The following is a 57671-nucleotide window of genomic DNA, read 5'->3' on the forward strand; positions in this document are numbered from 1 at the left end:
GAGTAAGATCCCTCAGAGACGATGAGGTTGATAGGTTCGAGGTGGAAGCGTGGTGACACGTGGAGCTGACGAATACTAATCGATCGAGGACTTAACTAACTTCTTCAAGATGTCTTAGATTTACTCTTATTTAGTTTTTAGGGTACAAACCTTTAAAACATTCAAGGAAGTTCGGTTAGAACTGTTCACGTCCTATGAACAATACTGAATGACCTACATCGTGAAGGCCTGGTAGCGATGGCGGAGAGGTCACACCTGTTCCCATGCCGAACACAGAAGTTAAGCTCTCCAGCGCCGATGGTAGTTGGGGGTTTCCCCTGCGAGAGTAGGACGCCGCCAGGCAAATTAAGGACAGGATATGAATTCTTCATATCCTGCTTTTTTAATGGACTTAAAAAATCTATACTTAAATGTAGATAAAAATTTAATGCCTTTTACATGAATGTACATTAAATTATGTTAACTTATATTAGGCAATAGAAATTATACATAGATTTTTAAAGTGTGTATTCAGGGATTATAATTATACCAAATGAATGATTTTAGAAGTTTGTTACTAAAATAAGAAGAGCCTTAAAAAGGAGGACAAAATACCATGGCAGCAGAAGAAAAAACAGAAACCAAAGATATTAAAAAGGCAAATACGGGTGATAAGATTAAAGTAGTAAAAGGTGAACAAAAAGGAAAGAAAGGAAAAGTTCTAGTAGTTAGAGAAAACTCTGTTATTATAGAGGTTGGCAAGCATCCAGAAACTGGTGAACCAATTAAGACAGTGGTTAATCACAAAAATTATAAAAGCGACAAATAAATCACATTTATTATCTAATCCTTAGAAATTAATGGATAGATATTGATTCCCAAAAAACATAGTCACATTGAAAAGAGCAACATGCACTTCAAATTTGTAGTGCATGTTTGTAACTAAAATAGTGTTTGTATTGATAAACCCATAAAACAAGACTGTCGCATTTACGACAGTCTTGTTTTATGACCTTTAATACGTTATCCCCAAATTTTCACATAATTTTTTCCAGGTTGAAGATTGGAGATTGGTCCCAATTTACTTTTCTTTTCCTTTTGTATTCCTAATAGATCTGTATCCACCGTAACTTCGCTTCCATCCGGATTTACAAAGTCTGCATCAACAATGCGTACTCTGTTTAATGTCTTTGTAGAATGGATATCCCCCAATACATTCTCAAAATTATTTGGTAGCTCAACGGAAAGATACACTTCATTACCATCTTCTATAATTTTTACTTCCGGGTTAAAATTAGCTGCAACTAATTTTTCATCCTCTCTTTCAAATGCCTCAGCCCCATTAAAATAAGCATTATGGTTAATATAGACAGGCTGTTCTACATTATTGAATCTTTCATGATCTCCAGGTTCCTGATGGACGGTTTCAATGTATTCATCTAATGAGGTTGTATATCCATTATAATGAGTTGTTCCAACCTTTTCTAAGTCAGTATCACCAACAAAGATATTATTATAAAAGCGATCGTCCCCACTATACCCTGCGGCAAAGCCTGCTATCTCTGTGCTATGGGGTATATGATATGGTGTTGCACGATCAAGCATTTTCAGGTGAACCATTTTTCCACGAATTAAATTATTAATATATGCTCCACCTTGAGCGTGGTTATCTAAAGCATAATCAGCCGTTAAAATATTATGATCGACGATATACGGACCATGACTAACTTCTACAAATAAATCGCGATTATTACGGTAAAACACATTTTTACTAACTCTCGTTCCTTGGGTTTGCCAGTCCAGCCATGTTCCTAATGAACAATCATGGATTCGGTTGTTGTGTATTTGCACATCGATGGCTGCATGGAGCTTTATACCTGCAATCTCATGACCGTAAAATTCACGTTTCATTGCTATGTTATAAATATGATTATTATAAATTTCACTAAATACACAGCCTAGATGACCTACAATGCCATTTTGACCACAATCATAAATGGTATTATTTCGTATAATATGAGAACCAATATTTTCTTTCGTCCACCCTATCTGACGAGCAGAAAAGACAGATTCTAATTGGTATTGATAGCCTGGCTTATCTTTCCGAATCGAACGATAATTGTGACCTGTTGATGCTTCTTTTCCAATACTAATAGCACTACATTTGGAATCATGAATGGTATTATCTTCAATTATCCATCCTTTACTCCAATGAGGTCCAATTAAACCTGGTTGATCAGCTGTAGGAGGTGTCCATGGAGTCGCAGCTTGGGACATTTCAAATCCTCTTACAGTTATATAATTAATTCCAGTTTCTTCTGGATAGAAACAGGCTTTTCTTACATTGATTTCTACTAATTCTTCATTAGGATTGAACTTGTGAAAATTACCATAGATGGTTGTATTTTGTTGGTCTACTTCCGCAAACCAAACATATTGTGTTTGTTCTGGATTATGAGCAGGGACTGTCTTTTTTGTCCAATTATCAAATACTTCGGTTTGGATGCTTGGTGATTTTAGTTGTTCCAAATTACCTGCTTCATAAAAAGACTTGCCATTTAAATAAACATCCCCAAGATGCCTTTTTTCTTCTAGTGGTTCGACAAGCCAATCCCCGAAAATTTCTTCTTTATACGGATTAAACTCGCCGAAAAATTCATTAGGTATTACTTTTTTCCATACTGTACCTTCCACCTGTTCCCAATCTTGAACTTGTTCAGAACCTTTAATGACTACTTTTTCCCCTTTAGCAGCTTGGTATGTAATTCTTCTCGTATTGCTTAATCCTGTATTTTTCGGTTTCACCCATTCTCGATATTCTCCTTCATGGACAATAATCGTATCACCCGCAACAGCAAGTGATGCTGCTTTATTTATTGTTAAGAAAGGATCTTGTTTTGTACCTGTTCCATAATCAGAACCATTTTTTGCTACATGATATTCAAAAGCCATTTTTTTCTTTCCTCCTTCAAACCTTACTAATTCAATTATAGATATTTAGTTTGTATGTTTGTACACATATTGTAGTATAATTTAAGACAATATTAGTGATTTATCTAGGAGGAGAAAACGTGGCTTTTTTTGAACATCATGGAGTAGAAGAAAAAGAATCCTTTCAATATTTAACTTTAGTTAATCGAAGTTTTCCACTCCATTTTCATCGGGCATATGAACTTATTATAGTTAATGAAGGGGAGTTACTGGTTACCATTGATCAAAAGGAGTATGTACTGCATAAGAATGATCTGGCATTTGTCTTTACCAATCAAATGCATGAATTTAAAACCATAAATCACTCCAATATTACAGTCATTATTTTCTCTCCCGAATTAATTGGTCACTTTTTTATGAATTATAAGGGAGTTATTCCAAAAGATAATGTTTTGCATCTTAGTCAGGCACCTAACTTAGAAAAATTAAATTCTATTTATATGCAGAAAGGATTTTTATACTCAATTTGTGGTGTGTTGCAAGATCATACGTCGTTTATCCCTGTTAAACATTCAACAAAAACGAAAGTATTGCATCAAATTTTACTTTTTGTGGATAATCATTACACTAGTGACTGCACATTAAAGTTGGTTGCTAAACATCTGCAATACGACTATGCTTATTTATCGAAGCTTTTTGTTCAAATGACGAACATGACTTTCACGGAGTATCTTAATCACTATCGCATATCTCAGGCATGTTATCTGCTTAAAAATAGTCAGCAATCCATTTATGAAATAGCCATGAACTGTGGTTATAATAATTTGCGGTCGTTTAATCGTAATTTTAAGAGAATGATTAATTATTCACCGAAACAGTATAGGGAATTATAAGTTGCGGTGAATCATACATGGATGGATACTAATAATTAGTTAAAAATAACGAACAAGTGACAGATGAGGATGTATCGACTACAATATATAAATATACATATTAGAAGAGTTGGTTTGGAAGCTCGATCTTTTCGTTTCATTCTTCGTCCACATTCTGTTTTTTTCATCGGATGTTTATTTTGTTTCAATGAAAACTACATCAATATCGCAAGCCACATCAATAAATTTCTACGTGAAAGAGCAGCATACTCAATTTGGGCATGCTGCTCTCTTTCATTAATAAATACTCGCTGCTTTTTGATTTTTCACCATGTGAACAAATAGTTCCAGAAAACGGTTATCTTCAGTTAATTCTGGGTGAAAGGCAGAAACTAAGAGATGATTTTGTCTAGCCGCAACAATATGATCATCAAAAGTAGCTAAGATTTCGACGTTCTTATTTGCAGAATCAATGTAAGGTGCACGGATAAACACTGCATGAAATGGATCTTTAAGTCCTTTAATATCGAGATATGCTTCAAAACTATCACGTTGACGACCAAATGCATTACGTTTAACTCGTACATCCATTAAATGAAGGTGACTTTCTGTTGAATCAGTTATTTCTTTTGCAACTAAGACCATCCCTGCACAAGTACCGAATATAGGTTTTCCCAATTTAGAAAAATTTTTTAGTGGCTCCAGAAAACCATATCGGTCAATGAGTTTTCTCATTGTAGTACTTTCACCACCAGGTAAAATTAAACCATCAATGTCTTCCAGTTGTACTGGTTTTTTAATAATAACACCTTTTGCTCCAAGACTTTTTATGTGATTTAGATGTTCTGAAATCGCACCTTGCAGACCGAGAATCCCTATCGTTAATTCATCATTCCTCATACAATAAAATCCTTTCATTCGACAAAATCCGGGGAGTGCCAGGCACCTCCCGGTTAAGTGCTTATCCCAAAACTAGGATGCCTGCTGAGTAAAAGCATTCGACAAATTTCGGGGAGTACCAGGCACCTTCCGGTTAAGTGCTTCCCCCAAAACGAAGATGCCTGTTGAGTTAAAGTGTTCGACAAATTTCGGGAAGTACCAGGCACTTTCTAGGCACCCCTCGCACCAGGCACTTTACCAGCCGCGATCTTGCATTCGGTCATCTGCTGTTAGTTTGGAGATTTCGATTCCTTTCATTGCGGTTCCCAGTTCTTTGGAAAGTTTGCCGATTAGTTCATAGTCATTATGGTAGGTGGTTGCTTGAACAATGGCGTTTGCAAATTTTTCTGGGTTGTCGGATTTGAAGATACCTGATCCAACAAAGACGCCGTCTGCTCCTAGTTCCATCATTAGTGCTGCATCAGCTGGGGTTGCTACACCACCTGCTGCAAAGTTTACAACTGGAAGTTTTCCTTCCTCTTTAATTTGTTTTAATACTTCATATGGTGCACCAAGATTTTTTGCTTCAGTCATTAGTTCGTCATCATTCATTCGTATAACTTTACGGACTTGTGCATTAACTTTACGGATGTGGCGAACAGCTTCTACGATGTTACCAGTGCCAGGTTCTCCCTTGGTACGCAGCATAGAAGCGCCTTCCCCGATACGACGAGCAGCTTCACCTAAATCACGGCATCCACAAACAAATGGTACGGTGTAATCACTTTTTAGCAAATGAAATTCTTCATCAGCAGGTGTTAGTACTTCGCTTTCATCGATATAATCTACTCCCATTGCTTCTAGCACTCTCGCTTCAACAATATGTCCAATTCGTGCTTTAGCCATCACAGGAATGGATACAGCATTCATCACTTCGTCTACGATACGAGGATCAGCCATTCTTGCTACTCCACCAGCTGCACGAATATCAGATGGTACTCGCTCCAAAGCCATTACCGCTACTGCTCCGGATGCTTCTGCAATTTTAGCTTGTTCAGCATTGATAACGTCCATGATGACGCCACCTTTTTGCATTTGTGCCATTCCTCTTTTGACTGCTTCACTTCCTAATACTTTTTCCAATATGTCCACTCCATTCTTTAGGTTAGCACAGTGCAGAACGTAAAATTCTGACTACACTTTCATCTTGAATTTTTTGAAATTTACTTTATTATAAAAAGAGTGTGGTACTATTAAAAGAGTCAGTTTTTAATAAATGTATGGGGTCAGATGGTTAGGAACGGAAAGGAGGCTATCTAATGGAGATGTTATTATGTAATTTAGATCGTGCCAGTGAGGTTCCCTTATATGAACAGCTCTATAATTTTATAAAGAAAGAAATTATAGAAGGACGAATAGAGCACGGTGAAAAATTGCCTTCTAAACGAAAACTATCGGATTTTCTAAAGATTAGCCAAAATACAGTGGAAACGGCATATGATCAGCTGCTTGCAGAAGGGTATATTGAAGGAGTAGCACGAAAAGGTTACTATGTTTTAGCGTATGAAGATTTAGAATATGTGCCAACGGAGCAAATGAGCAATCTAATAAAAGAGGAATACGAAGAAAAGGTAGCGTATCATTTTCATCCGAGCTGGATTGATACAAAGAATTTTCCTTTTACAAAATGGAGAAAATATGCGAAGAACATGATAGATAAAGAGCATCATTCCCTGCTTTTGCTAGGAGATAAACAAGGTGAAATGGAATTGCGCCAAGAGATAGCCCACTATTTGTATCATGCAAGAGGGGTGCAATGCTCACCAGATGAGATTATTATAGGTGCAGGAAGTGAAATTTTACTACAGCAGTTCATCCTTTTATTGAAGAAAGATATGGTGTATGGAGTAGAAGATCCAGGATACCACATGATCTCGAGGATTCTGAAAAATTACGCGAATAATGTTTATCCTATTGGTGTAGATGAAGAGGGGTTACAAGTGAAGCAGATAGAAGGGGAGGATATTAACGTTGTTTACGTTACTCCATCGCATCATTTTCCATACGGATCGGTATTATCAGTTAATCGTCGCATTCAACTGTTAAAATGGGCAAGAGACGCAGAGAATCGCTATATTATTGAAGATGATTATGACAGTGAATTTCGTTACAGTGGTAAAACCATTCCTTCTTTACAAAGTATGGATCAATCAGGTAAAGTCATCTATTTGGGATCCTTTTCAAAATCATTAATTCCATCCCTAAGAATCAGTTATATGGTGCTGCCAAAAGGTTTGCTTCGACGCTACAAACAGGAACTATCCTTTTATCAATGTACCGTATCACGCCTTGATCAGCATATCCTCACAGAATTTATGCGGCAAGGGGATTTTGAAAAACACTTAAATCGGATGCGAAAAATTTACCGGCGCAAGTTAGATAAGATCCTGGAGATAATGAAAGCCCATCAAAGGAAAGTTGAGATTATTGGAGAACATTCAGGTCTTCATATTGTCTTAGTCGTAAAAAATGGAATGACTGAAGAGGAATTGGTAGAGAAAGCAAAACAAAAAAATATACAAATCTATCCACTATCCTTCTACTCACTAGAGAAACGTGTGATAAATCCGCCGATGATTATTCTAGGGTTTGCAGGCATTCCTGAGGAGAATTTAGAAGAAGCAATAAAGATTTTGTTAAAGAGTTGGAAAATATCTTAAAAGATTCTGCCTAGTAGGGTGAGGAGGAGTACTATTGACTAAAACAATAAAATCAATAGTTGCAGTAACTCTAATTATATTATCGGGTTATAGTTTATGGACTAAAAACAATGATTTATCTCCATATATTGTTTTATTATTAGGTATACTCATGACAATATTAGGAGTCGATGAATTTCAAAAAGGAAGAAAAATAGCCAGTTATATCACGTTTGCGGTTGCGTTATTTGCATTTATTGTATTTGTACAAGGTCTATTCTTTATATAATAAAGTAATATGGAAGCTCTCTTTGAGTATTAATTCTTGAGGAGTGCTTTTTGTGTACAAACTTTTAAATAAAACCACCCTATACTGATTAACAGACCCATAAAAACTTTAAAAGAATCTTTCGACAAGATATGTTGCACTATTTAGCCATATATAGCCCCTAAAAACTACGCAGTAAACAGATTTGTTGACGATGAATAATCTAGTAACCCCTCTAAAATAAAACCCTTTCGACAAATTCCGGGAAGTGACAGGCACCATAGGATGTTTAGGCGTTTTTTTTTCTGGGTATGATGAAGTATTGAATGTATTAATTTATTTATTATATGTAATAAGGGGGAGGACCATGGAGAGACAACAGTTATATGCACAAATTCCAAATGAATTACTGGGCGCCTTCTATAATTATATAAAGAAAAATATGGATAAAGGCATACATATAGAATTAATGGAAAAAGAAATAGAGTTTATTAAGTTGGAAGCAGAAAATCGTGGGATACCTCTCATGCAGTTAAAGAAACTAGGGGCAGGATTTGTAGATAAGGAGTTAGATTTAATGAATAAAAGTATGTAATAAGATCTGGGAGACTAGAGCTTTTTATAAATATATAGGTTTGTATTATCGATGAATTCTAGTTTATGATTATTGAAGAAGGCGTTAAACCAGTATCAAATTCTGATGTGGCTTTTGAGAAAATATGCTGATATAAATACTTCTTTGGTATCTATACTGGATTGTCCAGAGTATATAATAGAATAATTAATAGTTTGATAAGAAAGGTATTCTAGTAATCTAGGATATCTTTTGTTTTTATTTTCTTTACATTTTAACCATAAAAGTTTACAATATAGTCAAATAATGTTAATAAATTAGACAAACTTTCGTCAAATATTTGTAACAGATAATCGTTTCATAAAACATAAAGGGGGATTTGGAATGAATGTGTTAACATTAACTTCATTATTTTTCATGTTCTTGTTTTATGTCGTCAGCTTAAATAACTTGTATGGGGCAGCGTTTATACTCTTTGGATTAACACTTGTATTTATGGGGATGGCTATCTACATGGAAGCCAAAAAAGTACACGTTGATGAGGACAAACACGTTCCTTATTTACGCCTAGTAAAGTAAAGAAAATCCTAGATAAAAAGTTCTTACCTTAATTAAGAGGTAAGGGCTTTTTTGTTATTTAATGGACCTTTTTTAATAGATTAGGCCTGTTATAGACTGTGGATTACTTTAAGTCGGTATTGTGCGATACACGTCATTCCGGAAGGAGGGTGAGACCGTGCTCGAAAGCGATGTGTATTTCCGAAGCGGATGTAAAGCACCATTATTAATTAAATAAATCAGGAATAATTCGTAATAAATTGAAACTTTTCTCTCATGTATCCGTACTACAATTATCAACGAAAAAACAGGAGGATTTATTTATGAAGAAATGGTTAGTAACTCTCGCTTTATTGCTTACAACAATGGTTCTTGCAGCCTGTGGAGAGAGTGACGGAACGGCAGAAGAAGTATATACTAAAGCGTTAGAAGCATCGGAAGAAATGGAAAGTGCTGAAGTAGATATGGAAATGACTCAAGAAATGATGATTCCAGGGGAAACTGAGTCTATGACTATGGAAAGCGAAATGGCTGGATCTATGGTAATGGAACCTTTAGCGATGCATCAAAAAGGTGTGATATCAATTGATATGGGAGAAATGTCTGATGTTCCAATGGAAATGGAACAAGAAATTTATTTAGTAGATAATGAAATGTATATGTTTGATTCAATGAGTAACCAGTGGATGAAAATGGATGACTCCATGATTCCAATGGAAGCTCTGAATAGTCAACAAATGGATGCATCCGAACAACTTTCTATGCTGGAAGAATACATGAAAGAGTTAAATTTTGAAGAAGCAGAAGATGAATATGTTTTGAATTTATCCGCAGATGGTGAAGGTATCAAGGAAATGTCTAAGGAATTAATCAATGATGTTATTCCAGAAGATATTACAGCGCAATTGGGTGAAGATGTATCGAAAGTATTAGAAAACATGGAAATCACAACGTTGACGTTTGATATCTCAATTGATAAAGATACGTACCAAATGACGAATTATAATATGAATATGGATATGACTATTGCTCAGGACGGAGAAGAAATGAATATAAAGCAGGAAGTAAAAACAACCTATAAAAATATTAATACAATAGATCATATTGAAGTTCCACAAGAAGTAAAAGATTCCGCAGTAGATGGGTTAGGTTTAGAATAAATATTCAGAGGGGCATCACCGGTAGGGAGTGCTCCTTACTTACTGTGGTAGTTGTTAAGCTTGCCACTATAAGAATAGTAGTATAATATAGTTTATTGACTAAATAATTATAAAGTAGATGGCAGAGGAGTAGGACTTAGAATTTATGATAGAAAAAACATTTAAAGTAACGGTAGAGACTGGACTACATGCACGTCCAGCAACGATTTTAGTACAAGTAGCTAATCGGTTTGCATCTAATATTCAATTAACGTATAAGGAAAAAACAGCCGATTTAAAATCTATTATGGGTGTTATGTCCCTAGGAATTGAATATGGTGCTAATTTTACTATTAGTGTTCAAGGTACAACTGAGCAGGAAGCAATGGATAATATAGAAAAAAACATAATCGATGAGGGATTAGCGGAATTAGTTACCTCCTAACAAAGTCAACCAGGGTTAGCCTTGGTTGACTTTGTTTTTCTTTATATATACACTTTTACATCCCCATCTTCACTAATTTCTACTGTAGAATAGCTTTCGAAGGTTTCCATGTTTGTGATTTCATGTTTGACTGGCTTGGCAAAGCTCTCCATATATTGCTGGTATAATTCTGGATTTTTAATGATGTGATAAAAATAAATCTTCTCTCCATTGACCACATCACTGCTCCTTATTAAAAAATCATCATGAAATTGTTCTTTAAACCATTGTCTTGCATCTTCATGATTCTTGAAATCGGGCATTTTATCGGAAATAGATTTCAAATCAATGTTCATGCTAATCTAACTCCTTATTTTGTCAATTCATGGTGTATGAAGGTCGTATCCCTTTAATATACGATGCAGACGAAAGAGCATTAAGCTTTTCTCATCCTTAGTATGTTCTTACATTTGGTTAGAATTCATCTCCAAATAAAAAAAAGAACGTACATTTCAAGTTATTGGACCAGTAACAAAAACTTCTCAAGCATCTGGTTTTACTTTTTCACAGGATAGGCTTCTGCCTAATAAGATATAAAAAGTACATCAATTTTTCCTAAAATCTAATACTAATTTTGAGATAACTAATAAGAGGTGGGAAAATGGAAAGAAGAGTTTCGACTTGCACGCTTAACATAGATGATGTAAAAGTTTACTGTGAATATATTTTAAATGGGAAGCCACCCATTGTGCTGATTCACGGTTTCGTGTCCTCCACTTATACATTTAATCGGATTATTCCTCTCCTGGAGAATCATTTCTCCATTATTGCTCTGGATTTACCAGGTTTTGGAAGAAGTGAAAAATCAACAAAGTTTGTTTACTCCTATGAGAATTACGCAAAACTAGTGGCAAAATGTATGAATTACTTTCAGCTGGACGACGCGTCTATCATTGGTCATTCGATGGGAGGTCAAATTGCATTATATACAGCGAGGCTAGTTCCAGACAAGATAAAAAAATTAGTCTTACTTGGATGTTCAGGATATTTGAAAAGCGCAAATCGATTATTGATTTATACTTCATACTTGCCGCTATTTAATACGTTTGTTAAACGTAGTGTGAACAATAAAAGTGTGAAGGATAGTTTGCGTAATGTATTTTACAACCACTCCTATATTACGGACGATCATGTGAAAGAATTTGAAAGACCATTGAAAGACAAAAACTTTCCTAAGTCACTTATCCGGTTGCTGAGGCATCGAGAAGGAGACTTGCCGACGGAAGAGTTGAGAAAAATTCATACACCTACTTTATTAATTTGGGGGGAAGATGATACAGTTGTTCCATTAGAGGTCGGTCAACGACTTTCAGAGGATTTGCCAAACGCTGAATTAATTACGTACAAAGAAACGGGGCATTTAGTATCAGAAGAAAGACCAAATGAAATCTCTAATCATATTCTAAATTATCATTTTTCAGGGATTACTGCTGAGTGAGTAATCCCTCATTCTATCTATAGGATTTTATTTTAGCTGGAATTGTTTTGTTATCCTCGCCAGGGTTTTGGACAGATCCGTTAGTTTTAGTCCGATTTGATGCGTACGTTCGGTTTGCTGATGTTGATGTTCACTGCTTGCAAGCATTTCTTCCGTACTTGCCAACGTTTCTTGAGAAATAGAGGCCACTTCCTCGGATATTCTTTCAAAGTCTGGGAGTATTCCTTCCAAATAATGTAATTTCCCATGCATACCTTGCAGATTTGTATCTACTTTTGAGATGCCATCCATAAAATCATCCAATGTTTGCTTGGATTCGTTTGCCATCACCATATGGTTATGTGTTTTGTCCAGCATTTGCTTAAATTCCGTTGTGGCATTATGCGTGATTTTTTCCATATCCGTAATAGATTGTGTTACCTCATTCGCTGCATTGGTAGACTGTTCTGCTAATTTTCCGATTTCGTTTGCTACGACGGAAAATCCTCTTCCAGCATCTCCAGCTCTGGCGGCTTCTATCGATGCATTGAGTGCTAACAGTTTTGTTTGTTCGGCAATACCTTGGATAATGCCAATTAGTTTAGATATGGAAAAAGAATGCGTATTTATTTGATTAACGGTAGTAGTTAAATGTTCAAAATCCTGTTTGAAGGAACGAATCGTTTGGATGAGTTTACTGATATTTTCTTCTTCCAAAGTAGCAGAATTTCTCATTTTTTCAGCACTGTTAAAAACAACTTCCATGTTTTGAATCAAATCTTCCAGCTGGTTTTTCATTGTAAGTGAATTTGCTACACTGTTTTCGGAACTAGTTGCGGTTTGCTCAGCCCCCTGCTTAACGACTTGAATGGATTCCATTAAGTCTGAGCTGGATTGAATATTATCTTCAGATGAGAGCTTTAGGCTATCCCCCGTTTGTTCCAACTCCATGGTCGTATTTTTTAACTCATCGATCATTGTTTTCATATGATTCATCATCGCTTGATAGCTTTTATGTAGAGAAACAAATTCTGGGATGCTTGTCTTTAATTCTTCCGTATGTTTCAACTTTCCGTTGCGCACCTCACGCATCGTATTTCTAATAACGTTAAGTGGTTTAGTCAGAGTTCTTACAAACCAAATAATTAAAATAGACGAAACAATGATGCTAAGCAGAGTAAGGATGATAGAGAAGGTCCCCATATTATGTACTGGTCCCATAAACGAATTGGTAGGTACAATCAGTGCATAAGTACCACTGATTTCGTCCATTTGCTGGAAGGAAATCGTAAATTCTTCCCCATCCAGCTTTTCAACTATTTGTCCATTTTCTGAGGAAATTATTTTCTCAATTAGATTATCAGGAATTGCTGGTAGAGAGTCGTTACTAATTGGAAATGGGTTCAAACTATGATTCGTGATATAAAAAAATTCAGATTCTATTCCATCATTTGCTAACTGTTCTTGTTGATTCCTAATATTGGCATTCAATTGCTGCATGAAATACGCTTTATCACTTACATAGGTGAAATGCAGGTTTTCTGCAATGTACCCCATTAATTGCACTTCTCTTTGTAACCGATCTTTTATTGTATTCATGGTCATGTTTTTGGCTTGCAAATAAGAACTTATTCCCACTGCTAGAACGGAGACAATCATCAGTGTTAGAAATGGAACCAATAATCTTGTTTGCAGCGGTGTTTTAGACAGTAGTTTTTTAAATGAAAATTTCATATTTGTTCTCCTTTATGCTGGGCTAAAGTACTAGTCTGATTATAGCAATTGAATGTTAAGTCTATGTTAAGATTTAGAAATAAATAAAAATTATAATCGATTTAATCACTACAATTTATAAGTCTAAATGGGTATAATAAACAGTAGAACGAAATATAGTGGTAGGAGGAATTCAGTTGGTTACGATTAACAAAGGTGAAAACAAGTTTTATGTAGGTGACAGCATTAAAGATCCTCTAGCAGAATTAACTTTTAACCTTTCTGGAAAGCAGAAAATAGTAGTTGATCATACGTATGTTTCGGATGATCTCCGTGGTCAAGGGGTTGCTGGAAAATTAGTAGAGAGAGTTGTATTATTTGCTAGAGAACAGGACAAAAAGATTGTTCCACTGTGTCCATATGTTAAACGCAAACTGGAGGAAACTTCTGCATATCATGATGTGCTTAGTGAACAATAAATAAGAAGGAAAGGTGCTGAGGAGGATGTACTTAACCATACAGGAAACTGCAGACTACCTATCTATGAGCGAGACGAGAATCTCTGCATTAGTACTGCAAGGCCGCATCCGTGCAGTCCACGATGGCAAGCAGTACCTTATCAATCAAGACCAGTTCACCACCCATTTTGAGCAAGTCGACAAGTATCGTTTGATGATTCAGGATTATTTAAACGAACCAATTCCTGAAGATATTGATGTAAAAGATGAGGACTAAAATTTGCATTGTAACGTTTTTAAATTTAATGTTAGGTATAAGCTAATGATAGCAGGTTAGCTTATGTCTAACATTATTTTTTATGCAATGTTGTTTATAGTGATTACTTCGTTTGTAAATTGTAACTTACGAATAAACACACAGAAAAAAGTTTTTAATACATGAAGGAGAAAGATAAACATGTCTCATAATAATAAATCTCTTACATTTACAGTAGATGAAGAAACAGAGTTATTAAAGTTTTTATTGAAGGTAATGGATAATCGTAGCAGAAATTCGGTGAAATCAATCCTGACAAGAGGGCAGGTGACAGTGGATGAACATATGGAAACGAAACATAATTACCCACTAAAACCAGGTCAAACAGTAAATGTCTTAAAAAATAAAGAAGCCAAGAAAGAAAATGTATTAGTTGGGATGTCTATTCTCTACGAAGACCGGGATATTATTATCATTAATAAAGAAGCGGGATTACTATCGATTGCAACTGAAAAAGAAAAGAAATTAACTGCACACCATCAATTGATGGAACATGTTCGCAGAGAAAATCCTGGCAATCGAGTTTTTGTTGTACATCGTTTGGATAAAGACACATCTGGCGTCATGATGTTTGCCAAAAGTGAAAAAATCAAAAAGAAACTCCAAAATTCCTGGAAAGATATAGTGAAAGAGCGAACATACATTGCTTTAGTAGAAGGAGAAGTAAAACAACAACAAGGAGTTATAAAATCGTGGCTAAGAGAAAGTAAAACACATATTATGTACTCCAGTTCTAATAAAAATGACGGACAGCTAGCTATCACCCATTTTAAGAAGCTCCAGTCTAATAAGAATTTTTCGCTCCTAGAATTGCAGCTGGATACAGGAAGAAAAAACCAAATCCGTGTACATTTGCAAGATTTAGGACATCCAGTCGTAGGGGATAAAAAATACGGTTCCACTCAAAACGTCATTGGCAGATTAGGATTACATGCAAAAATATTATCCTTTCACCACCCTTATACAGAAAAACTTATGTTGTTTAAAGCAGATGTACCTAAGACATTTATCAAGAAATCGAAATAATCTTAAGAAATATTTTGAAACTTCCGTTGCGTTATTTTTTATAATGAAGATATAGATAATGTAGCGGAGGTTTTTTGTATGTATTCTATATGAAATTAACCGGATGGATAACGGGTGCATTTATTGCAGCAGGATTTATCTAGATGAGCGTCAAAATTAATAAAGTTGTTAAACAATAGATGGAACTACTTCTAATGAAGGAGCCTAGGAGGTTTCGGTTAAGGAATTTTCAATGTTTAGGTGATAAATAAAGTCAGGTAGTTGAAGAACAACAATTGAGCTAGAAAAAAGGTCCGTAAAGCAGTTAAAAGAGGCTGAGACATAACTAAAATATTTCATACAATAGATAAATAAGCGGAATAAATCCAGCGTTTTGTCTTAGCCTCTTTCATGAAGAATTCTGTCTTTTGATTATTCCAATGGTGCGTTTTCTACTACTCTTCCTTTTCTACCCTCTGTTGTTTCTGCCATTTTTAGGGAGCAAATCACTGCTTCTTCGGTCGCTTCGGTTACGGCTTGAAATAACCTATTCATAATTGGGTGACTGTCCCGAACAAAAGCCATTTTTTCAATAGGGGAATCAGAATAATGCGAATGCTTGTTTGCGGTTGAGAAGGCGATGGCAATATCACCGCTTCCATGGGCAATGTGGCTGCCCGTTCTACCGAGGCCAGCTGCGCATCGTTTTGCTAGGCGTCTTAGCTGTCTGTCATAAAGCGGAGCGTCCGTAGCAATCACCATCATGATGGATCCATCAGGCGTTTCTAATTCCCTTTTCGTAAAGTCTGCAAATAATGCTTCATCGCGATTGCCATAATTACTTAGCACCAAGACGCCTACTGTATACGTTTCTCCACCCCCAGTTACAACACGGGAGGACGTACCAATTCCGCCTTTATACCCAAAGCAAACCATTCCTTTGCCGGCACCAATTGCTCCTTCTTCCACTTTTTCTGTTTTTGCATTTTTAATTGCTTGAATAGCATGATCAGGCTTTACCGCTTGTAGCCGAATCGAGTTAAGATAACCATCATTGCATTCCCCGACGACAATATTTATCGTGCTCGTATTATCACCAATATCTTTATTCTCATCAAGCATGTATTGCAATGTTCCCTGAAGAACAGAGCCGACACTAAATGTATTGGTTAGCATAATAGGAGATTCGATAAATCCTAATTCCTCAAGCTGGATGAGACCTGCCGTTTTTCCGAAACCATTGATTACAGAACTGGAGGCGTGTACTTTTTTCTTGAAAAGATTTTCTCCATGGGGCAAAACAGCTGTAACCCCTGTACAAATCGTATTATCATCGTCCAATTTTTCATATAGTGTTACATGTCCAACTCTTACATCTGGCACATCCGTGATGCAATTGGCCTTTCCTTTTGGGAGTTGCATTGATAGCACACCTTTCATTATTAGATTTGAGTATGTATAAGAATTCTCATTATATAGCTTAGCATGTCTTCATTCATGAAATTTGAAACATGTTTGGAATATAGACTGATATTATATAAACGCTCTTTTTTAAAAGATTGTTGCTTTTTACCAGGACTTTTATTTTAGATTTTGTATAGACTGTGGATAGCTTTAATACAAAACACTGCTCTATACCCGCTGCGGAAATACACTACACTTTCCGCGGGGGAGGCTGAGGCCGTGCCCGCGAACCGCAAGTATTCTGCCGGAGCGGATGACAACACAAAATATTGATTAGTGTAAGCGAGAGCTTCACTATTCTAAATCAAATAAATCAGGTATTGCCATCAACTGTAAAACTTCAAAAAGCAACAAACTAGACGAAAAGAGCCTAAACAAAAGAACGCTTACCCCTTATCCTATAAACACATATTAAACATATTATAGCAAACGATATTGCATGGTATGAAAAAAATTTAAGAGAGGAATAATAGAATTAATGATTTTAATGGAGGTATTTACACATGAAAAAAATACTATCTATTCCTATTTTATTAGGGATATTTTTTTCTGTCTTCTTAATCGGAAATGTAGTTGCAGAAGAAAAAGAAGGATTAGAAATTGGAAACAAAGCACCTGATTTTGAAGTAACGACTCTCAAAGGTGAAGAGATTCAATTATCGGACTTAGAGGGAAAACCTGTAATGCTGAATTTCTGGGCAACTTGGTGTCCACCATGCAGGACAGAAATGCCAGATATGCAGAAGTTTCAAGAGAATCATGATGTAACTGTGTTAGCAGTAAATTTAACAGATACAGAAGCAAACAAGGAAAGTGTTAACCAATTTGTGGAACAATTTGGTTTGACTTTTCAAGTTGGTCTAGATAGTGATGGGTCTGTTGCTAAGACGTATCGAATTAATCCTATTCCAACTACTTTTATGATTGATTCCAAAGGGGAGATTAGTCATAAAACATTTGGGGCGATGAAGTATGAAACAATGGTAGAAGAATTGGAAAAAATGAATTAAATCTATTGCTTAAAAAGTAATTTGATGCTACAATAACTTCAAATTATATAAGTAATTCCTTCGGGGCAGGGTGTAATTCCCTACCGGCGGTGATGAAGCAATGCTTCTAAGTCCGTGACCCGTGCGGTTGTCAAACCAAGCGGTGGATCTGGTGAGATTCCAGAACCGACAGTTAAAGTCTGGATGGGAGAAGGGATACTAGGAAAATGTATAGCTTCATGCACTTACTATAGGTGCATGTTAAGTATATACGTGTATTTCTTATTATCTTTAATTCTATATTCCAAGCCTCCGATGGATTCCATCGGAGGCTTTTTCTATTTTGTTCTACCTTGAAGGAAACAGAAGGGAAGGTAAACATGTTTACAGGAATTATTGAGGAACTAGGTACAATCGAAAATATAAAAAACGTATCAGAACAAGCGGTGGAAATGTCCATTGCATCCAAACGAGTCATTGAAGATGTTCATATCGGTGACAGTATTGCAGTTAACGGAATCTGTCTGACAGTAACAAATTTTACATCTGATTCTTTTCAAGTAGATGCGATGCCAGAAACGATTAAAGCAACTTCTTTAAAAAACTTAAAGAGAGGATCCAAAGTGAATCTGGAACGTGCAATGGCGGCAAATGGAAGGTTTGGCGGACATTTTGTATCTGGACACATTGATGGTACGGGAGAAATTATCAAAAAGCATAAAGAGCAAAACGCTATTTATTATGATATAGAAATCCCAAACGATTTGTCCCAATTTTTAATGCATAAAGGTTCTATTACCGTAGATGGAACGAGCCTAACGCTGTTTGGAGTTCGAGACAATGTTCTAACAATCTCTCTCATTCCACATACTGTTTCCGAGACCATTCTTGGCGGAAAAGGAGAGGGTGACATAGTGAATATTGAGTGCGATATGCTCGCAAAATATGTTCATAATATGCTTCAAAGTGAATACGCCCAAGAAAAAAGTAATATCAATCAGGAATTTTTAAAAAATAATGGATTCATGTAGAGGAAAAGGAGGGAAATAATTATGAACACGATTCAAGAGGCAATCGAAGACTTAAAAAAAGGAAAACCAATTATTGTAAGTGATGATGAAAATCGGGAAAATGAAGGGGATTTTATTGCTTTATCCGAAAAGGCTACACCAGAAATAATAAATTTCATGATTACTCATGGCAGAGGGTTGGTTTGCACTCCGATACAGGCTAGTCATGCGAAAAAACTGGGACTTCACCAAATGGTTCAAGAAAGCACAGACCCACTTAGTACAGCCTTTACGGTTTCCATTGATCACGTAAAAACGACAACAGGAATCAGTGCCTTTGAACGCTCTTTAACCATTCAGGCTATTACTGAACCGGACGTACAAGCAGCAGATTTTAAGCAACCTGGTCATGTCTTCCCATTGATTGCCAAAGACGGTGGCGTATTAACCCGCCCTGGGCATACAGAAGCAGCGGTTGATTTAGCAATCCTGAGTGGAGCCTTCCCATCCGGAGTCATTTGCGAAATTATTAAAGAAGATGGATCAATGGCTCGAATGCCTGATTTAGAAAAAATAGCCAGGAAATTTGACTTGAAATTCATTACGATAGCAGATTTAGTAGCATATCGTAAAAAAGAAAAAGCAGTTATTTAAATGAGAGTGTGTTCTCGAAAAGGGTAGTGTATTTCCGAAGCAGGTTAATGCAGAAATGTCTTTATGTCGGATTTATAACTTTAAACTAAACTGCGATTTAAAAAATACAAATAATCTAATAAAAAGGAGATACATATCATGGTAAATACTTTTGCAGGAAATTTAGTCGGCACGGATTTAAAAATAGGAATTGTAGTAGCTAGGTTTAATGAATTTATAACCAGCAAACTATTAGACGGCACAATTGATACGTTAAAAAGACATGGTGTCAATGATGAGAATATAGACGTAGCTTGGATACCTGGAGCTTTTGAAATTCCATTAATCGCAAAAAAAATGGCAGATAGTGATAAATATGATGCAGTAATTACGTTAGGAACCGTTATTCGAGGCTCTACTCCACATTTTGATTATGTATGCAATGAAGTAGCAAAAGGAGTAGCAAATGCTTCCAATCAAAGCGGAAAACCTGTAATATTTGGTGTTTTAACAACAGAGACAATCGAACAGGCAATCGAACGTGCAGGTACAAAGGCTGGCAACAAAGGTTCAGAAGCAGCTGTATCAGCAATAGAAATGGCAAATATTATTAAAATGATGGAATCTGAATAGAAAGATGGTCGAGAATTGCAGATGATTAGCATTCTCGACTTTTTTTCTCTAAGTGGAAATTTCATGATTTCTAAGCTAAACTAAGACATAGAGTACAGATGTGGGGGAGATTGCCATCAAACTATTATTAGGACAATTTGTGTTAATAGCAATAATATGGATTGGCATGCTTATGTTTTATAGTGATATGAACGAGGCTAGTAGAATCATATTTTATTTAGTTACATCCTGGATGCTTTTCATACTTGTCGGAATTATCAAGGTATTTATGCGAGAGAGAAAAGAAAAATCAACAAAATAAGTTTTAGCCAGAAGAGGAAGATTTTATATGTTAAAGGTTGAGAATTTATATAAATCCTACGGGGAAAAAATACTATTTCGAGATATAACCTGTACGATAACAGAAAATGAACGGATTGGAGTTATTGGTGTTAATGGTACTGGGAAATCCAGTTTCTTAAAAGTGATTGCCGGAGTAGATTCTGCAGAAAAAGGTACCATTCACCATCCAAGAGATTATCATATTGAATATCTGGCACAGGAACCAACACTCGATCCGGACTTAACAGTAATCGAACAAATCTATTACGGAGAAGCTGCTATAATGAAATTAATGAGAAACTACGAAGCAGCCCTTCTGCAATTGCAGATAGATACAAATAATCAAGCACACCAAGATAATTTAATGAAATGGCAGCAAAAAATGGATGAAGAAGATGCATGGGATGCAAATACAACAGCCAAAACAGTATTAACGAAATTAGGGATAACGGAATTTAATAAGAGAATATCTGAGTTATCAGGTGGACAGAAAAAGCGAGTTGCCATTGCCAAAGCACTGATTCAGCCTGCAGATTTGCTAATATTAGATGAACCAACCAACCATCTCGACAATGAAACCGTAGAGTGGTTGGAAAAATATTTGCAAACCTATAAAGGCTCTTTGCTCCTGGTAACGCATGATAGGTATTTCTTGGACCGAGTTACTACGAAGATTTTTGAGTTGGATAAGGGGAATATGTACATCTATGATGGAAACTATCAATTATTCCTTGAGAAAAAAGCAGAGCGCGAGGAACTTGAGGCAAGCAGTGAATTAAAACATCAAAATACGTTACGACGTGAACTTGCATGGCTGAAACGAGGAGCAAAAGCTCGATCTACCAAGCAGAAGGCCCGAATTGAACGAATTCATGATATGAAAGAAAAAACGTTTGATACGAAAAAGGAAAATCTAGAGTTTCAGGTTGGTTCTACCAGACTTGGGAAAAAGGTCATCGAATTAAATGACATTACAAAAGAATTTGCTGGGAATCTGCTAATTGATTCGTTTAGTCATTTGGTCGTACCTGGGGATCGTATTGGTATTGTAGGGCCAAATGGTTCTGGAAAGTCTACTCTTCTTAATATTATGGCTGAACGCTTAATGCCTGATAAGGGCGAATTAGATATTGGCGAAACGGTAAAAGTCGGGTATTATACACAAGGCGATGAGGAACTGGATGACAGCTTACGAATTATTGATTATATTAAAGAAGTTGCTGAAGTAATCCACACGAAAGATGGTCAGGTGATTACTGCAGAGCAAATGTTGGAGCGGTTTTTATTTTCAAGAGCAGACCAGTATACGTATATTCGAAAACTTTCAGGTGGAGAAAGGCGCCGTCTGTATCTTCTAAAGATATTAATGACAGAACCGAATGTACTGTTTTTAGATGAGCCTACCAATGATCTGGATACACAAACATTAAGTGTTTTGGAAGAATACCTTGACCAATTTCCAGGTGTGGTCATTACGGTTTCCCATGATCGCTATTTCCTAGATCGAGTAGTTGACCATTTATTAGTTTTTAAAGGTCAAGGAAATATTGATCATTTTTACGGTAACTATAGCGAGTTCCTGGAGAAAAAGGAATCAGAAAAAAGCATACAAGCAAGCACTGAAAAGGCGAAAGAAAAACCAAAACCTAAGAAGCAGAAGAAAAAACTCTCGTATAATGATCAAAAAGAATGGGAACAAATTGAAGATCAGATTATGGAATTAGAAGCTAAAATTGAAGAGTACCAGGCTAACATTGCTGAAGCTGGAAGTGATGCAGAAAAGGTACAAGATTTATTCAAAGAACAACAAAAAGTAGAGACCGAACTCGAGGAAAAGATGGAACGATGGGAAGAATTATCTTTACTAATAGAAGAAATAGAAAATAGTAATTAAACAAAAAGGCAGCGAAGCCCCTTGGAACGTTGCCTTTTTACAATGGAACAGAAAGTGCAGTAATAGAGGTTTTTAATATTGTTCATACGGATATATATAAAGTAAATTAGAGACTTCACATTTGTCATCGAATGGTTTAAACTGGTAATTAGTCTCAAAAAAGGACATAGGAACCATAGAAGTAACTAGTAAAAGATGTGTTTCTGCTAGGTTGCATGAAAAAGCGAGCAGCTATCTATTATATAATTGCTCATTTAATGGAAATTTATGAGTAAAAGTTGGCGAATATGGAATGATAACTCATAATTGAACTTATACTAAACGAAAGTAGAATTCACGAATAAGAGTTGGACATTCAAACCATTCATAGTCCTACTTTTATTTCTATTACTTAAAGAAGAAAAAGGAGGAACAAAATGAAACTTTTTCAGGTAAGAAAAGGTCAATTTGTTTTCTACAAAAATGAATTGCATAAAGTCTATTCCGTAAAACCAATGTTTAAAAGGTCCGTGCACTTATATCGACTAAAGGATATGCAACAGGTTCTAACCCAAGCGAGCGAAATTCAACTATACAAACCTAAAAATAATGATACATTTATTTTCTACGGGAAACGGTATACCATTGATGAAAATGAAAAGGCAGAACCTGGTGACTACATTTTAATCGTAAAACCAGCTCCAGATTTCCTTGACCATTATTCTTTAAATGAGATTGAAAAAGTGGAAAGTGTGGAAGATGGAAACGTTGTGACTACACGAGACAATGGTGTAAAACATAATGAATATGTTGTTATGGTTCCTGGGAAGAAAGACGCAAGTCAGGAAATCGCTTATTTTGATAAGAGTCTAGTTCCAGAAGAACAACAATTACAAGATGAGTCCATCTCGTACTTAGCAGAGAAAGATGATACGTTAAAACCAGTAGTGGGTGACATCTATTTAGATGTACAGAATCAGACAAAAGCTATGATAGTCGCTATGACAGAAGATGAAGTGGTTTTCGGACATGGCGTACGAGTACACGTAGCAGAACTCCTTGATGAAAACCGCTATGAATTGCTCTATCAATTTGATGAAGACTAGGAATGATAAAAAACGCTCAAGTAGGGCGTTTTTTTATTGGCTCTTTTTCGTATAGCTTCTTGTTTTTTGAAGTTTTCAGTTGATAGTAATTCTTGATTTATTTAATTCAGAATTACTTAATTAAGAATACTGCTATACATTCGCTACGGAAATACACTACGCTTTCCGCGGGAGCTGCTGAGCCTACTCCGAGCTAACGCTCTCCTTAGTCTCACCTAGGCTTTTCTTCCCGCAGGAGTCTCCGTGTATTTCCTTCGCTAATTTGGTGCTTTATAACTTCCAAGCATTTTATAAAGACTCTATAGATATAGATAAGGCTACCACTATTAAGCAGGTTGATTGGAGCGGAGGGCAGTCGACTCCTGCGGGAGGATAGGCCTAGATGAGACCCCGCAGTGCGATAGCACGAGGAGGCTCATCAGCCGCCCGCGGAAAGCGACTGCCCGGAGCGGAAATCAACAAGGCACTACATTTATCTTTAATTAAAGAAATTCGCATTCTATAACAAAATATAAGGTAAAGTCATGTTAAAAAGCAACAATCTTTTAGAAAAGAGCCTTTTCATTAATGAAATTTGTTGATATTAAGGTTATGTGCGTATGAATCATCTTAAAGTACTCTTAATGCAAAATTATAAAAAGTCCCGCAACTTGGTAATAAACCAAATTGTGGGACTTTTTTCAGATAATACCTAATGTAGTTAAGAAGACAATCACAATCGTTACTGGAACAAGCCAGCGTATAATTTGGAACCATGTTGTAAAGAGTGAATTACCTAAATTGTTCCCAGCTGTAAATTCCTGTTTGACTAACTGGCGATCCATTTTAAACCCGATAAATAAAGCGATGAATAAGCATCCTGCTGGAAGCATGATATTACTTACTAGAAAATCAGTGGCATCAAATACCGTTTTATCAAAGATTTTAAAGTTAGCGAGTGTACTAGAAGATAACGCCGCCGGAATTCCAGCAATAAAAACTAGGATCCCGGTAATCGTAGCAACTTTTTTTCTAGAACGATTATGCTTGTTCGAAAAAGCAGCTGTTATAATTTCCAACATACTAAATGATGAAGTTAACACGGCGAATAAAAATAATAATAAAAACATGCTTAAGAACAGTTCGCCAAATGGCATACTTGCAAACGCTTCTGGCAAGACAATAAATAATAATCCAGGCCCTTCCGCTGGTTCCAGTCCAAAAGCAAAAACAACTGGAAAGATAGCTAGACCTGCTAAAAGTGATACAAAGATATTCATTAAAGAAACAGATCCTGCAGACGCAGGAAGACTAACATCTTTTCCTAAATAGGAGCTGTAAGTCACCATAACAGAGATTCCGACAGCTAAAGAAAAGAAGGATTGCCCAAGTGCGTATAAGACGTTCTCAGCATTCAATTTCGAAAAATCTGGTTCCAGAAAGAAACGAATTCCTTCGATCGCACCTTCAAATGTAACAGCGCGAATTACTAATACGATAAAAAATATAAATAATAGTGGCATTAAGATTTTACTTGCCTTTTCAATTCCGTCCTGAATTCCGAATGAGACGACAATGATATTGATTAAAAGAAATAAAGCTAATCCTAGTATGGTAATCCACGGACTTCCAGTGATAGTTCCGAATAATTCTGGATAGTTAGCTCCATTTTGTATAATGAATCCTGGTATGGAAAGAGCGCTATAGATTAGCACCCAACCACCAACCACGCTATAAAAAGATAAAAGCAAAAAGGCTCCGACTACTCCCCAATGCCCGATATATTTTGTGATACCTTTAGGTGCAAGAGATTGATACGCACGAACAGCTTCTTCACCAGCTCCTCGTCCAACCACAAACTCTGCAATTAATATAGGTAACCCGATGATGACAGTAAAGGCTATAAATAGTAAGAAAAATGCTCCTCCACCATTCATACCCGTCATATATGGAAATTTCCAAATTGCTCCAAGTCCAATCGCAGCACCTGCTGAAGATAGAATGAAGCCGATTTTTGATGACCATTGTTGTTTTTTTCTTTGCATAGAAGAATTCCTTTCAGGGTAAATCTTTCTTGTTGCTACAGTCCGATATAACTTGTGATGATGAGTAGTGCATGCGTCCGTTGTGAAAAAGATACTTTCCCCTTACCGCCAAATACACACGATTATACGGATTAATCTTTACAATTCATTCAGTATATCATAAGCGCTCTTTTAATAAAATGGAATTTGGTCTTAACTTTTATCGTTTGAAATAAGATTTAATAGAGCACTAAATTTTTTGGAGGAGGGATGGTATTGTATGTTTCCAGAAAAGTGAAGAACTTGCCGGCCTATTTATTCTCCGAATTTCAGCGGAAGAAAAAAGAACTGCAAGCAAAAGGTGTGGATGTGATTGATTTAGGAATTGGCGCACCTGATTTACCAACACCAAACTTTATTTATCAAAAGCTGGTGGAAGAAGCAAAGAAGCCTGAGAATCATAAGTATTCGCCGTATAGTGGGTGTAACGAATTTAGGGAGGCAGTGGCGGACTTTTATCAGAGACATTATGCTGTATCTTTGAATCCGGAGACAGAAGTTTTAACATTAATTGGTACGAAAGAAGGGATTGCCAACTTAGTTCAGTCGGTCATAAATCCTGGTGATAAGGTGCTTGTACCTGACCCGGGCTATCCTGTTTATCGTTCTGCTGTCCACCTTGCTGGCGGGAAGAGTATTTCTTTGCCTTTAGATGAAATAGACGGGACACCACTTTTGGAAAGGATCCAGAAGAAAGATGTCAAATCAGCAAAGTTAATGTTTCTTAACTATCCGTGCAATCCTACCACTGCAACGGTAAATTTAGCAACTTATAAAAGAGCAGTTTCATTTGCTAAAAGGAATTCGATTGCTATTGCCAATGACGCTGCTTATGATTTGTTGACATTTGACGGATACAAAGCGCCAAGTATTATGCAAGTTGCAGATGCAAAAAAACATGCGGTAGAGTTTGGCACACTATCTAAAAGCTTTAGTATGGCAGGGTGGCGGATTGGTTATGTAGTAGGAAATAAAGAGATGATTCAATCACTCGCTACATTAAAAAGCAATATTGACACGAGTCAGTTTTTAGCTATCCAAAAAGCTGCTGCTCATGCACTTCAAAGTGACTTTGTAACAGTGAAGGAAAATAATCAAATCTATAAAGAGAGAATCGACTTTTTTCATGCAGCTTTGTTAAAACTGGGGATTTATGCACAAAAACCAAAGGGAACATTCTTTATTTGGGCAAAAGTTCCAGCTAGTTACACTTCCATGGAATTTGCGGATTTACTATTAAACAAAGCAGGGATTATCGTTACGCCTGGAAGTGCATTTGGACAACGTGGGGAAGGATTTGTCCGTATTGCCTTAACGGTACCTGTTGCCCGTTTAGAAGAAGTGATTAGAAGATGGAAAGAGCTAAAATTGAATGAGGTGAATTCTTCGTGAATAGGAATATAGAAAGGCAGAAATTAACAACTGCTAGAGCCATTGTGGAATGTATCAAACGAGAAAGGGTTCGCCATGTTTTCTGTGTCCCAGGTGAAAGTTATTTGCCCGTACTCGATGCCTTCTATGATGAAAGTTCTATTGAACTAATTTCAGCTAGGCATGAAAGTGGTGCTGGTTTTATGGCAGAAGGTTACGCGAAGGCATCCTTTACCCCTGGGGTAGTATTCGCAACGAGGGGAGTAGGAGCTAGTAACCTAGCCATCGCCATCCATACTGCTTATCAGGACTCTACTCCAATGGTTGTATTTTTAGGTCAGGTTAGCAGTAAATTTCGAGGGAGGGAAGGATTTCAGGAAGTTGATTTAGATCAGTATCTGCAGCCTATATCCAAATGGGCAGTGGAGCTAAGAGACCCAGAAAGAACACCAGAATTGGTTCAGCGTGCTTTTCGTATTGCAAAATCTGGCAGACCAGGTCCTGTTGTTATTTCTTTGCCTGAAGATGTTCTACCAGAAGAAGCAGTCATGCAATTTGCTCCAGTAACTCCTGTTCCAAGACCCGCACCGTCCAACAAAGAAATCAATCGAGTAAAAGAACTGCTTTTATATGTGAAGAAACCGCTGATTATTGCTGGTGGTGGGGTGAAGAGTGCACATGCAGAAGATGTTTTAGTAAGCTTTGCAGAAAAATGGGGAATCCCAGTTATGGCTGCTTTTCGTCGGCAGGATGTCTTCCCAAATGATCATCCATTATATGTTGGTCATTTAGGGCTTGGAACACCGAAAGAGATTTTGCAAACCGTGAGAGAAGCCGACACTATTTTAGCAATCGGCACAAGGTTATCGGAAGTAACAACACAGGACTATTCTATCATTACAGCAGATAAGAAATTAATCCATATGGATATATCCTATGAAACAATTGGAAAAGTTTTTGCTCCTGATGTAGGGATTGTTGCAGACATTAGAGAAGCATTAGCTCTATTAAATAGGAACACGTCACCAAAATCTGGATGGCAGAAATGGGTGGAAGATAAAAGAAAGGCATTTGAACTAGTGAGCGATTTAAAAGTTTCAGATAATGACTCCATTCATAAGCATGTAATTTCCATTTTAGAAGAAAAGCTTTCGAACGACAGTTTACTGACCAATGATGCTGGAAATTTTGCCGGTTGGCTACATCGTTATTATCCTTTCAGAAAAAAGCATACATACATTGGTCCTACTTCTGGGGCCATGGGGTATGGGATGCCGGCAGCGCTTGGGGCAAAACTTGCTCTTCCGAAGAAGCAGGTTGTTTCATTATCTGGTGATGGCGGTTTTATCATGACTGCTCAAGACCTCGAAACAGCAGTACGGTACAACATTCCTGTCATATGTCTTGTTTTCAACAATAGTATGTATGGAACGATTCGCATGCATCAAGAAATTCACTTTCCCAAAAAAGTGATTGGTACGGATCTAGGTTCTGTGTCCTTTAAAGACTTAGCAGGGAGTATGGGGGTAGATGCATTCCAAGTCGCTACATCGGATGCTTTTAAGAAAGCGCTTGATGATGCCCTGAAGCGGAAGGGACCAGTCGTAATTGAAATTTTAACGGATAAAGAACAAATTTCTGTTTCGAGTACCATCTCACAAATTCGAAAACGTTAAAGGGGGATTCGTTAAATGGCAGTTTCTTTAGATACGACGAAACTAGCAAATTATATTGATGGAAAATGGATAGAGCCAGTGAAGACTACACCAGTTATTAATCCTGCTACTGGAGAAGAAATCGTTCAAGTCCCTTTATCGGGAGAAAGTAGTGTTAATGAGGCAGTTGCTGCAGCAAAGAAAGCACAAAAAGAATGGGCATTAGTGCCAGCACCACAACGCGCAGAGATTCTTTATGAAGTTGGAAATCTATTAAAAGAGAGAAAAGAAAGGCTATCGCAACTGTTAACGATGGAAAATGGAAAAGTACTGGAGGAAGCAAGAGGGGAAGTTCAGGAAGGGATAGATATGGCATTTTACATGGCCGGAGAAGGAAGACGTTTATTCGGCCAAACGACACCTGCTGAACTAAAAAATAAATTTGCCATGAGTCAGCGTGTTCCTGTTGGAGTGGTTGGTATTATAACACCTTGGAATTTTCCAATCGCCATTGCAACATGGAAATCTTTCCCTGCTATTGTTGCTGGAAATGCTGTCGTATGGAAACCGGCAACAGAAACCCCCATTATGGCTTATGAGCTAGCAAAGATTTTTGAAGAAGCGGGACTTCCTAAAGGCGTTATAAATGTTGTTTTTGGAAGTGGATCAGAAACAGGAAATAAAATGGTGCATCATAAAGACATACGTGTTATTTCCTTCACTGGATCCAATGATGTGGGTCGAAACATTGCTTCAGACTGTGGCAAGCAATTAAAGAAAGTATCCTTGGAAATGGGCGGGAAAAATGCGGTCATTGTTATGGATGATGCCGATTTAGATCTTGCAGTAGAAGGTATATTATGGAGTGCGTTTGGCACGAGCGGTCAGCGCTGTACCGCATGCAGTCGGGTTATTGTTCATGAATCGGTCAAGGAAGAATTGGAGGATAAGCTGCTTGAAGCAATGAAAGATTTAACCATTGGAAACGGTCTGGATGAGTCGATTAAAGTTGGCCCCATTATAAATAAAGCTGGACTTGAAAAGATCAAGAGTTATATGGATATTGGAAAAGAAGAAGGAGCTACCCTTTTAGAAGGTGGTTATGAACTGACTGGTGTTGGCTATCAAGGTGGACACTTTTTTGCGCCGACTTTATTTACCGATGCCAAAGCCGATATGCGCATTGCACAAGAAGAAATTTTTGGACCTGTCGTTTCTTTAATTCCTGTAAAAAATCTGGAAGAAGCAATCGAAGTGAATAATGGCGTTTCATTTGGCCTGTCTAGTTCCATTTTCACAAGAGATGTCAATCGTGTGTTTCAGGCACAACGTGATTTAGATACAGGTATTGTTTACGTTAATGCGGGGACAACAGGTGCAGAGATTCACTTGCCATTTGGAGGTACAAAGGGTACAGGGAATGGTCATCGTGATTCCGGTGTCCAGGCTTTGGATGTATTTACAGAATGGAAAGCAGTATATGTGGATTACAGCGGAAAATTGCAGCGCGCACAAATTGATGTTGACTAATTAGTGGTTCATTTTATAAAGACAACATTGGAAATAACTGGAGGTAATGAGATGAAAGTAGGTGTCTTAGGATCAGGATTAATGGGAAAGGAAGCAGCGAGAGACTTAGCAAGCAGTCAAGGAGTGAGTGCAGTTGGTTTAGCAGATCTTGATATGGACAGAGCAAAGGAAGTTTGCGATTTACTTGGCTCAGATAAACTAACTGCTTATCAAGTGGATGCTAGTAATCCAAAAGAGTTAGAGGATTACATGAAACAATTTGATGTTATTATCAATGCATTATTCTATTCCTTTAATGAGATCGTAGCCAAGACTGCAATAAAAGTTGGAGTGAATTCTGTTGATCTCGGTGGGCATATCGGACATATTACGGATAAAGTGTTGGAGCTCGATAATGAAGCCAGGCAGGCAGGAGTTACGTTAATTCCTGATCTTGGCGTGGCTCCAGGTATGATTAATATTTTATCTGGTTATGGAGCTAGTAAATTAGATAATCCAAATTCTATTAAATTATATGTTGGTGGCATTCCTTTAAGGCCGGAAGCTCCATTTGAGTATAATCATGTTTTTTCGATGGAAGGGGTTTTTGATCATTACACAGATCCTGCATTGATTATTAGAGATGGGATGAAGCAAGAAATACCTTCTCTAACCGAAGTGGAAGAGGTGCACTTCGAGAAATTCGGTCCATTGGAGGCCTTTCATACTTCTGGTGGGACCTCGACTTTATCCATCTCGTATCCTGATTTGGAAGAACTAGAATATAAAACCATCCGTTATCCGGGACATGCGGAGAAATTTAAATTATTGGTTGATCTAAATTTAACACGCAAGGATTATGAAGTGGTTGTCGATGGGAACCGAATCAGTCCAAGAGAAGTATTTTTAAAAGTCCTTGATCCAATCGTGGAATTAGGGGACAAAGACGATGTAGTCTTACTGCGAGTAACTGTGTCAGGGGCAAAGGATGGAAAACCAGCAACCCACCAATTTGAAATGGTTACCTATAAAGACAGAAATACCAATGTCACGGCAATGGCCCGAGCAACAGCAAATACAATCTCAGCTGTTGCACAAATGATAGGAAGTGGCATAATAAAAGATAAAGGTGTATATCCACCGGAAAAAATCGTCCCAGGAGATGTATACATCAAAGAAATGGCCAAACGTGGAGTAACAATTAAGGAAGTATAATATGCATCTATTAAACTAGTTATCGCAGAAAGGATCTGAGTACGAATGAATACCGTATTTATAGCAGGACATGCGCGACTACCATCTGGAATGGCAGCTAAAAGTATGTATGAAACGCTGACAATTACTGCTGAGATTGATAAAAAGTACGGAGTAATTGTAGCAGCAAACTGTACGCTAGCAACAGAGCATGGAAGAGATTTTATACAACGTTCCCTTAGAGGATACAGTTTGCAGGAAGGAATTGAAGAACCAGTTCGTATTATCAAAGAGCATTATTTAGGAAAAGCGGGAAATGCACTAGCCTCTGCATTGAAAGATTTGTATAAGCAGTATGAGGGATATGTGGAAACAGGTGGAGAGGAGCGCCTATAAACTGGGAGGAGCGCCTATAAACTGGGAGGAGCGCCTATAAACTGGGAGGAGCGCCTATAAACTGGGAGGAACGCCTATAAACTGGGAGGAGCGCCTATAAACTGGGAGGAGCGCCTATAAACTGGGAGGAGCGCCTATAAACCAGGTACAAACGCCCATAAACCGACAGCAGCCACCTATAAACAGAGAAAAGCTCCCTTCCCCCCCGCTAAACGCACCAATTCCAAAAGTAAAACTGAAAATTAATTAAAAAATACCTGCCTCATCCAAAACCACGAGGCAGGTATTTAATCTTCAATTATTTTACAAGTTCCTGCGATTCCCATGCAGGTAGCATCTTATTTAATTGCTTATCTTCTCGATATCCTAATACGTATTCCGCTTGCATGACAGTGTGAATTTCGCGCGTTCCTTCATAAATTACCGGTGCTTTTGAATTGCGTAAGTAACGCTCAACAGGATATTCATCGGAATAGCCATAGGCACCGTGAATTTGAACGGCATCATCTGCAGCTCGATTGGCAAAGTCACATGCTTGCCATTTTGCTAGGGAAGTTTCTCTAGTATTTCGTTTCCCTTGATTCTTTAACTCTCCTGCACGATATACAAGCAGACTGCTCATTTGTAAACCAGCTTCCATCTTGGCAATCATTTGCTGAACAAGCTGATGTTTTCCAATTTCTTTTCCGAAGGTTGCTCGATCATGGCAATATTGCACACTTGCTTCCAGACAGGCGACGATTTGACCCACTGCTCCTGCGGCAACGGTGAAGCGGCCATTATCAAGGGCAGACATTGCAATCTTAAATCCTTCCCCTTCTTCTCCAAGCAGGTTTTCTTTCGGTACTTTCACCTGATCAAAAAATAACTCGCCAGTATTACCGGAACGGATTCCGTGTTTTCCTTTAATTGCTTTCGATGAAAATCCTTCCCAAGTTCGTTCCACAATAAATGCAGAGATACCCTTATGTTTTTCTGATCGATCTCCAGTATAGGCAAAAACCACGAAATGATCTGCTACATCACATAGGGAAATCCACGTTTTTTGTCCATTTAAAATATAGTAATTTCCATCTTTTGTTGCAGTCGTTTGAAGGGCAGCAACATCTGAACCGGCACCAGGTTCTGTAAGACCGAATGCACCGATTTTCTTCCCTTCTGCTTGTGGAGTAAGGTATTTTTGTTTTTGTTCCTCCGATCCCCATTGGAGAAGGGTCATGCTATTTAATCCGGTATGAACAGAAACTGCGGTACGAAATGCTGTGTCCCCACGCTCTAATTCTTCACATACAATCGCAAGAGAATTATAATCCATGCCAGCTCCACCATACTCTTCGGGGATACAAACTCCCATTAATCCTAGTTCAGCCAGTCTGTTATAGATATTTGGATCAAACTTGCCCTCACGATCCCAATCGCCGATATAAGGCATAATCTCTTTATCAACAAAATCTCTTACCGTTTTTCTTAGTAATACTTGTTCTTCTGTGAATTCGAAATTCATTTTATCCTCTCCTCATCTATTTTATATTCGTTATTATGTTCACCGGCATTAGGCGGGTGATGTCTTACGGTTACAGGCGTTCTTGACAATTTTAAAGGGCTGCCAATCATTTTTATTGGACCAGCAGTTGGATGGTCGTAATCAATAAACATGTCTCTTTCCTGCAGTTGCGGATCGTTTACTACTTCCTCAATATTTTGAATAGGTCCGCATGGTATTTTGTTTTCGTTGCATTTTTCTTGCCAATAAGCAGTGACGTTTGTTGAAAATGCTTCTTGCAATAATGGGGTTAAAATCTCTCTATGCTTGACTCGGTCTGGGTTGGTGATAAATCGTGGATCTTCACTAAGATGCGGTACCCCTAATAGTTGACATAATTTTTTATATTGTTGATCATTGCCAACAGCGATAACCATTTCCCCATCTGCTGTTTTGAAGGTTTGATACGGGACAATGTTGGCATGTTTGTTACCAAGCGGTTTCGGAATTTTTCCTGACATTAAGTAATTACTGCCGATATTAACAAGGGAACTAACCGCTGTATCGTATAAGGAAATATCTAGTTTTTGTCCTTTTTCTGATTGCGTACGTTCTAAAAGTGCAGCTTGAATACCAATACAAGCATATAGACCTGTCAAAACATCGGTGATTGCGACACCAAGTTTTTGTGGGCCGGAATCTTCATCTCCCGTAATGCTCATTAGTCCACTCATGGCTTGGATGATAAAATCATAACCAGGTAAGTCCTTATATGGCCCATTTTCACCAAAACCAGTAATGGAGCAGTACACCAGTTTTGGATTAATTTCTGAAAGTGTGTCATAGCCAATTCCTAGCCGGTCCATTGTCCCAGCCTTAAAATTATTGATAACAACGTCACTTTCCTTCACCAGTTCTTTTATTAATTGAACGCCTTCTGTCGATTTTAAATCGACCGTAATGCTCTTTTTATTCCGATTGGCACTAAGATAATAGGCGCTAACATTATTTTTAAAAGGTGGACCCCAAGTGCGCGTTTCATCACTTCCGCCAGGTGCTTCGACTTTAATAACCTCTGCACCTAAATCACCGAGAATCATCGTGCAGTAAGGGCCAGCTAATACTCTCGATAAGTCGAGAATTCTTATATTATCCAAGGCATCGGGCATTGTTATTCACTCCTTTCAACTTTTCGATATAAAAAAAGGCCAGTTCAAATTAATCACAGATCACCTCTGTAAATTAACATTGAACTGGCTTTTATCTGTTGGAACAGACCTGGAAAAGGAATGTGAACAGATTAGGCAGTAACATATAAGTAGGTTTAATGAATCGTGTGATAAACACAATATTTATGAACACGATTGATTATTTATTATTATAGAACAGGATGAACATTTTGTAAACGGTTTCTTGTTGATTTTTTAAAATTATTTTAAAAATAAGTAATATTGTTTTCACGTTTACGATTAACTGATGATGAAAAGAGGTTTTACCACACCGGCGTAACAGAAAAAGGTGCGATTACAGCATGAAAAAACTCATGTACTTAATTTATACATGAGTTTTCAACTTTATTTTGCTGCTTTTTGTAATTTGGTTATCATTTTTAATGCTCGTCCAGTACCAATAGCTACGGATTCAAGTGGATTTGGAGCCATGTGAACAGGGACATTAATTTTATCAGCTATCCAATCCTTCATACCGTTTAGAAGAGCTCCGCCGCCTGTTAACACAATACCTCGGTCGACTATATCGCCGCTCAATTCTGGTGGACATTCTTCCAGTGTAGCACGAATGGTATCTAGAATTTGTTCCAGGGATTCTTTGATGGCGTGGTAGATTTCCATGGAGGTAATCTCGATCGTTTTCGGTAAACCTGTTACCATATCACGGCCACGAATATCCATCGTCATTTCTTCGTGTTTAGGGTGGGCATAGGCGATTTCCATTTTTATTTGTTCCGCTGTATGTTCCCCGATGAGAACATTGTATTGTTTACGCACGTATTGAATAATTTCATCATCTAAACTGTCGCCGGCAACACGTACAGAGTTACATGCAACGACACCACCAAAGGAAATGATTCCAACTTCAGAAGTACCGCCACCGATATCGACAACTACATTTGCCGTTGGTTCATCTACTGGCAAATCGGCTCCAATTGCTGCAGCTACTGGTTCTTCAATTAAATGCACATTTTTTGCGCCATAGCTGGTTACTGCGTTATGAATCGCACGTCTTTCCACAGAGGTACTGCCAGATGGTGTACATACAACGACAGTTGGTTTTCTGGTCGATATTCCAGCCTTCTTACTTACTTTCTTAAGCAGTGCCTTTAACATTTGAGCAGTGACATCATAATCCGCAATAACACCATCTCTCAATGGGCGTATTGGAACAATGTTTTTTGGTGTTTTACCAATCATTTCTTTTGCGTCCGCACCTACAGCAACTACTTGTTTTGTATTTATATCAATTGCCACAACAGATGGCTCATTTAAAACAATTCCTTTTGATTTGGAATAGATAAGAATATTTGCAGTACCTAAATCTATGCCGATTTCTGCATTTGAAAACATAATACTTCCTCCAATGATGTCAATTTCTTCTTATATAAAGAATTCTATTAATATGGATGATTTGTGGGGGTGTTATCCATGTTATTCTTATGATATTTTTTACAGAAAAATTTCTTCTGCAAAGTAAGATGAAAAGTTATTTTTCTAAGGCATTTTCTTCACAGTCATATGAAGCTATATATAAAAGTAAACCTAACACACCAACAAAGCAAGTAACATTTCAATTACAAGTAAACTTAGTTTGTAACAAAAGTGGGGTGTTTAATATGCTGTCAATATTATTTTGCAGGAATTTAATTCCAAATTATGAATTTGCTTCCAAACGTGTAGATACTAACGTAAATCTATCATTATGAGCTAGGACAAGGGTTCAGTCTAATTAGAAAAAAAACACAAAAATTATTTAAGCGATCAATGGGAATTAATTCCTGAATTGTTACAAAAAACACGTGCTATGATGAAGGGGCAAGACAGATATACAGATGTACCTAAAAAAGGAGAGGAAAATAAATGCTTAAAAAAATCGGTATGGTAACTGCTTTATCAGCTGCTTTTATTTTTGGAGGAGCTTTTGATACAGTAGACGCTGAATCTTACAACTCACATCAAGTCTATTACTCTATTAATGGAGAAATTGGCAGTCTGAATGGTGAAGAAGCTCAAGCAAAAATAAATAATCTATTGAATAAATTCATGAAAAAGTACAATGTGAATTGGGATAATTATCAATCAGAGCCAGTTCCAAAAGAAGAGCCAAAACAAAATGAGCAGCCTAAACAAGAAAAAACCGAAAATCCAGTTTCTGATGAACCTGCAGAGGAACAAGTGAACGAACCTGTACCTGAACAAGCAGAAGAAACGGAGCAAGAACAAAGCGCAGATTCGGAACTAAGTCAATTTGAACAAGAGGTAGTCGAATTAACCAATCAAGAAAGAGCAAAGCATGGCTTATCATCTCTACAAATTGATACAGAATTAAGTAAGGTAGCACGAGAAAAATCCCGTGATATGGCAGCGGACAATTATTTCGACCATAATAGTCCAACATATGGTTCACCATTTGATATGATGAAGAGCTTTGGTGTAACTTACCGAACAGCAGGTGAGAATATTGCCAAAGGTCAACGCACTCCAGCAGAAGTAGTAAATGGCTGGATGAACAGTGAAGGACACCGTGCCAATATCTTAAACGAAAACTTTACTCATATTGGTGTTGGATATGTTGAACAAGGAAACCACTGGACCCAACAATTTATCGGAAAATAAGCTATTAACACAAACGAAGGCATTTGCACATTTAATGTGTGAATGTCTTTGTTTTTTTATTGAAAGGCTCTTTCCGTATTGTTTGTTGCTTTTTGAAGTTGTACCGTTGATGGAAATTGTTGATTTAATTAAGAATAGTGTAGTTCTCGCTTTTATGGATGTTTTGTGCTGCCATTCCCTCCGACAGAATACTTGCGGTTCGCGGCACGGCTTCAGCTCCTCGCGTAAAAAGCATAACTGCGCATGCGTGTTTTTCTAATGTAAATTATCTTATACTGCAGTGTTTTTATATTCCCAATAGAAACGATTTAATAGTATAATTTCATAATAGGGAGGGTTGCTATCTTGTTACGCACCGTAGGAACTTACATATATGCAGCATTTCTTGTTATCGGTACTGTTTTTAATTTACAAAAGTCGAAGAAACTGGTAGCGAAAAAACAGACGAATGATGAACAATTATTTGTGGAACCAAAACATGTTTCAAGAAAAGTGATTGAATATACAGGAACTGATGTACATGTAAAGGGTCAGGAAAAGATACCGGATGGCGCGGTATTATATGTCGCGAATCATCAAGGATTATTTGATATCCTAACGATTTTAGGTTACTTAGGAAAACCAGTTGGATTTATTGCTAAAAAGGAAATAAAGAGACTTCCTATTATTAGTACATGGATGGAGCTTATTCACTGTGTATTCATTGACCGAGCAGATAGACGTCAATCGATTAGGGCCATACAGCAAGGAACAAATAATTTAAAGAACGGACACTCGATGGTTATTTTCCCAGAAGGAACAAGGGGAGAAGGAAGAGAAATTAATGAATTTAAAGCTGGTAGCTTCCGGCTAGGAACAAAGGCTAACGTACCAATTGTTCCTCTAGCAATTGATGGGACATATCCTATACTTGAAGCGAATGGTGGCCGAATTAAATCTTCAACCATATCCTTGACAATTCTTGATCCTATTTATCCAGAGAAATACAATGAATGGAAAAGCAAGGAATTAGCGGTGAAAGTACAAGAAGAAGTGGAGGCAAATTTGCTGGAAATTCAACAGAGAGCCCCACAGGAAATATATTAATTATGCAGGTCAAATCGATTTGATTTGGCCTTTAACTTTGTGTGTCTTTAATTTGAAGGCGCAATTAAATTTTTCTTACAAGTGCTAGTATGTTGATTCCTAACTTAAAAAAACAATATTAATTTTGATGCAATTTTCCTGAATAGATACACAAACTACTACCATGTGAGGTGGTTTTTTTGGTACAAGGAGCTGTTAATCAAAATACAAAATTAACAAAAGAGTGGCTGCAAAATTATGTAGATGATTGGGTGAACTTTTATCGGAAACACACGAATGAAGGGGAGCTTGCATCTTACATACCAATGTTGCAGCAATCAAATAAAGAGCATCTAGGAATCACTATTATAGGAAATAACGGGGCTATGATTGAGTCTGGAGATGTTAATATTCCTTTTACGATACAAAGTATTTCCAAAGTTTTTACATTTATTGTAGCATGTATGGAAAGAGGAGTAACGTATGTCTTAGATCGCGTAGATGTTGAGCCTACAGGTGAGGCATTTAATTCCATTATGCATCTGGAAATGAAACAGTTGAAAAAGCCGTTTAATCCGTTTATAAATGCAGGGGCAATAACGGTGACTTCCTTGCTAAACGGAAAAACGTCCGATGAGAAATTGAAGCCATTGTTTCAGCTGTTTGAAGAAATCTTGGGTTACCACCCACCGTTAAATGTGGATGTATTCAAGTCTGAAAAAGAAACCTCTGTCCGTAATCGAGCTATTGGCTATTATTTAGTAGAGCTAGGGTACTTGGAATCTGATTTGGATTTAACACTGGAAACGTATTTTAAACAGTGTTCAATTGAAATATCTCTACAGGATTTAGCTCGTTTAGGTATGATTCTGGCAAATGATGGAGAAGACCCGAAAACTGGTCTTGAGATTATTCCGAGGCAGGTTGCTCGACTGGCAAAAGCCTTAATGCTGACATGTGGAATGTATGATGCTTCCGGGAAGTTTGCAGCCTATGTTGGTATTCCAGCAAAAAGCGGTGTGTCAGGTGGAATTATTGCCGTATCCCCACCAAGAGCTAGGAATGAGGAATTACCATTTATAAATGGTTGCGGAATAGGAGTCTATGGACCGGCACTTGATCAACAAGGGAATAGTATTGCAGGAATTCGCTTACTCCGACATATAGCAAAACAATGGGATTTGAGTATATTTTAATGGGGTGAATGACTAATTATGTGTGGTAGATACACATTACTTGCAGATGAACTGGAAATTTTAGAGGAATTTAATATAGAGCAACCAATTGATTCTTATCATCCAAGTTACAACATAGCTCCAGGACAAAATGTCTTAGCAATAATCCATGACGGAAAAGAAAAGCGAGCAGGATATTTGCGTTGGGGGCTTGTACCTTCTTGGGCTAAAGATGAGAAAATAGGCTACAAAATGATTAATGCCAGAAGTGAGACGGCTCATGAGAAACCAAGCTTCAAGCGCCTTATGTCTCAAAAAAGATGTTTAATTGTAGCTGACAGTTTCTATGAATGGAAAAAGACAGAAGAGGGCAAACAGCCGAAGCGCATTCAGCTAAAAGATCGTAAACTTTTTGCATTTGCAGGATTATGGGATAAATGGGTTCAGGAGAATAATACACTTTTCACGTGCACAATACTGACAAAAGAAGCTAATCCGTTTATGCAGGACATTCATCATCGAATGCCAATTATTTTGCCCAAAGACAAGGAAAGTGAATGGATTGCCCCTACAAAAATTCACCCAGAAGAAGCAAGTGCCTTTTTGCGCTCCGTTGATATGGAAGATTTAACTGCCTATAATGTAACTTCGCATGTTAATGCAGCGAAAAATAATGATGAGACATGTATTCAGCCGATTGCATGAGTGCCGCGGTTGATAGGAGAGCGCAGGCGGTTGATAGAAGAGCGTCCGCGGTTGATAGGGGAGCGCAGGCGGTTGATAGGGGAGCGCAGGCGGTTGATAGGAGAGCGCAGGCGGTTGATAGGGGAGCGCTCGCGGTTGATAGAAGAGCGCAGGCGGTTGATAGGAGAGCGCAGGCGATTGATAGGGGAGCATAGGCGGTTGATAGGAGAGCGTAGGCGGTTGATAGGGGAGCGCTCGCGGTTGATAGAAGAGCGTCCGCTGTTGATAGGTGGGCGCTCGCGGTTGATAGGAGAGCGCAGGCGGTTGATAGGGGAGCGCAGGCGGTTGATAGGAGAGCGCAGGCGGTTGATAGGAGAGCGCTCGCGGTTGATAGAAGAGCGTCCGCGGTTGATAGGGGAGCGCTCGCGGTTGATAGGGGAGCGCTCGCGGTTGATAGAAGAGCGTCCGCGGTTGATAGGTGGGCGCTCGCGATTGATAGAAGAGCACCCGCGATTAATCAGAGAGAGCACCCACGGTCTATAGAAGGGGCATCGCGCTAAAAAAGTGCCCACAGACAACATCCGAACACCATTCCATAAAAAAGTGCTATCATCAATCCACTCCACATGGACGGAAGATAGCACTTTTTGTTGTTTATTAAGCTGATTCCATTTTTTTCGCCTTTTCTTGGGCTTTTTCTTCTTTCGCAATTTTAAGGAATCGGTTGGTTTCATAAGCAACTACACCAGATAATCCTAAAAGTCCGATTAAGTTAGGGATTGCCATTAGTGCGTTCATGATATCCGCGATACCCCAAACAATATTAAGTGATTCAACTGCGCCATATCCTACTGCAAGTACAAAAATAACACGATAGTAAGGTACGGCTTTATCGTTGATTAAATAGCTGAAGCATTTTTCTCCGTAATAGGACCAGCCAATTAAAGTAGAATAGGCAAATAATACCGTTGCAATGGTAACCATGTATCCTCCATAATCACCTAAGAATGCAGCAAAAGATGCACCAGTTAGGGTACTTCCTTCGATACCGGATCCATATAAATCAGCCATAACAATCGTAATACCAGTAATAGAACAAACAATTATTGTATCGATTAATACTTGTGTCATCGAAACCAATGCTTGACGACCAGGGTAGTCTGTTTTCGCTGCTGCAGCTGCAATTGGTGCAGAACCTAAACCAGCCTCATTAGAAAATACCCCACGTGCAACCCCGTAACGGATTACCGTACCAAGTAAACCACCACCAACTGCTTGAGCAGTGAATGCGTCAGTGAAAATTAAGCTAATAGCTGCTGGAACCAAGTCAAAATTCATGGCAATGATAACTAGTCCTGCTAAAATATAAAATAAGGCCATAATTGGAACAAAAAAAGCTGTAACTCTGCCAATACTTTTAATTCCGCCAAGGATAACTAGCCCTGTCAGTATCGTCAAAACAACACCAGTAACCCAATTAGGAACACTAAACGACTCACTTAATGCACCTGCAACCGCGTTGGATTGAACCATATTTCCAATACCAAATGCAGCAACGGCACCGAAAATAGCAAACAGTACTGCAAGCCATTTTTGCTTTAATCCTCTTTCAAGGTAATACATTGGTCCACCAGACATTTCTCCTTTGCTGTTGGTAACGCGATATTTAACAGCAAGGATTGCTTCTGCATATTTGGTTGCCATCCCAACAAGCGCAGTAATCCACATCCAGAATACCGCACCAGGTCCTCCCATAATAACTGCCGTTGCTACCCCAACGATATTACCTGTACCGACCGTTGCAGCCATTGCGGTTGATAGAGCCTGATAGTGCGTAATATCCCCTTTTGCTTTTTTATCCTGCTTGGCTGGACTAAATGCAAGCTTTAACGCATAAGGCATTGTTTTAAACTGAAGGAAACCCAGTCGGAAAGTTAAATACAAACCAGTACCAACGATTAATATTAAAGTTGGTGGACCCCAGACAAAGCCACTTATTGCATTAATAATGTCTTCCATGATTCTTCCCCCTTTGTTTTGGTAAAATCAAAAAAGATAGCTTAATGTCTAGTTGTAAAAATATTCTCTTATATTTTTATATTCCGGAAAATATAGATAAAAGTCAAGAGAAAATTAATCATTTTGGAAATATATAACAAACAATATGTGGCGAAATGCAATATATTGTTTGTCTAGTTTCATTTATTGAGAACTTTTAACGATATATAATAATCTTTGCTTATGTACTCCATAGTTGATTATAATAAGAGTAAACGTATAAAGGAGAAACTAAAGGTGATAAAAGTCTTATTTGTATGCTTAGGTAATATTTGCAGGTCACCAATGGCAGAGGCTCTTTTCAGAGATATGGTGAGAAAAGAAAATTTATCTGATAAAATTGAAGTGGATTCAGGTGGACTTGGTGATTGGCACATAGGGAATCCACCGCACAAAGGAACAAGAGAGGTGTTGGATAGAGAAAAGATTTCCTATGATGGAATGGTAGCAAGAAAAGTAAAAGAGAAGGATTGGGACGAGTTTGATTATATTATCGCGATGGATGAACAAAACATAGAAGGATTAAAGGCATTACGCGAGAATCATAAGGATATTGTTGTAGCAAAGCTTATGAGTTACGTGAATCAGCCAAAGGAACAAAATGTACCAGATCCATATTTTACTGGAGACTTTGACTATACGTATCAATTAGTTTCTGAGGGCTGCATGCAACTGTTAGAAAGTATTAAAAAAGAACATTCACTTACATAATTATATAGAAGGAGAGAAAAAACATGGGTAAACGCAGATTAATTACGGGTATGGTTCTAGGAGCAACGGTAGGGACTGTAGTAGCTTTATTTGACAAGGATACAAGAGATTATGCAAAGACGTTAACAGATAATGCGAAATCTAACACCACTTATTATTTTAAACATCCAGCAGAGGCAGTAGAGACTGTAAGAAATACGGTTGATCGATTAAATCAAACAGTTGCAAGTGGAGCAGACAATGCCATTAATGCGTTAGAACAAGTAGAAACAACGATAGATAAATTTACGAATAAAATTGAGGACTAAGAATACAGTAATATAGCACAGACTAAACGAGGAAACATCCTGTCTCCATAATTGAAATGAAGGCTATCATCGTACATATTTGGTGATAGCTTAAGAAAATTAGACAGAACAGCCGATAATCGACTCATGGGAGAGAGTGTTAATGAAAAAATTATCTTTAATTGGAAAGCAGTTGTTTAAACGCATTGATGATGTGGATGTCTTTGGTTTAGCTGCACAATTAGCTTATTTTTTCTTGTTATCACTCTTTCCTTTATTATTGTTTTTATTGAATTTAATTGGTTACCTCCCTATAGATGAAAAAATGATTTTTGAAATGATTGGCTATTATGCGCCACAAGAGGTAGTAACACTTATTAATTCCAATATTGATCAGTTACTTCATCAAAACAATGGTGGGCTGCTATCAATTGGGATTATAGGTACACTGTGGGCTGCTTCGAATGCTATTAATGCCATCATTAAAGCTTTTAACCGCGCATATAACATTGGGGAAAACCGCTCATTCATTGTTACAAGATTAATTGCAATTGTTTTAACCATTGCGATGGTACTCGTTATTGTTGTATCACTATTACTACCAGTTTTCGGAAGAGTCATTGGGGAATATATATTTTCCTTTTTTGGGCTAGATGGCTTCTTAAATATTTGGGAGACCATTCGATGGGTTTTATCTTCTGTTATCTTTTTTATCGTGTTACTGTTTTTATATAAACTCGCTCCGAATAAACACATCTACTTTAGGGATGCAATATGGGGTACAGTTATAAGTACAGTTAGCTGGCAAGTTGTTTCGTTTGGATTTTCTTTTTACGTTAATACTTTTGCCAATTACTCTGTGAATTATGGTAGTTTGGGGACAATTATCATCCTAATGATATGGTTTTACTTACTAGGGATTATCATCATCCTTGGTGGGGTGATTAACTCAGTAATAACGAAATACAAAAAAGAAACAGGCACATATAAACTGAAAAAATAGCTGCCCAATAAGGGCAGCTATTTTATTTTGTCGAAGGAAGAGCATTACAATGGGAAAAGCAACAAAACCAACGAAATTAATAGCGACTAAGAACAAATTTTTCTCCAAATTGCAATAAACTACTCGCTATTTTAATAACCGCAATCCATTCAGAATAACTAATATCGTACTTCCTTCGTGTCCAATGACACCAAGCGGCAAGTCTAATATTTGCAAATAGTTAGTAAGGATTAAAACAATAATCACACTTAAGGAAAAGAATATATTTTGTTTGATAATACGATTCATTCGCCTGGATAGCGTAATGGTATTTGTAATTCTGGAAAGGTCATTTTTCATTAGAACAATATCTGACGTTTCTAAAGCAATATCTGTACCCTCTCCCATAGCAATCCCGACATTAGAAGTTGCTAGTGCTGGTGCATCATTGATTCCATCGCCAACCATGGCAATATTGTGATATTTTTTTCTTAATTCTTTTACATGTTCCAGTTTTTCTTGAGGTAAGCAATTGGCAATATATTGGTCAATTCCAGCTTCTTCGGCAACAGCCTTAGCCGTTAACTCGTTGTCACCTGTTAACATGATTGGCTGAATTCCTCTTTCTTTTAAATCACGAATCGCTTTTTTAGTTGTATTTCGTATTGTATCTTTTAACGCAAATACGGCAACAATCTTATTATCTACTTTTACAAAGATAATCGTCTGACCTTGTAAGGCTAATTCAGGAGCAATGCCGTTTAGATACTTGCTAGCTGCCTCACGACCAACAAAATCAGGTTTTCCAATTTCGTATTTTTTATTATCGACAATTGCTGTCACGCCATTTCCGCTTATGGTTTTCATATCGTATACTTGTATACCAGGTTTTGAACGAAGCTGTTTGTCACTATAAGCTGTAATTGCTTGTGCTAGCGGATGGGTGGACTCATTTTCTATGGCACCAGCTGCGGCTATGATATATTCTCTATCAAAATCAGGGTGAATAATTACTTCTGTTACTACGGGCTTACCATTCGTTAAAGTTCCAGTTTTATCTAGAGCGATTGCTTTAACATTGCTTACATTTTCTGCATGAACACCGCCTTTAAAAAGTACTCCCTTTCTTGCGGCATTGGATATCGCTGATAATGTTGCAGGGGATATTGATGCAACTAGGGCACAAGGAGAAGCAACTACCAAAAGTACCATTGCACGGTATATACTCTCTGAAATTGTCCAGCCGAATGCTAGAAAAGGAAGAAACATCATAATTGCGACTGCAATTAATACAATAATTACATACATTCCTTCAAAGCGCTCAATAAATAACTGAGAAGGTGATTTTTCTTCTTGAGCATTTTGCACCATGGCTATAATTTTTTGAAACAATGTTTCCGTTGGCTTTGTTGTGATTCGTACATGAAGTGTTCCATTTAATACTACAGTGCTAGCATATACTTCCTGGCTATTACCTTTATTAACAGGAATGGATTCACCAGTAATAGCACTTTCGTCAATTGCGCTAGATCCTTTGATAACAGTCCCATCAGCAGGAATCCGCTCTCCTGCACGGACTAGAATAACATCATCCATTTTTAATGAGGAAACTGGAATAATCTGTTCTTGACCATTTTTTATTACAGTTGCCTCTTCTGGCTGGAGTTCCATTAAAGATGAAATAGCTTTATTACTTTTATTCATAGAATAGGTTTCTAAAGCTCCTGATAAGGCAAAAATGAAAATAAGTATCGCGCCTTCTGTCCAGTATCCAATAGAAACTGATCCAATAGCAGCAAAAATCATTAGCATTTCAACATTAAGTCGTTTGGTGCGAATTGTTTCGGTAATTCCTTCTCTTGCTTTAGCAAATCCACCGATAGAAAAGGCGATAATATGAAGAAATATCCACATAGGTTCTGAGAGGATGCTTTCTAACGACCAAGTAATCAGAATGAGAAGTCCACTTAACAATGCTGCGATTAATTCGATGTGTTCTAGTGCCTTAGGGAACCATTTGGGGGTTTCAGGGGGATTATGTTCCTGATTGTTATTCGTTTTTTGAATAACCTTTGTATTTGTTTCCATTCTCAATGCCTCCTTCTAATTGAAAATAATAATCATTAGCATTTAGTCATTATACGCACTGTAATAATGGTAAAAATGTTATTTATAATGATATTGTTTATAATTATTATAAAATAATATCTATTATAATATTATCATTATCTATACGTATGTCAAGGGAGCACTGAAGTTTGATATGTGTAATATATAAGGGTATGATTTTTATAAAAAAGAGTTAAAAAATGTAGAAATAATTGAAATACACTGTTACAATATCTATAATAATTTTAATATAACAAGGGGAGATAAGGGTGAAAGAGTTGAAAAAAATATTTTTTCTTTTAATAATCATTGCATTACTAAGTGCATGTGGCAGCTCATCAGAGGAAGAAGACAAGCAAGCAAACGATGATACTTCAGCCACTGAAGATCAAGTTTGGGAAGAGATTCAAGATGCTGGTGAAATGGTAGTTGGTACCTCAGGAACATTAATTGCTTCCTCTTATTATGATGAGGAAGAGAATTTAACTGGTTATGATGTGGAGATAATGAAGGAAGTTGCTAACCGCCTAGATTTAGACATCTCATTTGAGATAATGGGAATTGACAGCATGTTACCAGCGATTCAAAGTGGAAGAATTGATGTTGCAGCTAACGATATTGAGATTACTGACAAGCGAAAGGAAGAGTTCAATTTCAGTGAACCCTATAAATATTCCTATACCACGATGGCAGTAAGGCAAGAAGATAATTCCGGAATCGAGAGTTTAGAAGATCTGGAAGGCAAAAAAGCAGGTGGCGGAGCAACGACAATATACAGTCAAATTGCGGAACACTATGGCGCTGAAATTGTTACTTATGGTAATGCATCTAATGAGGCATATTTAAGAGATGTTGATAATGGTCGTACAGATGTAGTGGTAAATGATTATTATTTAACAAAATTTGGAGTAGCAGCATTCCCTGATTTTGACATTCATTTACATCCAACACTAAAGTTCCATCCTACTGAACAAGGGGTTATCCTACCTAAAGATGCGGATAAACTGACGGAAGAAATAAATAACGTCTTAGATGAAATGCGTGAAGATGGAACACTTTCTGAACTAGCCATTAAATTTTATGAAGAAGATGCCTCACAAAAGCCAGAGGATGAAATTGAAGTAATCGAAGGCCTAGACCTGTAAGGGGCAATAAATGATGGAGATTACTCAGTTTGATTTTGGTGGTTTATTCGATGTAAAGCTAGCTTGGGAGAGTTTGCCATTTGTTTTAGGAGGATTACAATATACCCTGATTATTTCTATAGTAGCTATGGGAATTGGATTAATTTTAGGTCTTTTTTTGGCATTGGCTAGAAGTGCAAACACAATTTTATTACGATGGCCAGCACGTGTATACATTTCCTTCATGCGAGGAACACCAATCCTTGTATTCCTGTTTATATTATATTTTGGTTTGCCTGTCATAGGTATTGAATTAACGGCATTAACAGCAGCTATTATTGGCTTTGGTCTAAATAGTGCAGCTTATATTGCAGAAATCGATCGTTCTTCATTAAGCAGCGTGGACGATGGACAGTGGGAAGCTGCTAGATCCCTTGGATTGAGCTATGGAATGACGCTAAGAAGTATTGTTTTACCCCAAGCTACCCGAATTGCAATACCACCTTTGACGAATACGTTTATGGATATTGTAAAGGCAACTTCTTTAGCAGCAGTTATCACGGTACCAGAGCTTTTTCAAAAAACACAGATTGTTGCTGGAAGAGAATTTGACGCAATGACCATGTACATCTTAGTTGCACTGATTTACTGGCCAATTTGTATGATAATCGGGTACATGCAGGAAAGATTAGAAAAGCGATATAGCAGGTTTTTATAAGTTTATGCAAAAACACTCACCTAGGTGGGTGTTTTTTCTTGGCTGTTTTCTATGCGTAGTGTATTTCCGTAGCGGGGTTAAGCACATTGCTTTAGATTACAACTGCTATATACGAAAAGAGTCTTATCTTTAAAGGGAAAGATAATTAGAGGTGTACTGAATTACAAGATAACAACAAAGGGGCGGGAAGAATGCCCCTTTTATCGTATTGGATATTTCATTATCCTCTTTCACTTGTACTTTCTTCTTTTTTAAAATAAATAGCTGCAGTGACAAACAATAAAATCGCTACAATTAAATAGAAGAACGAAACATCAGGAAGTAATTCGACGAATACTCCTCCTAAAAACGGACCACTAATACTGCCAATGCTAAAGATAATGCTAATCATTAAATTTCCAGCGGGAAGCAGAACGTTTGGGAGTAAATCCGTCATATAGGATATCCCCATGGAATACAGGGAACCAACTAGCATCCCTGCTACAGTAAAGGTCAAAAATAAAGCTGGAACCGAATCTTCTAATATAGCGGCAAGTATAAAACAGAATAATCCACCTGAAAGTACATATAAAAGAGTGCTCCTTCTGCCTATTTTATCACTTAAAATTCCCAAGGGTAATTGTGTGATTAAGCTTCCAGCAGCGAAACATGGAATAATTAAAGATATAATTCCTACTTCATGTCCGATTCGCATACCATAGATTGGAAAAGTACTATGTAAGGTCGCTTCTAAAAATCCATAGCCAAACGCAGGAAGAAGAGCAACCCAAGCAATTTTTGCTGTTTGGGAAAATCGTTTGAAGGTATTTCCGGTTTGTGCTGTTATGTTCATGGACTCCTCTGGCACTTCGTTACGGACCACTAACATTGCAGACCATACCACCAAACTAAGTACCGCAGAGACTATAAATGGAGCAGCTTCATGGATAGAAAGAAGTCTTGTCATTAATGGTCCGATGGCAAAGCCCAATCCAAAGAACATGCCATAATAAGCAACTCGTCTACCTCGTATCTCTTTTGGTGTTGTTGTAGTAATCCATGTTTGTGTCCCGAAATGAAGCATTTGATCTCCGATACCTATTGCGACTCTCAATACAAACCAAAACCACAAAGCTTGCCAAAACGGGAAGAGGGCCATGGAAATAATAACGAGTAAACCACCAACCATAATTATCGGCTTATAACCAAACTTTTGTAGTGGTTTTTCCATAAAAGGTGAAGCGATAAGTACACCAAGATAAATGCCGGTAGCATGGAGACCATTAACAGATGAGGATATACCATTCTGTTCCAATATGATGGAAAGAAGAGGGAGCAGCATCCCTTGAGAAAAACCTGATATTGTAACTAGTAAAATTAAAATCCAAAATCTTGTGTTAGTTGATACCATGGTGGCCTCCAATAAAAAAGATGATTCCTACAATCAATTTATCTGTTCTATCTCAAAATATCAAATGGAATCTGCTTGAATACCAAGAATAAATGTATAATTTCCCTTCCAAAGAAAAAACTAATACAAAGCGTAAGTGCTCAGAGTGATGGCTGGGCTCTAGAGCTGGATGACTACACGAAAGGAATGGGAAACATGAAAAGAAATGTAATGGTTATTTTATTTGTATGTCTTTATGCCCTTGTATTTCCCTTAACAAGTTTTGCTGAAGAAGAAAAAAGTGAAGATAAAGAGAAAAAGGACCCTTTTGAAATCCCAAGCCATGTATTAGATATTTCTAAGGAAAACACATACCCAAACTCTACAGAAGATCAGGAAGTTATCGAGCCTAGTGAACTAACGAAAGAATTAATTGAGGAAATGAAAGTTCCAATTAAAAATCCTGATTTAATTAAGATGTTAAATGAAACCACACTAAAGCCATCTCCAATTGCAATTGGCTACCGTGGGATGGTCTATTTGGGAAGATGGCCATTAAACTATGAGTCACTAGAAACGAATATCAACTGGGAATATCAAAAAATTAATACCAATGAGCTAAATAACATCGGTGGCGAACAAAATCAAGAAATGAGATACATCCAGCAAGATAAAAAAGAAATAAAAGGTGCTTTGACAAATAAGATTAATAATCCAGATGATGTAAAGAAAATGATGTTACTGGAAGCAAAAGATAAGACGAAATTGCCTCTTTCATATAATACAGTTATCGGGAAAAATACGAAAAAAGACAATTCCTACAATATTCCTACTGAAAAATACGGTACTTTACAAGCCTATGCACCTGCAGTGAATGAAAAAGGAAGGGTTACATTTGGTGAGGTGTATATTGAGTTAAAAGGTGGGAAAAAAGCGATTGTCATTAAAAATGTAACGAAACAAGGAATTGGAGGATGGATTCCAATTCAGGATCATGTTTCTTTTTCATTATCTGTTAAATAGGAAGTTAGAAAATCCCCTAAGATTACAGGGGATTTTTCATTCTTGTTGGACATAAAAGTATCTGCTTCATCAATAGATTTATGAATAGAAATTTAATTGGGGTATGCAAAATGTTACATAATTCCAACTATTTAATAAGGGGTTGATTTTAATCCTTTAATACTTTATCATAGTGAAGTATTAAAGTTGAATGAAATAAGAGAGATAGAGAGGGGAAACATTATGGAATGGGTAGTCGTTGTAGCAGCGGTGCTCGTTATGATAATACTTAGTTTATTACGTGTGAACGTTATTATAGCAATTATAGCAGCAGCATTAACAGCAGGGGTTTTATCGGGATTATCTTTTGTAGTTACAATTGAATTATTTGTAAGTGGGATGGGAGATCAAGCAAATACTGCATTAAGTTATGTTTTACTTGGAGCTTTTGCAGTAGCGATTAGTTATACAGGTATAACCAGTATTTTAGTAAGATTTTTAATTCGTGTATTAACTGGTAAGAAAACAATGCTATTACTTGCTATTGCTGGTGTTGCATCGTTATCACAAAATCTAGTTCCTGTTCATATTGCATTTATTCCAATCCTAATTCCGCCATTATTAAAATTATTTGATCAAATGCGTTTAGATCGTCGGGCAGTTGCCGTTTCCTTGACATTCGGATTGAAAGCCCCATATATTATGATACCAGCAGGATTCGGATATATTTTTCATCAAACGATTTTTGATGCGATGGAAACGAGTGGTTTAACAGTTACGATGGATGAGATTTGGAAGACGATGATTATTCCCGGTTTAGGGATGGTTGTTGGATTGTTAATTGCCATCTTTATTACTTATCGCAAGGAAAGAGATGCTGTTCTGGGTGCAGGTGGTATGGAATCATCCATTACGGAGGAAGAAGCAAAAGAGATTACATTTAATAAGAAGCATGGTTTTACGCTCCTAGCTATTATTGCCGCTTTTGTCGTACAGATAATCACGGGAAATCTAATTTTAGGTGCTTTAACTGGATTACTAGTTATGTTTGTATTCATTGTAGTTCCGTTTAAAAACCTTGATCAAGTGATGACAGATGGGATAAAAATGATGGGAACCATAGCATTTGTTATGTTATCTGCCGCAGGATTTGCCAAAGTTCTAAAAGATACTGGTGCTGTAACCGCACTAGTTGAAGTATCATCTGGAGTTTTAGGAGATAACAAAGTTATAATTGCGTTTGTTTTATTAGTTGTCGGTCTATTGGTAACCTTAGGAATTGGATCCTCATTCGGTACGGTACCAATTCTTGCTGCCTTATATGTTCCAATTTGTCTTTCGGCTGGATTTTCTCCAATGGCTACGATAGCATTGATTGGTACAGCAGGTGCATTAGGTGATGCAGGTTCCCCAGCTTCCGATAGTACACTAGGGCCAACAGCTGGATTAAATGCAGACGGAAAGCACAATCACATTTGGGACACTGTAGTACCGACATTTATCCACTTCAATATTCCATTATTCCTGTTTGGATGGATAGCAGCAATAGTACTGTAAGGGAAGAATTAAAAACTCTTTCTCCTATTTATTTGTTAAACGTTGTAGTTGATAGAAACTCTTAATAATTTGAATTCAGATTAATGTGCTTAACTCTCGCTGCAGAAATACACTACGCGCACCTTAGGGGAGCTGGTGAGCCTCCTTCGTGCTGACGCACAAAGCAGTCTCACCGATGCTCTTCTTCCCGCAGGACAAGGAGCGCCTCGGCAGGGTTACATCGCACGCAGAAAAAAGTGGTCTTCTTTTTTCAAGGAGTCTCCGTGTATTTCCTTCGCTAATTTGGTGCTTTATAACTTCCAAGCATGTTATAAAGATTTTATAGATATAGATATAGCTACCACTATTAAGCAGGTTGATTGGAGCGGAGGGCAGTCGACTCCTGCGGGAGGCTCATCAGCCGCCCGCGGAAAGCGACTGCCCGGAGCGGAAATCAACAAAGCACTAAATTAGATAATTATTCTTAATTAAAGAAAGTAGCAGTTTATACAAAATAGTAACCAAAAACGCACAATCTTTTAGAAAAGGGAACAATTAAAAGAATAATTACTACCAATCGGGGAAAGGTAAGAGAAAAGGTGGGGTGTTATGCAAAAACGTATTTACACATCAATCCTCCTGTCTCTTACCCTTTTTCTTGCACTTATGGATCCCGTTCATATATCTGCAAGTGGGTATGGATGGGGATTTAAAAAGAATGATGAGCATAAGGTGCCAGATATAGGGGAGTATCAGCAAATACTTGAAAAATATGGAGCTTATTATGCAGACCTTTCAGGTGACAAAGAAATTTATTTAACCTTTGACAATGGCTATGAAGAAGGATACACAGATGATATTTTAGATGTACTTAAACAAGAAAACGTACCAGCTACTTTCTTTGTAACTGGGCATTTTGTGACCAGTCAGCCTGAACTTGTAAAAAGAATGGTTGAGGAAGGACATATAATAGGAAATCATTCCTACCATCATCCTGACTTTACCGTTGTCAGCAAGGAATCCATGAAAGAAGAATTAGAGTCACTCGAAGATGTTGTAGCAGAACATACCGATCAAAAGGAAATTAAATTATTAAGACCTCCTCGTGGTATGTTTAATGAAAGGACCTTAGAATGGGCAAATGAACTAGGTCTCACACATGTATTTTGGTCCCTAACATTTACAGATTGGAATACAGGGAATCAAAAAGGGTGGCGTTATGCATATGATCAGATTATGAAACAAATGCATCCTGGAGCCATTATTCTGTTACATGCTGTTTCGTCTGATAATGCCCAAGCATTGGAGAGAATTATTCAAGATTTAAAGCGAAAAGGTTATGAATTTAAGAGCTTAGATCATTTATTGTTAAAAAACTCATTACCAAAAGGGGTTCTCGAACTCTAAAAGCGGGACAGTATTGTCTCGCTTTTTTATGTTATCTTTTGTTACTATATGACAAAAGGAGGTTTTCACTGTGTGGGAAGAAAAAATAGCGTTGCGTACCATGTATGACTTTGACTATACATTATACCGAATATCCTTTGATCCCCTCATCGCAGTAAACTTAAACGAACGTTCGGTAAGAGTTCCGTTGGTACTGGATGGCGAAAAGCACATTGTTCACTTAGAAGCAGTAGGAACAACAAATGAGCCACAGTTTATTGTTCGCAGTACAGATATCAACCGGAAAATGGACATTATATATTATATATATGATTTATTTCAGTGGCATGTTGATTTGACGAAGATACACAATCATTTTAAAGGGACGAACTTGGACGAGCTATTTAGACAATTTCCTGCCACTCCCATTGTAAAAGATTTCGATTTATACTTTAGTTTAATGAAAATCATCATTCATCAGCAGTTAAATATGAAGTTCGCTTTTGTGTTATCGACCAGGTTTGTTGAAAAGTATGGAGAGAAAGTCGATGGTGTGTGGTTCTATCCTACCCCTGAGAAAATAGCAAATATCTCAATAGATGAGCTACGAAAACTTCAATTTAGTGGGAGAAAAGCGGAATATGTAATAGATACATCCAAGAAAATTGCTGAAGGTAAGATAAACTTAGAAGGGTTTCGTAAAAAATCTGATAAAGAGATATTTTCAGAACTTATAAAGATTCGCGGAATTGGAAACTGGACGATTGAAAACTGGCTCATGTTTGGACTAGGAAGAAAAGATTATTTACCCCAGGCGGATATTGGAATTCAGAATGCTGTAAAAACATATTGGAATATGGATAGAAAACCTACTATGGATGAATTAACCGAGATAAGCAGAGAGTGGGAGCCGTACAGAAGCTATGCATCATTGACATTATGGAGGAGTATAGAATAATCCTTTGATAAACATAGATTTTGACATCACTAATTACTTTGTTCTACACTATTAAAATGTATTTTTTGATTTGTATTGCCTTGAATTGAAAGAAAAGGTTGAATGATGATCGGATTATTTGCCTGGTATGGATGTACCTTGGCATATTGCAGGGATAACAACGAACAGGGGAGTTATATCAACAAGATATGATAGGGAATCAACGAGACTTACAGATCAAAGTGAAGAAAATATTATTTTAGATTGGAGAATTATAATGAAGGCAATTTGGAAAGGTTATTTGCAAGCTTCACTAATTATGAAAATTACAATAGCACTCATTTTAGGAATTATTGTTGGGTTTATATTCGGTCCGGAGGCATCTATTCTAGCCCCTTTTGGGGACCTTTTAATTCGGTTGCTTAAATTCTTAATTGTTCCACTCATTTTATTCACACTCATTGTAGGAATTAATCAAACCAAAATAAGCAATTTAGGAAGAATGGGAGGCAAAGTTTTTCTCTATTATGTGATTACTTCTGCCTTGGCCATCATTGTCGGGTTAATTGTGGCTAGCATCTTTAGACCTGGATCAGGAATGAGTCTGGATGGTGTAAGTGAGTTTGAGCTTCCTGATAATCCAGGATTTATTAGTGTCTTATTAAATATTGTGCCTGAAAATATAATCACCGCTTTCAGTGAGCTTAATTTACTTGGTATTATTTTTACTGCCTTAGCCTTTGGAATTGCCATATCTTCATTGAGGTCTTCCAAAGCGTATGGAGAGCTAGGAGAGCATGTCTATAAATTAGTAAATGGACTGAATGAAGCAACCTTAGCAATTATGAGAGTGATTCTGCAGTATGTACCAATTGGAATCTTTGCCATTATTGCTGAAACAGTAGGGAATCAAGGAGCAGACACATTAAAGTCCTTGGGAAATATGGTTCTCGTGCTTTATATAGCTTTACTTGTACAGATTGTTGTTTATATTCTTATGCTAGTCATATTTAAGGTGCGTGTAGGTGAGTTTTTCACTCATGCTCGGACACCAATTATTACAGCTTTTGTTAGTCAAAGTAGTTCTGGTACGTTACCTCTCACACTAAATGCTGCAAAAAACTTAGGTGTATCTAAAAGTTTATACGGATTAAGCTTGCCATTAGGGGCGACCATTAATATGGACGGAGCAGCGATTCGGATTGCGATTTCAGCAGTATTTGCTGCCAATATTATAGGTGATCCCTTAAGTTTTCCTGAGATGCTTCAAGTGGTATTAGTGGGAACATTAGCATCCATCGGTACGGCTGGCGTCCCTGGTGCAGGCATCGTCATGATAGCAACAGTGTTCGCTCAACTTGGTCTGCCGATGGAAGCAGTTGCTTTATTAACAGCCATTGATGCCCTTGTAGGGATGGGTGCCACCGCACTTAATGTAACAGGTGACCTAGTTGGAACTTCGATTATTGAGAAAACGGAAAAGCGTACAGCACTGGAGCATGGAAAATAATTTAGTTAAGGTTTAGAAATAGAATCTAACCATTAGCCCGATTCAAACAAGGAATTGGGCCTTTTTTATGGCTCTTTTCAAAAAACTTGTTGCTTAGTAACATGACTTCACCTTACATTTTGTATAGACTGTTGATATCTTTAATTCAGAATAACGCTCTATACCCGCTACGGAAATACACTCCGCTTTCCGCGGGGAGCTGGTGAGCCTCCTCCGTGCTGAAAAGCGTGTGCGCCTGCGTCTCCCAGTAATGCTTCGAAGCGGGCTTTCTCGACGCAAGGGAACAAGGAAGATTATTCAAGTAGTTCCCTCACTACGTAGTCTCACCGATGCTCTTCTTCCCGCAGGACAAGGAATGCTTCGGCAGGGAAACATCGCACGCAGAAAAAAGTGGTCTTCTTTTTTCAAGGAGTCTCCGTGTATTTCCTTCGCTAAGTTCTTGCTCTACTTGATTTTAACATGGAAATTTCTCTTTTTATGGGAAGACTCCCCCAAACGTGACATTATGGACTATAGTTTTAAAAAATCAAAAGCTTGTAACTTAGCGGAGGCAGAATACGGAGACTCCTGCGGGAAAAGCACGTGTCCGAAGACCCCGCAGCGGTGGTTTTTCCGCGAGGAGGCTGAGGCCGTGCCCGCGGAAAGCGAAGTATTCTGCCGGAGCGAATCCTAGCACAAAACTTTCATAAGTGTAAGCGAGAGCAAACTGTTCTTAATTAAATAGATCAGGAGTTTCTATCAACTGTAAAACTCCAAAAAGAAACAAACTATACGCAAACAGCCTAACTGAAAATATAACTTCTGAATCAATTGGTGATTGCAAGATTAATATTTTGAAACGTTTCGAGAGTAGTTGCATAGTATATTAGTTATCATTAAATAAAAAAATTTTGACCAAAACACTTGAAAGTCAAAAAAGGTCAGAGTATAATAAAGTCAAAGGTCAAAGATAGTCAAAGTCAAAGCCTTTTAGTCAACGTTAAAAAATGAGTTTTATATATACTTAAGGAGGAATGGAAAATGCTATGTCAAAAATGTGGTGTTAATGAAGCTAATGTTAATGCAGCAATGCAAATTAACAATCAAAAGATGGAAATGCACCTTTGCAATAGCTGTTTTCAGGAAATTCAAAGTCAAATGCTAAATCAATCTGACTTTTTCTCAGGTGGTTTCCCGTTTGGCAATGCAGAAGCATTTTCTAACAATTTCTATCAAGATAATGGTCAAGGAAAAGGAAACACTAGAACAAAAACAAGACAAACCAATAAACGAAACGGTCTTATTGATCAACTAGGTAAGAACTTAACAGACAGCGCTCGAGCAGGTGAAATCGATCCGGTTATCGGTCGAGATAATGAAATTAAACGTGTCATTGAGACATTAAATAGAAGAAATAAAAATAACCCAGTACTAATTGGTGAGCCAGGTGTAGGTAAAACAGCAATCGCTGAAGGACTTGCTGTGAAAGTTGTAGAAGGTAATGTACCTACGAAACTACTTGATAAGGAAATATATATTTTAGATGTTGCTTCTTTAGTAGCAAATACTGGAATTCGTGGTCAATTTGAAGAACGCATGAAAAAATTAATTGAAGAACTTCGAAACAGAAAAGATGTAATCGTCTTTGTTGACGAGATTCATTTACTAGTAGGTGCTGGTACTGCTGAAGGATCACAAATGGATGCAGGGAATATCTTGAAACCAGCTCTTGCACGTGGGGAACTTCAATTAATTGGTGCAACAACACTAAAAGAGTATCGCAAAATTGAAAAAGATGCAGCGCTGGAACGTCGCTTGCAGCCAATCATTGTGAAAGAGCCATCTGTGGAAGATGCGGTTCATATACTAAATGGTATTAAAGACCGTTATGAAAAATTCCATGAAGTCCGCTACTCTGATGAAGCGGTCCAAGCATTTGTCAATCTATCTAATCGTTATATCCAAGATCGCTTCTTACCAGATAAAGCAATCGACTTAATGGATGAAGTCGGATCAAGATTAAACTTAAAAAATGCACAAAGTGATGCGAGCTCCATTAAAGCACGTCTAGATGAAGTAGTAAAAGAGAAACAAGAAGCAGCAGAACGCGAAGATTATGAGCGTGCAGCCAATTTAAGATACCAAGAAATTCAATTGCAAAAACAATTGGATAAAGCAGACGATCGTGAAAAAGTATTA

52 protein-coding genes, 2 rRNA genes, 1 pseudogene and 1 riboswitch (1 of these 56 running past the window's edge) are annotated in these 57671 nt (G+C 37.4%); of the genes and pseudogenes, 42 read left to right on the forward strand and 13 right to left on the reverse strand.

The genetic code is table 11. The features are described 5' to 3' along the window. The 3 genes from D8M06_RS13815 to D8M06_RS13825 form a co-directional block, all read left to right on the forward strand. Positions 1 to 99, forward strand: a 23S ribosomal RNA gene (locus D8M06_RS13815); the annotation flags it as partial. Positions 100 to 227: 128 nt separating this feature from the next. Next, positions 228 to 342, forward strand: a 5S ribosomal RNA gene (rrf, locus tag D8M06_RS13820). 253 nt (positions 343 to 595) lie between these two features. Further along, positions 596 to 808, forward strand: a complete 213-nt coding sequence (locus D8M06_RS13825; RefSeq protein ID WP_121204997.1) for a DUF2187 family protein — start codon at positions 596 to 598, stop codon at positions 806 to 808. A 194-nt stretch (positions 809 to 1002) separates the two neighbouring features. Here the strand turns inward: D8M06_RS13825 and D8M06_RS13830 are convergent, their stop codons facing one another. Then, positions 1003 to 2931, reverse strand: a complete 1929-nt coding sequence (locus D8M06_RS13830) for a right-handed parallel beta-helix repeat-containing protein (RefSeq protein WP_121204998.1) — start codon at positions 2929 to 2931, stop codon at positions 1003 to 1005. A gap of 119 nt (positions 2932 to 3050) precedes the next feature. Between D8M06_RS13830 and D8M06_RS13835 the strand changes: the two genes are divergently transcribed. Beyond that, positions 3051 to 3803 (forward strand): helix-turn-helix transcriptional regulator, encoded by a 753-nt coding sequence (locus D8M06_RS13835; protein WP_121204999.1) that lies wholly within the window; start codon positions 3051 to 3053, stop codon positions 3801 to 3803. A gap of 276 nt (positions 3804 to 4079) precedes the next feature. On the opposite strand, the gene pdxT is transcribed toward D8M06_RS13835, so the two are convergent. Beyond that, entirely contained in the window at positions 4080 to 4682 is a 603-nt protein-coding gene (gene pdxT, locus D8M06_RS13840) for a pyridoxal 5'-phosphate synthase glutaminase subunit PdxT (protein ID WP_121205000.1), read from the reverse strand. 234 nt (positions 4683 to 4916) lie between these two features. Further along, positions 4917 to 5804 (reverse strand): pyridoxal 5'-phosphate synthase lyase subunit PdxS, encoded by an 888-nt coding sequence (gene pdxS, locus D8M06_RS13845; protein WP_121205001.1) that lies wholly within the window; start codon positions 5802 to 5804, stop codon positions 4917 to 4919. Between the two features lie 176 nt (positions 5805 to 5980). On the opposite strand from pdxS, the gene pdxR reads away from it, so the two are divergent. From pdxR to D8M06_RS13875, 6 genes are all read left to right on the forward strand, one after another. After that, positions 5981 to 7381 carry a MocR-like pyridoxine biosynthesis transcription factor PdxR gene (pdxR, locus tag D8M06_RS13850; protein WP_121205002.1) on the forward strand — a complete coding sequence of 467 codons (1401 nt, stop codon included), beginning with the start codon at positions 5981 to 5983 and terminating at the stop codon, positions 7379 to 7381. 34 nt (positions 7382 to 7415) lie between these two features. Continuing rightward, positions 7416 to 7649 (forward strand): DUF3953 domain-containing protein, encoded by a 234-nt coding sequence (locus tag D8M06_RS13855; RefSeq protein WP_121205003.1) that lies wholly within the window; start codon positions 7416 to 7418, stop codon positions 7647 to 7649. Between the two features lie 346 nt (positions 7650 to 7995). Next, the gene (locus D8M06_RS13860) at positions 7996 to 8223 is read left to right on the forward strand and encodes a hypothetical protein (RefSeq protein WP_121205004.1); all 228 of its coding nucleotides are present in this window, start codon (positions 7996 to 7998) and stop codon (positions 8221 to 8223) included. A gap of 363 nt (positions 8224 to 8586) precedes the next feature. Beyond that, the gene (locus D8M06_RS13865; RefSeq protein ID WP_121205005.1) at positions 8587 to 8781 is read left to right on the forward strand and encodes a hypothetical protein; all 195 of its coding nucleotides are present in this window, start codon (positions 8587 to 8589) and stop codon (positions 8779 to 8781) included. Positions 8782 to 9083: 302 nt separating this feature from the next. Next, positions 9084 to 9920: a DUF6612 family protein gene (locus tag D8M06_RS13870; protein WP_121205006.1), complete on the forward strand. Its 837-nt coding sequence runs from the start codon at positions 9084 to 9086 to the stop codon at positions 9918 to 9920. A 145-nt stretch (positions 9921 to 10065) separates the two neighbouring features. Then, a complete protein-coding gene (locus D8M06_RS13875) occupies positions 10066 to 10344 on the forward strand; it encodes a phosphocarrier protein HPr (protein WP_121205007.1) in 279 nt (92 codons plus the stop codon). Between the two features lie 41 nt (positions 10345 to 10385). Here D8M06_RS13875 and D8M06_RS13880 read toward each other — a convergent pair whose 3' ends face one another. Further along, positions 10386 to 10679: a hypothetical protein gene (locus D8M06_RS13880; RefSeq protein ID WP_121205008.1), complete on the reverse strand. Its 294-nt coding sequence runs from the start codon at positions 10677 to 10679 to the stop codon at positions 10386 to 10388. 305 nt (positions 10680 to 10984) lie between these two features. On the opposite strand from D8M06_RS13880, the gene D8M06_RS13885 reads away from it, so the two are divergent. Further along, complete coding sequence (locus D8M06_RS13885) at positions 10985 to 11821, forward strand: alpha/beta fold hydrolase (RefSeq protein WP_121205009.1); 837 nt, start codon at positions 10985 to 10987, stop codon at positions 11819 to 11821. A 27-nt stretch (positions 11822 to 11848) separates the two neighbouring features. Here the strand turns inward: D8M06_RS13885 and D8M06_RS13890 are convergent, their stop codons facing one another. Next, positions 11849 to 13534: a methyl-accepting chemotaxis protein gene (locus tag D8M06_RS13890; RefSeq protein WP_121205010.1), complete on the reverse strand. Its 1686-nt coding sequence runs from the start codon at positions 13532 to 13534 to the stop codon at positions 11849 to 11851. Between the two features lie 176 nt (positions 13535 to 13710). On the opposite strand from D8M06_RS13890, the gene D8M06_RS13895 reads away from it, so the two are divergent. From D8M06_RS13895 to D8M06_RS13905, 3 genes are all read left to right on the forward strand, one after another. Then, on the forward strand, positions 13711 to 13992 hold the full coding sequence (locus tag D8M06_RS13895; protein WP_121205011.1) for a GNAT family N-acetyltransferase: 282 nt from the start codon (positions 13711 to 13713) through the stop codon (positions 13990 to 13992). Positions 13993 to 14017: 25 nt separating this feature from the next. After that, on the forward strand, positions 14018 to 14248 hold the full coding sequence (locus D8M06_RS13900) for an excisionase family DNA-binding protein (protein ID WP_121205012.1): 231 nt from the start codon (positions 14018 to 14020) through the stop codon (positions 14246 to 14248). Positions 14249 to 14428: 180 nt separating this feature from the next. Then, positions 14429 to 15313 (forward strand): RluA family pseudouridine synthase, encoded by an 885-nt coding sequence (locus D8M06_RS13905; RefSeq protein WP_121205013.1) that lies wholly within the window; start codon positions 14429 to 14431, stop codon positions 15311 to 15313. Positions 15314 to 15724: 411 nt separating this feature from the next. Here D8M06_RS13905 and D8M06_RS13910 read toward each other — a convergent pair whose 3' ends face one another. Then, positions 15725 to 16714 carry a DmpA family aminopeptidase gene (locus D8M06_RS13910; RefSeq protein WP_121205014.1) on the reverse strand — a complete coding sequence of 330 codons (990 nt, stop codon included), beginning with the start codon at positions 16712 to 16714 and terminating at the stop codon, positions 15725 to 15727. Between the two features lie 545 nt (positions 16715 to 17259). On the opposite strand from D8M06_RS13910, the gene D8M06_RS13915 reads away from it, so the two are divergent. The 7 genes and pseudogenes from D8M06_RS13915 to D8M06_RS13945 all read left to right on the forward strand — a co-directional run bounded on the left by D8M06_RS13915 (position 17260) and on the right by D8M06_RS13945 (position 23321). Beyond that, entirely contained in the window at positions 17260 to 17766 is a 507-nt protein-coding gene (locus D8M06_RS13915) for a redoxin domain-containing protein (RefSeq protein WP_121205015.1), read from the forward strand. 52 nt (positions 17767 to 17818) lie between these two features. Beyond that, a riboswitch (FMN riboswitch) is annotated at positions 17819 to 17965 on the forward strand. A gap of 160 nt (positions 17966 to 18125) precedes the next feature. Beyond that, positions 18126 to 18776, forward strand: coding sequence for a riboflavin synthase (ribE, locus tag D8M06_RS13920; RefSeq protein ID WP_121205078.1), 651 nt, complete (start codon positions 18126 to 18128; stop codon positions 18774 to 18776). Positions 18777 to 18797: 21 nt separating this feature from the next. Further along, a pseudogene (ribB, locus tag D8M06_RS13925) lies at positions 18798 to 19406 on the forward strand (3,4-dihydroxy-2-butanone-4-phosphate synthase); the annotation flags it as partial. Between the two features lie 141 nt (positions 19407 to 19547). Then, positions 19548 to 20021, forward strand: coding sequence for a 6,7-dimethyl-8-ribityllumazine synthase (ribH, locus tag D8M06_RS13930; protein ID WP_121205017.1), 474 nt, complete (start codon positions 19548 to 19550; stop codon positions 20019 to 20021). Between the two features lie 100 nt (positions 20022 to 20121). Continuing rightward, the gene (locus D8M06_RS13935) at positions 20122 to 20322 is read left to right on the forward strand and encodes a hypothetical protein (protein ID WP_241558954.1); all 201 of its coding nucleotides are present in this window, start codon (positions 20122 to 20124) and stop codon (positions 20320 to 20322) included. 27 nt (positions 20323 to 20349) lie between these two features. Next, the gene (locus D8M06_RS13940) at positions 20350 to 22236 is read left to right on the forward strand and encodes an ABC-F family ATP-binding cassette domain-containing protein (RefSeq protein ID WP_121205018.1); all 1887 of its coding nucleotides are present in this window, start codon (positions 20350 to 20352) and stop codon (positions 22234 to 22236) included. Positions 22237 to 22652: 416 nt separating this feature from the next. After that, complete coding sequence (locus D8M06_RS13945; RefSeq protein WP_121205019.1) at positions 22653 to 23321, forward strand: hypothetical protein; 669 nt, start codon at positions 22653 to 22655, stop codon at positions 23319 to 23321. Positions 23322 to 24001: 680 nt separating this feature from the next. Here the strand turns inward: D8M06_RS13945 and D8M06_RS13950 are convergent. Further along, positions 24002 to 25345: a sodium-dependent transporter gene (locus D8M06_RS13950; protein WP_121205020.1), complete on the reverse strand. Its 1344-nt coding sequence runs from the start codon at positions 25343 to 25345 to the stop codon at positions 24002 to 24004. A 249-nt stretch (positions 25346 to 25594) separates the two neighbouring features. On the opposite strand from D8M06_RS13950, the gene D8M06_RS13955 reads away from it, so the two are divergent. Genes D8M06_RS13955 through D8M06_RS13975 form a run of 5 tightly spaced genes read left to right on the forward strand, consistent with a single transcriptional unit; the run spans position 25595 to position 31509 of the window. Then, complete coding sequence (locus D8M06_RS13955; protein ID WP_121205021.1) at positions 25595 to 26776, forward strand: aminotransferase class I/II-fold pyridoxal phosphate-dependent enzyme; 1182 nt, start codon at positions 25595 to 25597, stop codon at positions 26774 to 26776. Further along, positions 26773 to 28431: a thiamine pyrophosphate-dependent enzyme gene (locus tag D8M06_RS13960; protein ID WP_421904494.1), complete on the forward strand. Its 1659-nt coding sequence runs from the start codon at positions 26773 to 26775 to the stop codon at positions 28429 to 28431. The genes D8M06_RS13955 and D8M06_RS13960 overlap by 4 nt, the downstream gene beginning before the upstream one ends. Positions 28432 to 28446: 15 nt before the next feature. Then, positions 28447 to 29940, forward strand: a complete 1494-nt coding sequence (locus tag D8M06_RS13965; RefSeq protein ID WP_121205022.1) for an aldehyde dehydrogenase family protein — start codon at positions 28447 to 28449, stop codon at positions 29938 to 29940. A 33-nt stretch (positions 29941 to 29973) separates the two neighbouring features. Beyond that, positions 29974 to 31134: a saccharopine dehydrogenase family protein gene (locus tag D8M06_RS13970; protein WP_421904511.1), complete on the forward strand. Its 1161-nt coding sequence runs from the start codon at positions 29974 to 29976 to the stop codon at positions 31132 to 31134. Between the two features lie 45 nt (positions 31135 to 31179). Continuing rightward, positions 31180 to 31509 (forward strand): DUF3870 domain-containing protein, encoded by a 330-nt coding sequence (locus D8M06_RS13975; RefSeq protein WP_121205024.1) that lies wholly within the window; start codon positions 31180 to 31182, stop codon positions 31507 to 31509. Between the two features lie 298 nt (positions 31510 to 31807). On the opposite strand, the gene D8M06_RS13980 is transcribed toward D8M06_RS13975, so the two are convergent. The 3 genes from D8M06_RS13980 to mreBH all read right to left on the reverse strand — a co-directional run bounded on the left by D8M06_RS13980 (position 31808) and on the right by mreBH (position 35574). Continuing rightward, on the reverse strand, positions 31808 to 33013 hold the full coding sequence (locus D8M06_RS13980) for an acyl-CoA dehydrogenase family protein (protein ID WP_121205025.1): 1206 nt from the start codon (positions 33011 to 33013) through the stop codon (positions 31808 to 31810). Next, positions 33010 to 34161, reverse strand: coding sequence for a CaiB/BaiF CoA transferase family protein (locus tag D8M06_RS13985; protein ID WP_121205026.1), 1152 nt, complete (start codon positions 34159 to 34161; stop codon positions 33010 to 33012). The genes D8M06_RS13980 and D8M06_RS13985 overlap by 4 nt, the downstream gene beginning before the upstream one ends. A gap of 405 nt (positions 34162 to 34566) precedes the next feature. Beyond that, positions 34567 to 35574, reverse strand: coding sequence for a rod-share determining protein MreBH (mreBH, locus tag D8M06_RS13990; RefSeq protein WP_121205027.1), 1008 nt, complete (start codon positions 35572 to 35574; stop codon positions 34567 to 34569). A 510-nt stretch (positions 35575 to 36084) separates the two neighbouring features. On the opposite strand from mreBH, the gene D8M06_RS14000 reads away from it, so the two are divergent. The 5 genes from D8M06_RS14000 (at position 36085) to D8M06_RS19730 (ending at position 40307) form a co-directional block, all read left to right on the forward strand. Further along, positions 36085 to 36840, forward strand: coding sequence for a CAP domain-containing protein (locus D8M06_RS14000; RefSeq protein ID WP_121205029.1), 756 nt, complete (start codon positions 36085 to 36087; stop codon positions 36838 to 36840). A gap of 345 nt (positions 36841 to 37185) precedes the next feature. Continuing rightward, positions 37186 to 37926, forward strand: a complete 741-nt coding sequence (locus D8M06_RS14005) for a lysophospholipid acyltransferase family protein (protein WP_121205030.1) — start codon at positions 37186 to 37188, stop codon at positions 37924 to 37926. Positions 37927 to 38105: 179 nt separating this feature from the next. Next, positions 38106 to 39101 (forward strand): glutaminase, encoded by a 996-nt coding sequence (locus D8M06_RS14010; protein ID WP_121205031.1) that lies wholly within the window; start codon positions 38106 to 38108, stop codon positions 39099 to 39101. Between the two features lie 18 nt (positions 39102 to 39119). Continuing rightward, entirely contained in the window at positions 39120 to 39785 is a 666-nt protein-coding gene (locus tag D8M06_RS14015; RefSeq protein WP_121205032.1) for an SOS response-associated peptidase, read from the forward strand. 9 nt (positions 39786 to 39794) lie between these two features. Further along, positions 39795 to 40307 (forward strand): hypothetical protein, encoded by a 513-nt coding sequence (locus D8M06_RS19730; RefSeq protein ID WP_147404979.1) that lies wholly within the window; start codon positions 39795 to 39797, stop codon positions 40305 to 40307. A 114-nt stretch (positions 40308 to 40421) separates the two neighbouring features. Here the strand turns inward: D8M06_RS19730 and D8M06_RS14025 are convergent, their stop codons facing one another. After that, the gene (locus tag D8M06_RS14025; RefSeq protein ID WP_121205034.1) at positions 40422 to 41783 is read right to left on the reverse strand and encodes an alanine/glycine:cation symporter family protein; all 1362 of its coding nucleotides are present in this window, start codon (positions 41781 to 41783) and stop codon (positions 40422 to 40424) included. Positions 41784 to 42059: 276 nt separating this feature from the next. Here D8M06_RS14025 and D8M06_RS14030 point away from each other — a divergent pair, with 276 nt between their 5' ends. From D8M06_RS14030 to D8M06_RS14040, 3 genes are all read left to right on the forward strand, one after another. After that, entirely contained in the window at positions 42060 to 42533 is a 474-nt protein-coding gene (locus D8M06_RS14030; protein ID WP_121205035.1) for a low molecular weight protein-tyrosine-phosphatase, read from the forward strand. Positions 42534 to 42556: 23 nt separating this feature from the next. Further along, on the forward strand, positions 42557 to 42841 hold the full coding sequence (locus D8M06_RS14035; protein ID WP_121205036.1) for a YtxH domain-containing protein: 285 nt from the start codon (positions 42557 to 42559) through the stop codon (positions 42839 to 42841). A gap of 142 nt (positions 42842 to 42983) precedes the next feature. Continuing rightward, positions 42984 to 43823: a YihY/virulence factor BrkB family protein gene (locus D8M06_RS14040; protein ID WP_121205037.1), complete on the forward strand. Its 840-nt coding sequence runs from the start codon at positions 42984 to 42986 to the stop codon at positions 43821 to 43823. Between the two features lie 126 nt (positions 43824 to 43949). Here the strand turns inward: D8M06_RS14040 and D8M06_RS14045 are convergent, their stop codons facing one another. Then, complete coding sequence (locus D8M06_RS14045; RefSeq protein WP_121205038.1) at positions 43950 to 45890, reverse strand: heavy metal translocating P-type ATPase; 1941 nt, start codon at positions 45888 to 45890, stop codon at positions 43950 to 43952. 290 nt (positions 45891 to 46180) lie between these two features. Between D8M06_RS14045 and D8M06_RS14050 the strand changes: the two genes are divergently transcribed. Together D8M06_RS14050 and D8M06_RS14055 are read left to right on the forward strand one after the other, a co-directional pair. Continuing rightward, entirely contained in the window at positions 46181 to 47056 is an 876-nt protein-coding gene (locus D8M06_RS14050; RefSeq protein ID WP_121205039.1) for a transporter substrate-binding domain-containing protein, read from the forward strand. A 13-nt stretch (positions 47057 to 47069) separates the two neighbouring features. Further along, on the forward strand, positions 47070 to 47753 hold the full coding sequence (locus D8M06_RS14055; RefSeq protein ID WP_121205081.1) for an amino acid ABC transporter permease: 684 nt from the start codon (positions 47070 to 47072) through the stop codon (positions 47751 to 47753). 220 nt (positions 47754 to 47973) lie between these two features. Here the strand turns inward: D8M06_RS14055 and D8M06_RS14060 are convergent, their stop codons facing one another. Further along, positions 47974 to 49143: an MFS transporter gene (locus D8M06_RS14060; protein ID WP_121205040.1), complete on the reverse strand. Its 1170-nt coding sequence runs from the start codon at positions 49141 to 49143 to the stop codon at positions 47974 to 47976. A gap of 186 nt (positions 49144 to 49329) precedes the next feature. Here D8M06_RS14060 and D8M06_RS14065 point away from each other — a divergent pair, with 186 nt between their 5' ends. From D8M06_RS14065 to D8M06_RS14100, 6 genes are all read left to right on the forward strand, one after another. Further along, positions 49330 to 50145, forward strand: a complete 816-nt coding sequence (locus D8M06_RS14065) for a YfkD famly protein (RefSeq protein WP_421904500.1) — start codon at positions 49330 to 49332, stop codon at positions 50143 to 50145. Positions 50146 to 50367: 222 nt separating this feature from the next. Further along, on the forward strand, positions 50368 to 51681 hold the full coding sequence (locus D8M06_RS14070; RefSeq protein WP_121205041.1) for a Na+/H+ antiporter family protein: 1314 nt from the start codon (positions 50368 to 50370) through the stop codon (positions 51679 to 51681). Between the two features lie 588 nt (positions 51682 to 52269). Further along, a complete protein-coding gene (gene pdaA, locus D8M06_RS14080; RefSeq protein ID WP_121205043.1) occupies positions 52270 to 53067 on the forward strand; it encodes a delta-lactam-biosynthetic de-N-acetylase in 798 nt (265 codons plus the stop codon). 70 nt (positions 53068 to 53137) lie between these two features. Further along, positions 53138 to 54004, forward strand: a complete 867-nt coding sequence (locus tag D8M06_RS14085; RefSeq protein WP_241558955.1) for a DNA-3-methyladenine glycosylase family protein — start codon at positions 53138 to 53140, stop codon at positions 54002 to 54004. 256 nt (positions 54005 to 54260) lie between these two features. Then, positions 54261 to 55493 carry a dicarboxylate/amino acid:cation symporter gene (locus tag D8M06_RS14090; protein ID WP_121205084.1) on the forward strand — a complete coding sequence of 411 codons (1233 nt, stop codon included), beginning with the start codon at positions 54261 to 54263 and terminating at the stop codon, positions 55491 to 55493. A 1020-nt stretch (positions 55494 to 56513) separates the two neighbouring features. Then, a protein-coding gene (locus D8M06_RS14100; protein WP_121205045.1) for an ATP-dependent Clp protease ATP-binding subunit crosses the window boundary here: on the forward strand, positions 56514 to 57671 show its 5' portion. The gene runs 984 nt beyond the window's last position; 1158 of the gene's 2142 nt are visible here — the first part of the coding sequence; it begins with the start codon at positions 56514 to 56516; its stop codon lies off the right edge, out of view.

This window comes from Oceanobacillus halophilus (genome assembly GCF_003628505.1).
GTDB classification, from domain to species: domain Bacteria; phylum Bacillota; class Bacilli; order Bacillales; family Amphibacillaceae; genus Oceanobacillus; species Oceanobacillus halophilus.

What these genes read in the sequence shown, in the direction of transcription:
- D8M06_RS14025 (WP_121205034.1), bottom strand. Translation starts at nt 41,783, where the DNA reads ATGGAAGACATTATTAATGCAATAAGTGGCTTTGTCTGGGGTCCACCA.
- D8M06_RS13880 (WP_121205008.1), bottom strand. Translation starts at nt 10,679, where the DNA reads ATGAACATTGATTTGAAATCTATTTCCGATAAAATGCCCGATTTCAAG.
- D8M06_RS13870 (WP_121205006.1), top strand. Translation starts at nt 9,084, where the DNA reads ATGAAGAAATGGTTAGTAACTCTCGCTTTATTGCTTACAACAATGGTT.
- pdxR (WP_121205002.1), top strand. Translation starts at nt 5,981, where the DNA reads ATGGAGATGTTATTATGTAATTTAGATCGTGCCAGTGAGGTTCCCTTA.
- D8M06_RS14000 (WP_121205029.1), top strand. Translation starts at nt 36,085, where the DNA reads ATGCTTAAAAAAATCGGTATGGTAACTGCTTTATCAGCTGCTTTTATT.
- D8M06_RS13945 (WP_121205019.1), top strand. Translation starts at nt 22,653, where the DNA reads ATGAAACTTTTTCAGGTAAGAAAAGGTCAATTTGTTTTCTACAAAAAT.
- D8M06_RS13980 (WP_121205025.1), bottom strand. Translation starts at nt 33,013, where the DNA reads ATGAATTTCGAATTCACAGAAGAACAAGTATTACTAAGAAAAACGGTA.
- ribH (WP_121205017.1), top strand. Translation starts at nt 19,548, where the DNA reads ATGGTAAATACTTTTGCAGGAAATTTAGTCGGCACGGATTTAAAAATA.
- pdxT (WP_121205000.1), bottom strand. Translation starts at nt 4,682, where the DNA reads ATGAGGAATGATGAATTAACGATAGGGATTCTCGGTCTGCAAGGTGCG.
- D8M06_RS14070 (WP_121205041.1), top strand. Translation starts at nt 50,368, where the DNA reads ATGGAATGGGTAGTCGTTGTAGCAGCGGTGCTCGTTATGATAATACTT.
- D8M06_RS14065 (WP_421904500.1), top strand. Translation starts at nt 49,330, where the DNA reads ATGGGAAACATGAAAAGAAATGTAATGGTTATTTTATTTGTATGTCTT.
- D8M06_RS14090 (WP_121205084.1), top strand. Translation starts at nt 54,261, where the DNA reads ATGAAGGCAATTTGGAAAGGTTATTTGCAAGCTTCACTAATTATGAAA.
- D8M06_RS13900 (WP_121205012.1), top strand. Translation starts at nt 14,018, where the DNA reads ATGTACTTAACCATACAGGAAACTGCAGACTACCTATCTATGAGCGAG.
- D8M06_RS13950 (WP_121205020.1), bottom strand. Translation starts at nt 25,345, where the DNA reads ATGCAAAGAAAAAAACAACAATGGTCATCAAAAATCGGCTTCATTCTA.
- mreBH (WP_121205027.1), bottom strand. Translation starts at nt 35,574, where the DNA reads ATGTTTTCAAATGCAGAAATCGGCATAGATTTAGGTACTGCAAATATT.
- D8M06_RS14015 (WP_121205032.1), top strand. Translation starts at nt 39,120, where the DNA reads ATGTGTGGTAGATACACATTACTTGCAGATGAACTGGAAATTTTAGAG.
- D8M06_RS13965 (WP_121205022.1), top strand. Translation starts at nt 28,447, where the DNA reads ATGGCAGTTTCTTTAGATACGACGAAACTAGCAAATTATATTGATGGA.
- D8M06_RS13860 (WP_121205004.1), top strand. Translation starts at nt 7,996, where the DNA reads ATGGAGAGACAACAGTTATATGCACAAATTCCAAATGAATTACTGGGC.
- D8M06_RS13830 (WP_121204998.1), bottom strand. Translation starts at nt 2,931, where the DNA reads ATGGCTTTTGAATATCATGTAGCAAAAAATGGTTCTGATTATGGAACA.
- D8M06_RS14035 (WP_121205036.1), top strand. Translation starts at nt 42,557, where the DNA reads ATGGGTAAACGCAGATTAATTACGGGTATGGTTCTAGGAGCAACGGTA.
- D8M06_RS13885 (WP_121205009.1), top strand. Translation starts at nt 10,985, where the DNA reads ATGGAAAGAAGAGTTTCGACTTGCACGCTTAACATAGATGATGTAAAA.
- D8M06_RS13910 (WP_121205014.1), bottom strand. Translation starts at nt 16,714, where the DNA reads ATGCAACTCCCAAAAGGAAAGGCCAATTGCATCACGGATGTGCCAGAT.
- D8M06_RS13905 (WP_121205013.1), top strand. Translation starts at nt 14,429, where the DNA reads ATGTCTCATAATAATAAATCTCTTACATTTACAGTAGATGAAGAAACA.
- D8M06_RS14055 (WP_121205081.1), top strand. Translation starts at nt 47,070, where the DNA reads ATGGAGATTACTCAGTTTGATTTTGGTGGTTTATTCGATGTAAAGCTA.
- pdaA (WP_121205043.1), top strand. Translation starts at nt 52,270, where the DNA reads ATGCAAAAACGTATTTACACATCAATCCTCCTGTCTCTTACCCTTTTT.
- D8M06_RS13940 (WP_121205018.1), top strand. Translation starts at nt 20,350, where the DNA reads ATGTTAAAGGTTGAGAATTTATATAAATCCTACGGGGAAAAAATACTA.
- D8M06_RS14060 (WP_121205040.1), bottom strand. Translation starts at nt 49,143, where the DNA reads ATGGTATCAACTAACACAAGATTTTGGATTTTAATTTTACTAGTTACA.
- D8M06_RS13955 (WP_121205021.1), top strand. Translation starts at nt 25,595, where the DNA reads ATGGTATTGTATGTTTCCAGAAAAGTGAAGAACTTGCCGGCCTATTTA.
- D8M06_RS13825 (WP_121204997.1), top strand. Translation starts at nt 596, where the DNA reads ATGGCAGCAGAAGAAAAAACAGAAACCAAAGATATTAAAAAGGCAAAT.
- D8M06_RS14045 (WP_121205038.1), bottom strand. Translation starts at nt 45,890, where the DNA reads ATGGAAACAAATACAAAGGTTATTCAAAAAACGAATAACAATCAGGAA.
- D8M06_RS13865 (WP_121205005.1), top strand. Translation starts at nt 8,587, where the DNA reads ATGAATGTGTTAACATTAACTTCATTATTTTTCATGTTCTTGTTTTAT.
- D8M06_RS13975 (WP_121205024.1), top strand. Translation starts at nt 31,180, where the DNA reads ATGAATACCGTATTTATAGCAGGACATGCGCGACTACCATCTGGAATG.
- D8M06_RS13915 (WP_121205015.1), top strand. Translation starts at nt 17,260, where the DNA reads ATGAAAAAAATACTATCTATTCCTATTTTATTAGGGATATTTTTTTCT.
- D8M06_RS13875 (WP_121205007.1), top strand. Translation starts at nt 10,066, where the DNA reads ATGATAGAAAAAACATTTAAAGTAACGGTAGAGACTGGACTACATGCA.
- D8M06_RS13890 (WP_121205010.1), bottom strand. Translation starts at nt 13,534, where the DNA reads ATGAAATTTTCATTTAAAAAACTACTGTCTAAAACACCGCTGCAAACA.
- D8M06_RS14040 (WP_121205037.1), top strand. Translation starts at nt 42,984, where the DNA reads ATGAAAAAATTATCTTTAATTGGAAAGCAGTTGTTTAAACGCATTGAT.
- D8M06_RS13985 (WP_121205026.1), bottom strand. Translation starts at nt 34,161, where the DNA reads ATGCCCGATGCCTTGGATAATATAAGAATTCTCGACTTATCGAGAGTA.
- ribE (WP_121205078.1), top strand. Translation starts at nt 18,126, where the DNA reads ATGTTTACAGGAATTATTGAGGAACTAGGTACAATCGAAAATATAAAA.